The sequence below is a fragment of the Clostridium puniceum genome (assembly GCF_002006345.1).
GTDB lineage: Bacteria > Bacillota > Clostridia > Clostridiales > Clostridiaceae > Clostridium > Clostridium puniceum.
The window spans coordinates 1-57,671 of the sequence record NZ_LZZM01000159.1; the positions used below are offsets into that span (position 1 = coordinate 1).

The 57,671-nt window shown below is 28.5% G+C and carries 22 protein-coding genes and 1 pseudogene (1 of these 23 running past the window's edge); 3 read left to right on the forward strand and 20 right to left on the reverse strand.

The window, feature by feature from the left end:
• Positions 1 to 226: 226 nt before the first annotated feature.
• From CLPUN_RS12545 to CLPUN_RS12590, 10 genes are all read right to left on the reverse strand, one after another.
• Positions 227 to 1,417 carry a D-alanyl-D-alanine carboxypeptidase family protein gene (locus tag CLPUN_RS12545; RefSeq protein WP_077847618.1) on the reverse strand — a complete coding sequence of 397 codons (1,191 nt, stop codon included), beginning with the start codon at positions 1,415 to 1,417 and terminating at the stop codon, positions 227 to 229.
• Positions 1,418 to 1,824: 407 nt separating this feature from the next.
• Positions 1,825 to 2,373, reverse strand: coding sequence for a GNAT family N-acetyltransferase (locus CLPUN_RS12550; protein WP_077847619.1), 549 nt, complete (start codon positions 2,371 to 2,373; stop codon positions 1,825 to 1,827).
• A 33-nt stretch (positions 2,374 to 2,406) separates the two neighbouring features.
• Positions 2,407 to 10,338, reverse strand: coding sequence for a non-ribosomal peptide synthetase (locus CLPUN_RS12555; RefSeq protein ID WP_077847620.1), 7,932 nt, complete (start codon positions 10,336 to 10,338; stop codon positions 2,407 to 2,409).
• A gap of 39 nt (positions 10,339 to 10,377) precedes the next feature.
• Positions 10,378 to 12,072, reverse strand: a complete 1,695-nt coding sequence (locus CLPUN_RS12560) for a B12-binding domain-containing radical SAM protein (RefSeq protein ID WP_158078761.1) — start codon at positions 12,070 to 12,072, stop codon at positions 10,378 to 10,380.
• Between the two features lie 35 nt (positions 12,073 to 12,107).
• A complete protein-coding gene (locus CLPUN_RS12565) occupies positions 12,108 to 16,049 on the reverse strand; it encodes a non-ribosomal peptide synthetase (RefSeq protein WP_077847622.1) in 3,942 nt (1,313 codons plus the stop codon).
• Positions 16,050 to 16,223: 174 nt separating this feature from the next.
• Positions 16,224 to 29,963 (reverse strand): hybrid non-ribosomal peptide synthetase/type I polyketide synthase, encoded by a 13,740-nt coding sequence (locus tag CLPUN_RS12570; protein WP_077847623.1) that lies wholly within the window; start codon positions 29,961 to 29,963, stop codon positions 16,224 to 16,226.
• 10 nt (positions 29,964 to 29,973) lie between these two features.
• Positions 29,974 to 33,063, reverse strand: a complete 3,090-nt coding sequence (locus CLPUN_RS12575; protein ID WP_077847624.1) for a cyclic peptide export ABC transporter — start codon at positions 33,061 to 33,063, stop codon at positions 29,974 to 29,976.
• Positions 33,064 to 33,129: 66 nt separating this feature from the next.
• A complete protein-coding gene (locus CLPUN_RS12580; RefSeq protein WP_077847625.1) occupies positions 33,130 to 37,611 on the reverse strand; it encodes a non-ribosomal peptide synthetase in 4,482 nt (1,493 codons plus the stop codon).
• A 935-nt stretch (positions 37,612 to 38,546) separates the two neighbouring features.
• Positions 38,547 to 40,742: a DNA topoisomerase III gene (locus tag CLPUN_RS12585; RefSeq protein ID WP_077847626.1), complete on the reverse strand. Its 2,196-nt coding sequence runs from the start codon at positions 40,740 to 40,742 to the stop codon at positions 38,547 to 38,549.
• A 187-nt stretch (positions 40,743 to 40,929) separates the two neighbouring features.
• Entirely contained in the window at positions 40,930 to 41,943 is a 1,014-nt protein-coding gene (locus tag CLPUN_RS12590; protein ID WP_158078762.1) for a hypothetical protein, read from the reverse strand.
• A gap of 583 nt (positions 41,944 to 42,526) precedes the next feature.
• On the opposite strand from CLPUN_RS12590, the gene CLPUN_RS28710 reads away from it, so the two are divergent.
• A complete protein-coding gene (locus tag CLPUN_RS28710) occupies positions 42,527 to 42,739 on the forward strand; it encodes an IS3 family transposase (protein ID WP_077847628.1) in 213 nt (70 codons plus the stop codon).
• An 11-nt stretch (positions 42,740 to 42,750) separates the two neighbouring features.
• Here the strand turns inward: CLPUN_RS28710 and CLPUN_RS12600 are convergent, their stop codons facing one another.
• The 5 genes and pseudogenes from CLPUN_RS12600 to CLPUN_RS29635 form a co-directional block, all read right to left on the reverse strand.
• Complete coding sequence (locus CLPUN_RS12600) at positions 42,751 to 43,368, reverse strand: hypothetical protein (RefSeq protein ID WP_077847629.1); 618 nt, start codon at positions 43,366 to 43,368, stop codon at positions 42,751 to 42,753.
• A gap of 117 nt (positions 43,369 to 43,485) precedes the next feature.
• A complete protein-coding gene (locus CLPUN_RS29190; RefSeq protein WP_278281647.1) occupies positions 43,486 to 43,614 on the reverse strand; it encodes a hypothetical protein in 129 nt (42 codons plus the stop codon).
• 507 nt (positions 43,615 to 44,121) lie between these two features.
• Positions 44,122 to 45,546, reverse strand: a complete 1,425-nt coding sequence (locus CLPUN_RS12605; protein WP_077847630.1) for a hypothetical protein — start codon at positions 45,544 to 45,546, stop codon at positions 44,122 to 44,124.
• A gap of 11 nt (positions 45,547 to 45,557) precedes the next feature.
• Complete coding sequence (locus CLPUN_RS12610; protein ID WP_077847631.1) at positions 45,558 to 48,524, reverse strand: hypothetical protein; 2,967 nt, start codon at positions 48,522 to 48,524, stop codon at positions 45,558 to 45,560.
• A 257-nt stretch (positions 48,525 to 48,781) separates the two neighbouring features.
• Positions 48,782 to 48,930 (reverse strand): annotated as a pseudogene (locus CLPUN_RS29635) (DNA adenine methylase); the annotation flags it as partial.
• A gap of 696 nt (positions 48,931 to 49,626) precedes the next feature.
• Here CLPUN_RS29635 and CLPUN_RS28715 point away from each other — a divergent pair.
• On the forward strand, positions 49,627 to 49,797 hold the full coding sequence (locus CLPUN_RS28715; protein ID WP_158078764.1) for a hypothetical protein: 171 nt from the start codon (positions 49,627 to 49,629) through the stop codon (positions 49,795 to 49,797).
• A gap of 54 nt (positions 49,798 to 49,851) precedes the next feature.
• Positions 49,852 to 50,040: an IS66 family insertion sequence element accessory protein TnpB gene (gene tnpB, locus CLPUN_RS29640; RefSeq protein ID WP_143329048.1), complete on the forward strand. Its 189-nt coding sequence runs from the start codon at positions 49,852 to 49,854 to the stop codon at positions 50,038 to 50,040.
• Between the two features lie 647 nt (positions 50,041 to 50,687).
• Here the strand turns inward: tnpB and CLPUN_RS12635 are convergent.
• The 5 genes in view from CLPUN_RS12635 to hsdR are tightly spaced (at most 25 nt apart) and all read right to left on the reverse strand, a layout consistent with a single transcriptional unit that may run on beyond the window.
• Positions 50,688 to 51,440, reverse strand: coding sequence for an ImmA/IrrE family metallo-endopeptidase (locus CLPUN_RS12635; protein WP_077847634.1), 753 nt, complete (start codon positions 51,438 to 51,440; stop codon positions 50,688 to 50,690).
• A gap of 22 nt (positions 51,441 to 51,462) precedes the next feature.
• Positions 51,463 to 53,460, reverse strand: a complete 1,998-nt coding sequence (locus tag CLPUN_RS12640; RefSeq protein WP_077847635.1) for a restriction endonuclease subunit S — start codon at positions 53,458 to 53,460, stop codon at positions 51,463 to 51,465.
• 1 nt (position 53,461) lies between these two features.
• The gene (locus tag CLPUN_RS12645; protein ID WP_077847636.1) at positions 53,462 to 54,901 is read right to left on the reverse strand and encodes a type I restriction-modification system subunit M; all 1,440 of its coding nucleotides are present in this window, start codon (positions 54,899 to 54,901) and stop codon (positions 53,462 to 53,464) included.
• 25 nt (positions 54,902 to 54,926) lie between these two features.
• Positions 54,927 to 55,580, reverse strand: a complete 654-nt coding sequence (locus CLPUN_RS12650; RefSeq protein WP_077847637.1) for a hypothetical protein — start codon at positions 55,578 to 55,580, stop codon at positions 54,927 to 54,929.
• Between the two features lie 18 nt (positions 55,581 to 55,598).
• Positions 55,599 to 57,671: the 3' portion of an EcoAI/FtnUII family type I restriction enzme subunit R gene (gene hsdR, locus CLPUN_RS12655; RefSeq protein WP_077847638.1), read on the reverse strand. 315 nt of this gene lie beyond the right edge of the window; the window shows 2,073 of its 2,388 coding nt (coding positions 316-2,388); its start codon lies off the right edge, out of view; it ends in the stop codon at positions 55,599 to 55,601.

Below are 57,671 nucleotides of genomic sequence, written 5' to 3' on the forward strand. Positions count from 1 at the left end.
CTATAATATATGTATTGCAATAATAAATTTACATCTAAAACTTGTAATTATAATCATCTGCAAATAATATATGTAGAAATTTAATTACAGCATATATACATAATAAAACATAGCCCAATAATTAAGATTAATTTCTTTTATTGAGCTATGTTTTTTAGTATTCCTTATTTAAGTCTATTCTATAAAAGCATAAGAATTAGTATTCAATATAAAAATACAATTATTTTTATACCCCTTTTTCAAATAAATTTTTAATATTGTATTTAATATTATCAAATATATTGCCTTTCTTTATATCTCTATCACAATATATTTCTACTTCTCCAACTTTTTCATCTCCTAAATAAACTTCATATTTTCCAACTATATCTCCTGCTTTATATTCCTTCTTTAGTTCACCAATGACAATTTTCTTTTCTAATTCTTTATTTACCCCCTTTGGTAATATAACATTTAAATCATTTTTTGCCATTGCCATAAAGAATTTATCAGTTTGTTCATCCATAAATACCTTATCTATTTGTTCATCCTTTGATACAAGTTTTTTACCTTCATATTTTGAAAATCCATAATTAAGTAAAACTCCTGCATCACGATTTCTTATTTTATAAGTTGGAGCACCCATGATTACAGATAACATTCTTACACCATTTCTTGTTGCTGTTGCACTAATACAATATTTAGCTTCATCTGTAAATCCTGTTTTTAATCCATCACAGCCTTCAAAAAATCTAACTAATTTATTATGATTTACAAGTTCTATTGGAGATTTTCTACCTTCTGATATAGAATCCATATAAGTGCCAGTGTATTTTAAAACTATTGGATGTTTTAATAATTCCTTAGACATTATTGCTATATCTTTTGCTGTAGATAAATGTCCTTCTGCTGGTAAACCATTGCAATTTTTAAAAGTAGTATTACTCATTCCTATCTCTTGTGCTCTTTTGTTCATAATATTAACAAAATCTGCTTCTGTACCTCCAAGATATTCAGCAAGTGCAACTGCTGCATCGTTACCTGACGCTATTGCAACACCTTTTAGCAGTTCTTCTACTGTTCTTATTTCTCCAGTATCCAAAAGCATTGTACTTCCACCCATTTTCTTAGCATTTTCACTGCAGGTTACCTTATCCTCCAATTTAATTTTGCCACTGTCTACAGCCTCCATTGTCAATAACATAGTCATAACTTTTGTTACTGATGCGGGTGCAAATTTTTCATCTGCATTTTTTTCATAAAGTATCTTGCCACTCATAGGTTCCATAAGTAAGGCTGACTTTGCTTCTATATTTGTTCCATCAGATTTAACTTTATCCTCTGTGTCTATTGCATTAGCTATGTTAATTGGCAATACTAATATCGTAAGAATAAATATCAAAGTAAAAGATAAAATTCGCTTCATTCTATTTTTCATTTTACTACCTCCTTTCAAAATTAGTGTTACCATAAGCAGAAATAATATAACAAGTAGTTCTAAATTTCTCAAAAATTTGACACAAAATTTACTTTATATAAAAAATAACAGATAAGCATACTCATCTGTTACTTCTAAATTTTCGATCTATTTAATGCATAAATCGTAATTTAAATTTTATATTTTAATAAAAATTGGTTTGAAAATTCTAAAAGAAATTAAACTAAAACTTTAGAACCTATCTTAATATTTAGTCTATTAACTTCATCCATAATTTAATCTTATCTCTTACATGTGATTATAACATCTAATTAGTCTTACGGCTTCATATTCAAAACTATCCCATTTTCTATTAATTAATTTTATCGTAAGACAATTTTAACTTACCTTTGAATTACAAATAACACTTATTTTATTAATGAAAACATATTTAAATCTTGATGCTTATCTCTAAAATATACATATTTTCTTAAATAGCCTTCATAAACAAAGTTCATTTTTTTTAACATATTTTCTGAAGCTTTATTCTCGGGATACACGACAGCTTCTATTCTCTCTAAATTCATTTTATTAAATCCATAATGTATTATTGATGAAATCGCTTCTTTTGCATATCCATTTCCCCAAAAACTACTATTTACTTCATAACCTATTTCTGCTCTAAAATGTCTTTTACTCCAATTATGATATCCACAAGTTCCAATTATTTTATTAAACTTTTTTAATTCAATTCCCCATCGAATAGCATTACCCGCATTAAAAGATTGATCAAATTTCTCAATGAGAATCTCTGCCTCTGATATATCCTTCATAGGATAGATTCCATAGTATTTAGTAACAATCTCGGATGAAAGTATACCAAATACATTCTGTGAATCTTTGCTTGTCATTGACCTAAGTTTTAGTCTTTCAGTTTCAATTACTGGAAACTCATTAAATGCCTCTTTCTCGCCCATATTTTACTCCTATTCTGTTGTACTTAAAACATATTATTTTTGTTCAAGTATTATCTTTGCTATATCTGCGTTAAATTTGCTATTTTCAGGATTTAACATATTAATATGTTCTCCATGCCCGTCATACACATGATAAGAAGCATTTGTCATATCACACCACCCTGTATATACATCATTTTCATTTCTATTATTTGCGGAAATTAAATGTATATGTGAACGTACTTGTCCTTCATTAATCATTTTATAATAATATTTGTGATAGCATAATATTCCTCTTTTCATTCCTTCGAGATAAATATTATTAACTTCTAAACCAATACTTTCAAGATAGTTGTTTATCCTACTTTCTATCACATGCTCTGAAAATTCTAATTGTTTTGCCTTTCTATAAGAATCAAAAAGAATTATTTTTTCTACAGTGTATCCCTCTGATTCAAGTCTTTTGGCTACTTCAAATGCGATACCGCCTCCTGCAGAATAACCAATTAAATTATAACTACCTTCTATTTGTAATTTTTTTATTTGTTCAGTATAGAAACTAACTAGGTCATCACGCTCTACATAATCGAAACAAATCATATTATAATCAATATACTTAGCAATATTTAAATAAGCTGAAGCCATGCCTATGATATCAGGAAAACAGAATATTTTTTCTTTAAAGTTTTTATTGAATTCTAGATAAAAACTTTTATGGGATTTATTTTTTATGAGTCCACGAATATTTCTTATGTTTGGTTCTTTGAATATTTTAATTATAGGTACTTCAATATTAAATTTTTTATAAATGAATGTACAAAGATTAATTATTGTTAAAGAGTTAGCTCCTATTTCGAATAGGTCATCTAACGGTGATATACTTTTCCAATTTAGTATTTCCTCAACATATTTTAGTAATTCCCTTTCAACCTCGTCACTGGCTTTTATATTATGATTTAGTTTAGACTTTGAATTTTTAAATTCCTTCATATACCTTTTATCAATCTTACCATTGGCATTAAATTTAAATTTATCTAAAATCACGTATTCATTGGGAAGCATATATGCTGGTAATCTTTCTTTTAATTTTCTTCTAATGCTTTCTAGTGTTGATTCATTGTTTAATATTAGATACGCTATAATTCTTTCATTAACGTCATCTGATACCTCTACTACAACTCTTGATACCTCGTTTAATTCTAGAATATTTCTTTCAATATCACTAAGATCTATTCTTAAACCTCTAATTTTTACTTGGCTGTCTTTTCTTCCTATAAACAATATATCACCACTTGGAAGCCACTTTCCTATATCTCCAGTTTTGTACATTAAACTTCCATTAAAATATTTACTTCTTACAAACTTCTCTTGTGTTAATTCCTTACTATTTATATATCCATTTGTAACACCCTTACCAAAAATACAAATTTCTCCTGTTATTCCTACTGGCAGAATATTATTGTGTTTATCCAAAATTAGAATTTTATAATTAGGCATAGGTTTTCCAATTGGAATATTAGTATAGTATTTATAATTTTCGTGATTTACTTCAAAATAAGTAGAATCAACTGTACACTCGGTTGGACCATATACATTTATTATCAATGGATACTTAACATCTTCTCCACATTCCATCTTATTGTAAAATGATTTTACTGTTTTACCGTTTAATGTTTCTCCACCTATCAACATCTTCTTGATATTAGAACTTTCTAAATACTGATTTGACTCAGTTATAAAGCTAATATGATTAGGTGTTCCATCTGTTACGTCTATCATATTTTTAACATAATACTCATACAGCTTCTTACCATCATATTTCAAATTTTCAGGTAATATATGAAGATGATGACCATTTAATAGTGCTGCAAAAATCTGCTTTATCGAAGCATCAAAATAGTAAGGTGATATCATACTTATATTTGCACCACTAGGAATATCATTATATACTCTCTCATTTAGACCTTCTACCAAATTCAATACATTTCCATGAGAAACTGAGACACCTTTTGGAACGCCACTTGAGCCCGAAGTATAGATAACATAAGCCTCATTATCTTTCCTTATCTCTTGTTCTACTGCAACAAACTTATTTGAGGTATTATCTTTTGGTCCCATATAAAAATCCATATAAATTAAATCTACATCATCTTTTTCCTTTTCGCTATTTAAAAATGCCACTCCCTTAACTTCATTTAATTCTTTTTGAGTTAAAATATGTTTGTGGTTTTTAATCATTACGTCAACAATTTCAGATATAGTTTCTTCGCCTTCCCCTAGTATGGAAAAATCAAAGTTTGAATCTAAAAGCAGAGTATTAAAATCACTAGTAGCATAAGGGCCTCCAGCAAAAATTGGAATGTCTGGGAACTTACTTTTAATTACTGCCGCTGTCTTATGATAAAACTCTCTATAAAACGTTAAAGTTCTCATTCCTATAATGTCTGGATTATAATCTTTTATAAATTTAAGAAGTTCTTTATATGAATTAAAATCAATTCTAGATTTTAAAACTTTTCCATCTACTGCATCCCCATATTTTTCTTTTAAATATGACATCACGTATAATTGGCCTAATGGAACTTCAACTACATCATACATCATATTTTCAGAATCCTTAGAAAAATATTGTGTTAAATCAAGAAATAATATTTTTACCGCATCTTTTTTAACTTCACCATGCTTAAATAAACCTTTTAATTTTTCGTTTAAACCTTCACAAGATAAATCTTTATTAGTTTCTACAAGGCTTAATTCTTCTCGTGTTACATTTAACACTTTAAATAGCTCATCAAGACTCCTAATACTTTGAGATAAATAACTATCGTATTTTTGTACTATTTCATCTTCGGTTAAAAGTTTTAATTGATGAGGAAGTACATGCAACAATCTTTCCTTATTTAAAAAGTATTCATTTAAAAAATCTGTCTGATACTTTAAAGTAAATTTCTTATCAAATGGAAGTGTTAGCGGCAATTCATGATATGCCATAGCACTTGAAGCTTGTATATCTTCATTTTTTATACCATTTTCAATTGCTAGTCTTTCCATGTTTGTATTAGCATAAATTTTTAATATATTTACATATGGGAAGTGAATCCACTTAATGTCTTTTATAAATTCAAGAGTCGCTCTTGCTTCCTCCTCAGTCTCTGTTGGAAAACCATGCATTGTATTAACTTCTAATATGATATTAGGGTATTTCTTAGCAATATATTCGACATTTCTTTTAAATTTATCAAGTTTCAGATTTTTACTTATTAACTTTTGCAAACGTTCTGAAGCAGTTTCAAGGGCCAATGCAACTCTTACAGTACCTGCTCTCACCATCAAATCAATATATTCTTCTGTCAATATATCTCCTCTTATACAAAGGAATAATTGAACATCCATATTATTTTCAATAATTAATTCAAATATTTTTTTACTATTCTGTACATTAAAATTAAATACATCGTCTAAAAATACAAACTTTTTCAACCCAATTTTATAATACATTTGCATTTCTTCAAATACATTATTAGCTGATCTGCAAATCTGCTTCTTAGGCCAAATTTTATGACAATAAGCACAATTAAATGGACATCCTCTTGAAGATATCATTGAAACACCATCTTTAATTAGTGATTGACCTATATATTTATTATATTTTTCATAATCTATCATAGATCTATCTGGAAATGGTAATTCATCAAGATTCACTATAGGTGGCCTGCTATCAGTCTTATGAATAATGCAGCTTCTTCCAAAAATATTTTTTAAATTTAGAATAGATATATCCTTCATACTTATTTCATTTGTTAATATCAATTGAATTGATGAAGTTTTTATTATTTCCCTTAATCTCTTTTGTGGCGTAGTTGGATCAATAGGAACATAAGACGCTCCCGCCTTTAAAACTCCTAATATTGCAGTTATAGTATCTAAAGAAGGTTTATATATTAATCCAACTCTTGAATTAATATATATTCCTCTAGATTTTAAGCCTTCTGCCAATTCATCAGATTTAACATCGAGTTCATCATACTTCATGCTGCAACCGTCAAAAGTTATAGCATTTCTATCAGGATATTGTCTTGCTATATATTTAAATCTGTCAACAATTGAATCTAACGTATTATATTCTATGCCGTTTGAGTTAAAGTTATTTAGAATCAACGATACTTCTGCTTCTGATATAATACTTATATTTTTAATAGGAGTATCAAAAGATTTTAATTGTTTAAGAATTTCAATATATTTAACAGCCAATTTCTCAATAGTTTCTTTTTTAAATAATCCTGTGCAGTATGAAAAATTTAAACATAATTCATCATTTATCTCATAGGCATTTACAGTCAAATCAAATTTTGTATTCTTCTTATCAAACTCAAAATTTTCAAATTTCAAGTTATTTATTTCAGATTTTGTTATATCAAAACTTTGCATTGCAAACATTGTATCAAATAACACATTTCTACTTTTATCTCTTATTATCTTTAAATCATCTAATAATTCTTCGAATTGATAATCTTGATTTTCATATGCTGATAAGGTCTTTTCACGTACCTCACCAAGTAATTCATTAAATGTTTTATTAGGATCTATCTTTTGTCTTAAAGCTAAAGTATTAATAAATACCCCAACCAATTTTTCAAATTCACTATCTGATCTTCCAGCAATTGGCGTTCCTACAATAAAATCATCTTCACCAGTATATTTATGAAGCAACACATAATATGAGGCTAATAAAATCATGAATAATGAGCTTCTCCTATCTACTGCTGCATTTTTCAATCCAGCTGTTAATTCTTTACTTAAATAATAAGTAATACTTTCCCCAGCAAATGATTGTATCGCAGGTCGTTCATAATCTGTTGGTAAATTTAACTTTGGCAATATGCCAGAAAATTCATTAAGCCAATATTGTTTTTGTTTTTCACTGGATTTTTTTAAATTTTGCTGCCATAATACATAATCCTTATATTGTAATGTTAAAGGTTCCAATTCTTTCCCATTATAAAATTCTACAAATTCCTTTGTTATTATATTCATAGAAAATCCATCTGAAACAATATGATGAATATCAATTACTAAAGCGTGATTTTCTTCATCAATTGTAAATAATCCTACCTTAAATAATGGACATTTTCTCAAATCAAAAGGCTTAAGGAACTCATCTATTTCATTAATAAGATCCTTTTCTAAAATTGTTTTTCTTGTAATCTTAAGTTGTATGTCATCATGAATTATTTGTACAGGCTCTCCCTTAATAATATCAAAGCTTGTCCTTAAAATTTCATGTCTTTTTATTAACTTGTTAATGGCACTCTCAATTTGAAAATATTCTAATTTTCCATATAGTTTTAAAACAATTGGTATATTATAATTTAAATTTTCATCCGTTATTTCATTTAAAACAAAAATTCTTCTTTGAGAAGAAGATAATGGATAAAAATCTTTCTTCTCAGATATGATTATATCTTTATTTTTTATATACTGTGTTTGTTCAATTAGTTTTCCTATCGCTTCTATAGTAGGTTCTTTAAATATTTCCACTAATGATATTGACTTTTTGAACTCAGATTTAATCCTTGATGCTAATGAAGTAGCTTTAAGGGAATGCCCTCCCAACTTGAAGAAATTATCTTTAACGCTTATATCACTATTTATGTTTAAAATATCCTTCCATAAATCAACAAGCTTCTTTTCAATATCATTTCTCGGTATTGCAAATTCCACATCTTTAGGAATTATCTCCATAAGTAAAAGACCCTTCTTATCTACTTTCCCATTTGGTAGTAATGGTATTTTATCGATCTGAGAAATTCTCTGTGGAATCATATAGCCTGGTAGAGCCATTTCCAATTCCTTTATAATTAATTCTGGTGATATTTGTTCATTTGAAGTTACAAATGCTGATATATATTTATCATTTGAATCTGTATCATTTATTATAACAACTGCATCCTGAATGCATTGAATTTTTGTTATATTTTTTTCTACTTCTGAAAGTTCTAATCTAAACCCTCTAATCTTTACTTGTGCATCTTTTCTTTCGTAGTATTCTAATTCTCCATTAGAATGTAACTTTGCAATATCACCTGTTTTATAAATATTGACTATCCCAAATTTATTAAATTCCACAAATTTTTCTTGAGTCATTTCAGTGTTATTATAATAACCTTTTGCTAGTCCTAATCCATAAACGCATAATTCTCCCCAGTTCCCTAATGGAACAATTTCCCCCATATCATTAATTAATATAAATCCTATATTGTCTATTGCCTTTCCAATATAGACATATTCATCTTCTATATTAAATTTATGAACAGTTGAACAGACACTATTTTCTGTTGGTCCATATTCATTATGCAATTCTGTATTAATCAGCATTTTAAAATGCTGTTTTACAACATCAAGTCCAATTTTTTCCCCTGCTACAGTTATATGTTTTAATTTACTAAGCATATGAGGAACCTCTGTTAATAACATTTTATACATGCTAGGAACAAGAAGAACATGTGTTATATTCTTATTTTCAATAATATTTGATAAATAAGGAATTTCAATTCTTTTTGCTTCATTTATTAGTACAAGCTTAGAACCACTAGTCAATGGTGTAAAAATGTCTTCTATTGAACTATCAAAAGAAAACGATGGAAATTGTAATATAGCATCATTGCAGTTAAACTTATAATACTCACCTCTCCAAGAAATTGTATTACAAATTGATTCATGCTTAACCATAACCCCCTTAGGATTTCCCGTAGAGCCAGAAGTATAAATAATGTATGCGATACTGTCACTACTAGGACTTTCTAATTCCATTTCTGGTATAGATTCACTAACGAAGTCTTCCATATTAATTAAATTACTTATGCAGCATTTCTCCAATGCTTTTATTCTTTTAGATGTAATAACTAGTTCTGGCTGACTATCCTTGATTAAAAAATCAATTCTCTTTTTAGGATAAGACGGATCAATAGGAATATATGTCCCCCCAGCCTTAAGTACAGCTATTATGGCTATAATCATTTCAAATGATCTATCAATACATATTGCTACATTCTTATTTTCACTAATATTATTTTTTCTTAAAAAGTAAGCTAACTGATCTGATTTATAGTCAAGTTCCTTGTAAGTTAAAAGTTCATCTTCAAATATAAGAGCAATTTCATTGGGTGTTTTTTTTACCTGTTCTTTAAACAGATCAACTAAATTATTAAATTTTCTCTCAATGCACCTTCCTGAACCTGACTTTATAATAAAGTCAACTTCCTCATTAGATAGATGATTTGCCTCTCCTATTTTGATTTCCAAATTACTGATTACATTATTAATTACATTGAGAAAATGATTGGCATATTTCTGTATTCTTTCTCTATAATACAAATTCTTATTATAATGTATCTTTAATAGTAATTTTTCTTCCTTCATAAATTCATATATAAGATTACACTTGGTTTTTATATATGAATATTCTTGAATTCCATTTAAAATAATACAAATATCAAATAGTTTATTACCCTCACTATCTCCAAAGTCAAGCATATTAACTAATTCATCTATAGGAAAGTTTTGATTATTGAAGCCATTTAATAATGCATCCTTTGCCGCTAATATAGTCTGTTTAATAGTCATATCATTATTTATTTGAATTCTTAATGGTATTTCAGTATTAATAAACTGTTTTTCTTCCTTTTGCTTTAATATAGTGGTACCGATTATTGAATCTTCATACCCTTCGTATTTAAAGTATAATATTCTAATAAATGATATTAACAATATTAACAATCTATTATCTGATCCATTACTAATTCTATATAATTCATTTGAAATATTTTCTGGTATTTCTATTAAGATTTCCTCATAATCATATTTTCCATTAAACACATTAGTATCATAAGACAGAGTTGCATGTTTTAGTTCACCATTTAATTTTTTAGTCCAAAATTCCTTTTCTTTAACAAGAGAGTTTAATATAATTCGTCTATTATCTGTCATAATTTCCTCCTCAATATAACCTCTGATTTTTAATCTATGTTAAAAATTAAAATCATCAATATCTACTTCCATATTATTTTCGGCATTACATTGCTGTATTTTTTGATTAAAGAATCTATTTCTGAAATCTAATAATTCTAATAACGGAGTAACAGCATTTGAATGCAGTCTATGCCATCTTTGGTCAGCCTCATTAATTTCAACTATAGTATACGGATCAGGTATTCCTAATTCCTTTCTTTTCATAACAAACCTGTTTAATCTGTCATATATGATTTCTCTTTGAGGATATATATCTAAAGCCCATGTTTGTGACATCAGCATTTCCCTGTATTCTTCGTTATACACTAATCTCCTTTTGTCAGACCAAATGTCTGAACAAGTTTGGCCAGTATAGTGATACGTAAATGGATTGCATTCTGCCTGCCATATATAATCTTTTAACTCTTCCAAAAGTTCTAATGTTTTATTAAAATCTTCTTCTGTTTCACCTGGATGTCCAATAACCCAAAAGGTTGTTGTTTTAATACCAGCATTGGCAAGGTTAGTAACTGATTGTCTAATCATCTCTGGAGTTATCTTTTTTCCCATCATGTCTAGGACATTTTGAGAGCCGCTCTCTATGCCTAATCTCGCTCTATAAAATCCACCATTTCTCCACTTTAATGCTCTTTCATATGGAATAGATTTTTCTACTCTTAAGTAAGCATCATAATAGAATGGTAAGTTATTTTTTTTTACTTTTTCTGACAATTCATCTACTATAGGATTTAGTAATGCATCTAACATAAAAAAGTTCTGAAATCCATATTTGTTGTAGAGAAATACTTTTTCATTTAAAAGACTATCTACCATCTTTTTTCTATATTTGCCATGATACTTTACTTCATTACAAAAACTACACTCAAAAGGGCAACTAACAGACGCAAATGATGCCATATATTGATATTTATCAATATGCAAATCATCCATATCTGGGATTTTCATTTCAGAAAAGCTCATAAAAGTATTATTCATATCATCAGGAGTAAATACCCTTTTATTCCCATTTTCTCCTCTTATAATTTTTAAAAATGGTTTTTCTCCTTCTCCAATTATTATTTTATCAATATACGCTTCTGTAGATTTTTTGAAATATTCCAAATCTTCTGATCCTATAGCCAATTGATCTGCAAAAACACCTCCACCTATAATAACTTGTATATCCTTATTAAGTTTTTTAATAATTCTTGCTGCATATATACATGCAGGTAAATTTCCTTTAAAAGCACTTAACCCTACATATTTAGAATTATATTCTTCAACATACGAAGTTACATATGCCTTTATTTTGTAAAAAAACAGTTTTGCAATTCCATCTAACTGCAATTTAAGATCCTTGTCCGCTTCTATAAAAAATGTATTTTTTATAATTTCCCCAAAAAGCTTGTCATAAGCTCCTTCATCAACTTTATTAATATATGCCATTAAGTGATTTCTCCAAACATCCAAACCAATATTAAAAATATTTCCCTGCCTTTCTTCTGGAATATTACGTTTAAGTATTTCAAAATAATCATAGTAAAGTTGTAATAATTCATCATCAGTATTGGCATCACATACCTTAGCTTCATATCCAAATTCTTTCAGATAAGTCTTTATAAATACCACTCCTTGTGGCGGTATTAATGGATCCAGCATTGGTAGAACAAACAAAACTATTCTGTCTTCATTGTTTTTTTTAATATTATCCATATACATGCCTCTCTCCTAGTACTATTTCATATACACTAAAAATCAAATTCACCTTCTAGTTCAACTATTTCTGCTTTTTCATAAATCAAATTAATATCTATTTGATTTATATTTATTTCTGTCTCTTCAATGACTTGTCTAATTATGGAAATAAAATTATCTATAACAAGCTGCATGCTTGATCGTTTAAAAATATCTGTTGAGTACTCTAGCTTAAGATTTATGCAATCTTGTTTATCATATATTTCAAAATACGTATCGAATTTAGCTTCTCTATATCCACTATCAAATGGCGTTATTTGAAGTCCATCTATACAAATATCTCCAATTTCCATATTCTGAACCGCTAGCGCATTATCAAATATTGGATTTCTTGAATTATCTCTTTCTACCTGTAAGCTTTTAACCATATCATCAAAGGAATAATCCTTATTCTTAAATGCTTGAAGCACATTTTTCTTAATTTCCTGCAAGTATTCTTCAAATCTAAGCTTTTCACAAACTCTGTTTTTTATTGGAATCATATTTATGAACATACCTATCAAATTTTGAATGTCTGGATTATTTCGACCTGCAATAGGAATTCCAACTATTACCTCATCTTTATTTATAAATTTGGATATTAATATGTTGTAAACTGCTAAATATAACATAAAGTTAGTTACATTGTTTTTCATACAATATTGATCTATATTTTGCTTAATTAAATTTTCAATTCTACCCTCTATTAAGTCTCCATTAAACGTAACCTTAGATTTTCTTTCATAATCTAAAGGAAAACTTGAATCAGGAATTTCTGTGGATAGATACTCACTCCAATATTTACCTTGTTCTTTATACTTATCTAACTTGATATACTCATTATGCCATTCAACAAAATCTTTATACTGTATCTCTAATTTTGGTAATTTTTCCTCATTATAAATACTCATAAATTCATTAACTATAATTCCCAATGAACTACCATCAGAAATTATATGATGCATATCAATTCCCATAACATAGTGATTTGTAGAAAGTTTGATTAATGCTACTCTTATCAAAGGCGGTCTCTCCAATTCAAACGGTTTTATAAATTCTCTTGATTTTACTTGCACATTTTCTTCAGTTGCTTGCATAATCTCTACCTTGAATTCAAAATCATCAATAATAAATTGCTTAGGTACATCATTTATCATTCTGAAACCCGTTCTTAATACTTCATGCCTTCGAATAATTTTTATAAAACTAGTTTCTATTTTTTTATAATCAAACTCTCCCTTTATTTCAAAGAAACCTGACATATTATACCCAGTACCTCTTTCATCAATTTGCTGAATAAAATATAGCCTTTGTTGCGAAGGAGTAAGAGCGTAGTAGTCTTTTTTATCTACTCTTTTAATTTCATAACCCTCAATGTCTTGAGAAGAATTAATTTTCGGAATTAAATAATCACAAAATTCACCTAAAGTAGAATATCCAAATATATCCTCTATGGATAAAACCACATTGAATATTTTCCTTAATTTCAATATAATTACACTTGCTTTTAATGAATGTCCACCTATTTCAAAAAAATTATCATCCATTTTTATAGTGTTTTCATTTATTCCAAGAACTTCTGCCCACGCAGTTCTAACTTTATTGATAATATTGTTTTCAGTATTAAAGTTTGAATTCTTAATGATTTCTCTAAACGGAGCTAGTAATGCCCTTGTATTTATTTTTCCACTTGTAGTTAAAGGCATATTATCTATTTTAACTACATATTCTGGTATCATATAATCTGGTAAAAATTTTTTTAATTCTTCTTTCATATCTTTAAGGCTCAGTTTTTTCATGCCACTATAGTAAGCACATAAATCTACTATCCCAGTTGATGGATTTGTTAGAGGTAACACAATACTTTTAACATTAAATAACTCTTCAATTCTACGCTCTATTTCTCCAAGTTCAATTCTATACCCTCTAAGTTTTATCTGAGAATCGCTTCGTCCATGATAAACAATATTCCCATCACTTCCCAATGAACAGGTATCTCCAGTTTTATACATTATTTCTCCATTAATATAAGGGTTCTCAATGAATTTTTCATTATTCAACGCCTCATTATTAATATATCCAGGAGTTAAACAAACTCCTGATAAATATAAATCTCCAATTATACCTATAGGTTGAATTTTTAATTGTTTATTCATAATATAAACTTTTGTATTATCAATAGGCTTACCAATCGGAATATAATCATACACACGATCACGTTCCACATTAAAATAAGTTACATCAACTGCAGCTTCTGTTGGACCATATAAATTAACTAATTTTACATGATTATAAAATAATTCAGATTTGTAAAATCTTTCACATAAATTTATAGCAAGCTTTTCCCCACTTACAAAAACGAATTTTAATGATTTAAATTCTATATCTTTCTCGTCTTCATAAAATTGTAGGAACATATCTAACATTGCTGGTACGAAATGTACAACCGTAATATTATGCTTATTGAAATATTTACTTAATTTCTCAGGATACTTTTCATGACCTTCACTTACGATACATAATTTGCTTTTGCAAAATGTCCAAAGAAATAATTCCCATAATGAAACATCAAAAGTTACAGGAGTTTTCTGTAAGAAAAAATCTTTCTCATTTAATCTATATTTATCTCTCATCCAAATTAATCTATTTACAATAGATTTATGTTTAATTGGTACACCCTTTGGTGTTCCTGTTGATCCTGATGTATAAATAATATAAGCTATATCATCATTTGATATATTAACTAATGGTCTTTTATTATATTCATCACTTTCCCCAAGCATTTCTGTAATGTTTAAACACTCAATTTTATAATCACTTAAATTATTTTTTTCAAAAACTATCATTTTTTCAAATCCACTGTCTTGTTGAATAAGCTGCAATCTTTCATTAGGGCAGTTTATATCTATTGGTAAATATGAACATCCTGCTTTTAAAATCCCCATCATTGCCGACAGCATTTCTGGTGACTTTTTCATTTTAACAGCAACTATTTCCTTCTTTTTTACATTGTTATTTATCAGAAAATTAGCCACTTTATTTGACATATTTTCAAATTCAAGATATGTAATGACTTTATTTTCATAATAAATAGCATTCTTACTTGGATTTTTATCAACGCATTCCTCAAGGAAACTATGTAATAGACTGCTGGAATCTATGGGCGAATCAGTATTATTAAATTCATTAATAATTGCATTCATCTTCCTTTCTTTCATTAATGAAATATCACATATTTTTCTATCTGAATTTTCCAAAAGTGTTCTAATCACATGCTTAAAATTTTCTATAAGATCTTTAATAATAAATTTATAGAAAACTCCATTATCATAATGAACCTTAATTTTAATGCAATTATCAGAAATTAAACTCTCGAAATTTAATATTCCATAAAAATTATCGTAGCTGTCCCTTTCATGAATTGTATTTGAAAACAACAGTAATTCATACAGTTCTTTTATAGAACTACTATTAATGGAATCAGATACTTTAATTAATTCTTCTAAAGGCAATACACTACTATTAATGTATTTAGAAAAAGTCTTCCCTATATTAATTAGATTATCTTTAAAACTTTTTTGATTATCTATTTGAACTCTAATAGGTATAACTTCATTTTTATTATCTTGTAAAGACCTCATAGAAGGTATTGCAAAACTTATTCTATTCTTTTCTGAATACATAGACAATAATATCGACACCATTGTATTTAATATGATAAATGTGGTTTTCGGCAAATCTTTTGACATAATCCTAAGCTTACTTCTTAAATCATCATCTAAAATAAAACTTTCAGTTTCATACTGTCCACTCAATTTTGAACTTTTCATATGAAAACATTCAAATATACTTCCCTCATCAATAATTTCATTTATTTCCTTAATCCAAAACTCCTTTTCCTCAAAATATTTAGCACAAAGTATGGAAAATGATTTGGTATTTTTAATCTGCTGCATTTTAAACCCCCTTCAAAAATATTGATATAATATTTTCCCAACTTAATTTTGAATATGCAAACATAATTATCCACTTTTTATACAATACACATACACTACTATAAATTGGTTGGCAAGAATACATAGACCCTTACCAACTTAATCTAATTTTATTTTTCTATAGTTAATAAATCATTAAAATTCAAAATTAAACTCTTCATTATTAGCGTTACATTCAATTATATCGAATGTTAAATTAATATCCTTCAAAATAACTTGCGGATCATTTATAACTTTATCTACAATTTCTATGAAATGATTACTCATTGCAATAACTGTATCTTTTCTGAATAATTCCGTAGAATACTCAAACTCAAACTCTATACTGTCACTTCCTTCTGAAGCTTGAAGTAAAATATCAAATTTAGAAGTCTTCTCATCAAATTCAAATGTTTTAAATTTCAAATCACCAATTTCCACATCAGTATTTTCGATATATTGAAGTAAAACAAACATAGTATCAAATAGTGGATTTCTATTTCTTAATCTTTTCAACTTCAATTTTTCAACAATCATCTCAAATGGATAATCTTGATTATCAAAAGATTCAACAGTCAAATTCTTAATTTTTTGAATATAGTCTGCGAATGTTAATTTATCTTCAACAAATAATTTCATCGGTAAAGTGTTTACAAACATTCCTACAATATTTTGAATATCAACAATATATCTTCCTGATGTTGGCGATCCAATTATAATATCATTTTGCTTAGAATATTTATTAATTAATACTCCATAACATCCTAATAAAAACATATATAATGTAATATTACATTCATTGATGTAACTGCTTATTGAGCTTTTTAACTCTTCACCAACATTAAACTTAACTCTATCACCAACAAAGTTTTTAATACCAGGTCTAGGGAAGTCAGTAGGCAATTCAAGTATTGGCACTCCATCATTGAATTTATTAATCCAAAATTCTTCCATGGATATTATTGCTTTGGATACCATCATATTATTTTTCCAATGGCAAAACTCCTTATACTGTATTGGTAATTCTTCTAGTTCTTCACCATTATAAAACTTAGCAAAATCCTGTATTAAAATACCTATCGAGATACCATCTGAAATAATATGGTGCATGTCAAAGACCATTACATGTTCAAATTCATCTACTTTGATTACACATACCCTAAGTAACGGAGCTTTTTTTAAATCAAATGGTTTTCTAAATTCTCCTATTACGTTACTTATTTTCTCTCTATCTTCTTCTAAATAGACAATATCTAAGTTCACTGAATTTTTTATCTTTTGCTTTGGTCCATCATCAATCTCAATAATAGAAGTCCTAAGAGCTTCGTGCCTTATTATCAAACTATCAAGACTGTTTTTCACTTTATCGTAATCAAGCTTACCGTAAACCGTAACTATTTTTGAAATATTATATGCTGTTGATTTACTACCATATTGCTCCATTACATACACTCTATTTTGAGCTGTAGACATATCATAGTACTCTCTTATCGGTAATTTCTGAATTTTAATATTATTAACAGCACTCTTTTTATCAACTATTTTACTAAGTAGTTTTACTGTTGGATTATTAAAAAACTCTGCTGTCTTAATTTGAATATTTAACTTATCCATAATCTTTGAAGTAATTATTATTGATTTTAAAGAATCACCACCTGATTCAAAAAAGTTATGATTAATTCCCATTCTTTTTATTCCAAGTGTCTCTTTAAACATATTTAATAACGTAATTTCTGTTTTACTTCTTGGCATATCCTCTTCATCTTCTTGTGACTCTCCAACTATCTCAATTAGACCTGAATTTTTTATTTCAAATGCACTGTTATTCATCATTGGTATGCTTATGTCAAACCTATGCTTATCAAAAGAGTATGTCGGTAATGGTATTCGCTTTCCGTCATTTCTTTCTATTTTTGTCCAATCAATTTCAATACCTTGATTCCACAAATCCGAAATTGCATTTAAGAAATATTCATTGTCATCACAAATATATTTTTCATTCCTAATAGAAGTAATATATATATTTTGTTCATTATCGTCTGAAGTTTCCTTAAGAAAATTAGTCAAGGTATTTCCTGGACCAATTTCTATAAATATATTGTTTTTTATTTCAGTTAACACTTTGCTTCCATGCAAAAACTTAACTGTACTTCTTAAATGTCTTACCCAATATGCAGAATCTACTGGTTTTGATGAACTGTACCACTTTCCATCTACATTAGAAATAAAATCAATTTTAGGTAAATTGAATTTAATATCTTTTATACTACTTTGAAACTCACCTAATACTGAATCCATAACACTTGAATGAAACGCTTTATTTATTTTTAGAACTTGTACATAAATCTTCATCTCTTTTAACTTTTTAATGAAGTTAAATATACCTTCTTGGCTTCCAGAAAGAACACATTGATTCTCCTTATTAATTGCTGCTATTGAAATTCCATCAGGAATTCCTAAATTATTTAGTTCCTTTTCTGATAATTTTACTGCAGCCATTGCACCTTCTTGTGAACTTTGCATTATTTCGCCACGTTTTACCACAAAATATAATGCATCATAAAGATCTATTACACCAGAAACGCACGCTGCTGTCACTTCCCCTAAACTATGTCCAATGACCGTATGTGGTTTAATACCGGCTTCAATAAGTAATTGGGCTATTGCATATTCAAGTACAAATAATATTGGTTGAGTTATTTTTGTTTCATTAATTATAGAGCTATCTTCTATTTTTTCTGTGTATAGAATCTGAAGCAAATCCAAACCAAATTTTGTTTTGATATATTCAAAACATTCATTAATAATCTCTCTAAATCGACAATTGTTCTCATATAGGTCTTTTCCCATTTCAACATATTGTGTGCCTTGACCAGAAAATAAGAAAATTATATTTTTATCATTCTTTTTAACACCTCTTCTTATATCACTCTTCGTCTTTAACTTATTTTTAAGTTCGCTTATATTTTTGCATACAATACTACTTCTATAATTAAAATGCTTTCTGCCATATTTTAGTGTATATTCTATGTCTTCTAAGTTAATCAAATCATTATTTTCCAAATATTTTAGTAATTTTTCTTCATATGCCTTGAGCGAACTAGGTGATTTTGCTGATAAAGTTATGACTCTTGCATTATCATTTATAGGCTCATGGTAATTTTCAATTGGAGCTTCCTCTAAAATTATATGAGCATTAGTTCCACCTATTCCAAATGAACTAATACCAGCTCTTCGTGGCATATTATCTGTATCCCACTTTTTAGCAACCTTCGGAAATGAAATTCTAGAATCTTTAAGAATAAAATTCTCATTTGGCTCCTCAAAATTCACTAGTGGTGGAATTACTTTATTATATATTGATAGTGATGTCTTAATTAATCCAGCTATACCTGATGCTGTATCTAAATGACCTATACTAGATTTAACAGCTCCTATGTTGAGTTTTTCTTTACTCCGTGCTGTATCATATGCCATTTTTAAGCCCTCAATTTCAATTGGGTCTCCTAATATGGTTCCTGTTCCATGAGTTTCAATATACGTTATTGTCTCTGGCACTACATTCGCTTCTTTCAATGCCCCTTTAATAACTTCATATTGTCCTTTAACACTAGGTGCAGTAAATCCTACTTTTTGCGAACCATCATTGTTTATATAACTACCTTTAATTACAGAGTAAATATGATCTTTATCCCTAATTGCATCTGACATCCTTTTAAGAAGAACAACACCAACGCCATCACCATTAACAGTTCCTTTAGCATTTTTATCGAATGCTCTGCAATTACCATCTGGTGATAAGATCATTCCTTCATTAAATAAATAACCTGATTTAACTGGTAATGAAATTGAGACACCTCCAGCTATCGCCATATCACATTTTCCACTTTTTAAATATTCACAAGCTATATCTATATTTACAAGGGATGTAGAGCAACCCGTTTGTATATTTAATGCTGGTCCTCTAAGATTGAAATTATAAGCAATTCTTGTGCTAAAGAAATCTTTGTCATTTAATATACTCGCTTCATATCTTTCTATCGGATTGTTCATATTTGAAAAATTTCTAGTAATCCAGCCTATATTAGAGGCTGCACCTATAAAAACTCCTATACTCTTTTTATATTTGTCAGGCACATATCCAGCATTTTCAAATACTTCCCAGCATGTTTCATGTAAAAGTCTCAATTGGGGATCCATAACCGATGCTTCTTTAGGAGAAAATCCAAAAAATTTATAGTCAAAAGTATCAACATCATTTATTATTCCTTTTGCTTTAACAAAGTTATTATTTTGAACTAAATTTGCATCAAATCCAGCATTAATTAATTCCTCGTTATTAAAATGAGTAATATTGTTTACTCCATTATAAATATTTCTCCAAAAACTATTAATATCCTCAGCACCAGGAACTCTAGCTGCCATTCCTATTATTGCTATATCATCTTCTTTCTCTAATCTACAAAAAGTAACTTCTTCACTTTCACCATCCTCAATTTTATTTAATTGCTGTATATAGTGGCTTAAACTATTTACGGTTGGGTAAGTAAATACATTAACAACAGAAATCTCTATTCCCAGCTTCTCATTAATTAATGTAGTTATTTTCACTGCATCTAAGGAATTTCCTCCAAGATCAAATAAATTTTCTTCTTTATCAAAAGAACCTATTCCAAGCACTTCTACCCATATTCCATAAATCTTATCATTTAGCTTTCCTTTCTCCTCTTTTGGGCTATATGTCGTCTCTAAATTCGCATATGGTTTTGGAAAAGCTTTCAGATCTAGTTTCCCATTTAATGTAGTCGGAATTCTATCGATTCTTACAAAATAAGAAGGTACCATATACTGTGGCAAATTATTTTTTAGGAATCCTGTTAACTCCTTACTGTTCAATTCATTTTTAGAAGTATAATATGCACATAAATAATCAGATTCCCTATCATCCCTTCTTACAATTACAGTAGAATTTTCTATTCCAGGATAACTTTTTAAATTATATTCTATTTCACCTAATTCAATCCTATATCCACGTAACTTTACCTGATAGTCACTTCTACCTATAAACTCTAAATTTCCATCCGCATACCACCTTGCAATATCACCTGTTTTATAAATCATTTCATCCTTATTGAAAGGATTAACCCTAAACTTTGAATCAGTTAAATTTTTATCATTTATGTAGCCTAGAGATAAACACTTTCCTGCTATATACAAATCTCCATGTACATTTATTGGGCAGCATTTCATATTTTCATCTAAAACATAGTATTGTGAGTTTTGTATGGGTTTTCCATAAGGTATACTCTTCCAATTACTACAAACTGAAGTTATATTATAATAATTTGACCATATAGTAGCCTCTGTAGCTCCCCCAAGGCTTATTACCTTTGCCTTTATAAAGTGATTTCTTATGTCGTCTGGTAAAGATACTGGAATCCAATCACCACTCAAAAACACTAATCTTAACAATTGATTCTTGATTTTTTGTCTTTTTATAAATGGAACTAGCTGTTGAAGCATAGCAGGAGCTGAATTCCAAAATGTAATTTCTTGACTTTCTATTATATCTACTAATTTCTCTGGACTTTTTACCTCTTCATGATTAGCAACATAAATAGAACCACCAGCACTAAAGACACCAAAAATGTCATATACAGATAAATCAAATGCTAATGAAGCAACAGATAGAACCCTATCATTTTCGCTTACATTATATTCTCTATTTACCCATTCAATTATGTTTACTACACTTTTATGATTCACCATTACCCCTTTAGGCTCTCCTGTGGAACCTGAAGTGAATATAACATATGCAATATCTTCTGAATTCCTTTCAATTTTAGGAAGAGGTGCCATATCATCTTGAAAAATATCCAGATTTTCATTTTTATGTTTTAACTTTATCTCGCTTTCAACCCCACTATACACCATAACATTTTCAATCAGATTATACTCTCTCTGAAAATTTTCGTATTTCTCTAAAGTGGAAAGATCAATTGCTATAGTTCCTAACCTAGAAGTTTCTACAATTTTTTTAATTCTTGCATCAGGTGTTACAGGATCAATAGGCACATATGAACATCCAATTTTTAAGATTCCCATTACACTTGCAATCATTCCATAATTTCGTTCAGTCATTACACCTACAAGGCTTCCTTGTTTTATTCCAAGCTTTATCAATGCTCTCGCTATATTTTCTGCTTCTTGGTCTAATTCTTTGTATGTTAAAACCTTATTATGAGTTATTACTACAGGCTTATTGGGTGATTTTAAAACCTGTCTTTCAAATAATTGATGGATTTGAATAAATTCATCAAATTCTTTATTATTGTTATTAACTATATTTTGTATAAAATTTGTTTCCCAATCACTAATATGAGATAATTCATCTATTCTACAATTTTGTTTTAGTACAATTTCTTTTAATAAACCTTCAAAATGTCGTGCAAACACTTCTATTGTGTCACTTCTAAATAATTCTGTACTAAATTCAATAGTTAGTTTAAGCCCGTCTACAGTCTCATTTGCAATTGTATTTATGGACAATTTTGAAGTGCCATTGTGGTAATCAAGTACTTCGAATTGAGCCTCTTCAATTCGAAAATCACTAATATTCATATTCTGCAAGACAAACATTGTTTCAAATAGTGGATTTCTACTTAAATCCCTATCTACACCAATTTTGTCTATCAATCTATCAAACTGAACCTCTTGATTTTGAAGAGCTTCAATTACACTTGAAGATGCTTCCAGTAAAAAGTTGCTAAAGTTTTTTTCTTTATGAGGGCTTAACTTTATCGGTAATGTATTTACAAACATACCTACTATATTTTGAAATTCTTCTTTAGTTCTACATGCAACGGGAGTTCCTATAACAATCTCATTATTTTTTGAATATTTACTAATCAATATACTGTATGCAGCTATTAATACAGAGAATAAAGTACAATCATTCCTATTTGCTATTAACTTAAGCTCTTCTAAAATATTATTATCAATGGTATAGGAAATACAATCTCCTTTAAATTCCTGTACTACAGGTCTAATATAATCTGTATTTAATTCACTAACTGGTATACCATCCTTAAATAACTCTTTCCAATAATTCTCTTGAGATTTTATGCGCTCACTTTCAATACATTTTATTTCCCAATTTACATAATCGTTGTAAGTATAAGTTATTTTGACTAATGATTGTTCATTCCACAATGACATTAATTCATCCATGATAATACCAATAGACGTTCCATCTGCTACAATATGATGAATATCAATTATTAATAAAATTTCATCTTTATTATCAATTTTTGAATATCCAACTCTAATAAGTAAATCTTTACTTAAATCAAATGGTTTGATATAGTTTTTTACTGTTTCATCTACTGAAGTATTATATTCAACCCTGTCTAGTTTAAAATCTACATTATCTAGAATGAATAGTTGTGGTTCACCTTTTACCATTCTAAAATTACTTCTTAATGCCTCATGCCTCATAATTAACTGTTTAAATATTAAATTAACTTTTCCATAATCAAATTTCCCATTAACCTTTATTATATTGGTTATATTATAGTTGAGACTATTTTTATAAATATAATCCATTACATATATTCTTTTTTGAGCTGAAGATAATTGATAACTTTCACGCTTTTCAATTTTATAAACTTTATACTCATCTTTAACTTTAATTGTTTTATCAATTAAATCAGCTAAATCCTTTAAAATAGGATACCTAAAGATATCAGACAAATGAATATTAACGCTAAATTGCTCTCTTATTTTAGCTACAAGTTTTGTGGCCTTCAGTGAATGTCCTCCAATTATAAAGAAATTGTCTTCTATACTTATATTTTCTTCGCCAATTATATTCTCCCATATTTTCACAAGCGCTTTGGCTGTAGAATTTCTAATTTCTTCTGAAAGCATAACTCTCCTTAATAAAGTAGATTCTCTTTTCAACTTTAACCTATCAATTTTTCCATTCACATTTAATGGACAATAGTTCATTTCATAAAATTCTTTAGGAATCATATAAGACGGCAGTTTATCAGCTAAATCCGTAACAATCGTGTCTAAAGATACTTTATTTTGTAATTGCAAATATGTAGCTACATAGTTATCTCCAATTTCATCTTTCTCAACTAAAAGTACAGCATCATTTACATAATCTAATTGCATTAATTGATACTGAACCTCTCCAAGTTCAATTCTAAATCCTCTTATTTTTACTTGGTCATCTTTTCTCTTAAGAAACTCAATATTCCCATCATCTAGCCATCTACAAAAATCACCAGTTCTGTATAACCTTTCATCTAGCTTAAATGGAGAAATAATAAATTTTTCACTACTTAAACTAGGCTTATTTACATATTCTCTAGCTACTCCATCTCCCCCTACAAACAATTCTCCATAAATACCTATTGGACAAGGATTCCCATAACAATCCAAAATATAAGCAGAAGAATTTGATATAGGCTTTCCTATAGGAATGTTTTTCATATACCCTTTATCAATCTCAAAAATAGTAGAGAATGTTGTATTTTCAGTTGGACCATACCCATTAGATATTTTAAGATTTCCATACTTTGCTCGTACCATATTGACCTTTGCTGGGTTAAGAACATCACCACCAATTATTAAAAATTTCAAATTTGAAAAGATATCGATTTTTTCCTCAACTATTTGATTAAAATATGCTGATGTAAGCCACATTGTTGTAACTTGATTGTCTATAACGGCTTTTTTGAATTCATTATAATCAAGTAAAACATCCTCTGTTAAAACGCATAAGCTAAGTCCGTTGAGTAGTGCTCCCCAAATTTCAAATGTAGCCGCATCAAAAGCTATAGAACCTGTTAATGATATTACATCATCACTATTTACTTTAAAGAATTTATTATTAACAACAAGGCTCACAATATTTCTATGTTCTACTAATACCCCTTTAGGCTCTCCAGTTGATCCAGATGTGTACATTATATATGCTGCATTATTTGCTTTTATTTCTACAGAACTACAATATGTCTTTTCATCAAATTCATCGTTAATTAATAATTTTTCACAAGTAATTTCAAGCATCTCATGTTTTTTTTCAAGAATTATGAATTTAGATTCAGAGTCTTCAATTATATATTCAATTCTTTGCTTTGGACTCTTTATATCTATTGGAACATATACTGCTCCAGCTTTCAAAATTCCAATTATAACTGAAATAATCTTTGATGATTTATCCATAAATATTGAAACTTTGTCTTCTTTTTCAATTCCCTTTTTAAGCAGCATATTCATAACGTAATCTGATTGCTTATCCAACTTTTTATAACTAATCTTCTCTGTTCTATTAATTAACGCAATGCTATTAGGATGATTATTTACAACTTCTTTAAACACATCAATTACACTAGCATTTGATGGATACTTGCATTGCGTATCATTAAATTCAAACAATATTTGATCAATTTCATATTTATCAATAATGCTAATTTCGTTAACTTTTAAACTATTATCATTTATAATTTGTTTCAAAATAAATTGAAACTTATCGAATATTCTCGTTATAGTTTCTTTTCTAAATTTCTGACCAGAGTAACATATTTCAAAATTATACCGATAATCATTTTTAAATACTTCCCAGATAATATCAAATTTTGAATTATCGGTTGCTATATCTATTAGTTCTGCATCAAAACTTTTTGTAGAAAAGTTATTTATTTTATCGCCTTGATAAATAAATACAGTTTCGTACTGAAATTGATTAGAAATTTTTTTTCTATGACTAACCTCATCTAATACTTCATTAAAATCTACACTACTATTTTCAAAGTGACTTATTAATTTATTTTTAATAGCTAATGCCAAAGTAAAAAAATCATTGCTATTTTTCATGCTCATTCTAAGTGGAAGATTTTTCACAAATAATCCTATCATATCTTTTATATTAGGATGTTCTCTTCCAATAAAAGGTATCCCAACAACTATATCTTCTTCATTCGAATATTTATTTAATAAAATAAAATATGCAGTTAACAATAAATTATAAACTGTTATCTTATATTTTTCTGATAGCTTTCTTAGTTCAACACATAACTCTTCATCTAACTGAAAAGAAAGCTTCCCATCCCTATTTTCCAAATCCAAATTAAAATCGATTGGTAATGATTCCATAGTATTAAAATTTTCTAATTCCTCAATCCAATAATCCTTTTGACTTTCAAAACCTTGTTCATAATACCACTCACAGTAGTCCTTATATGATACGGATTCTTCCATAATTTCATTTCCATCATACAACTCACTGAATTCATTCAATAATATCTCAACGCTATGGCCATCGCCAATAATATGATGAATATCAAAGCATAATATTTTTTCACCTTCTAAAGTTTCAAAGTAACCTACTCTAAATAATGGGTCTGTTAATAAACTAAAAGGTCTCACAAATTTTTTAGAAAACTCTTTAAATCCTAGATTTAAATTCATCATATTTTCTATTTCAAAATCAAATTCTTGATGTATAGTTTGATATATTTCTCCATCCACCTCATAAAAAGTAGTTCGAAGGATTTCATGGTTTTTTATCAATTTTCTTATTGTCCTTTTAACTTTCTCTATTTTAATATCGCCATTAATTTTAAAAAAGCTTGTCATATTGTAAGTTGTCTTATTAGGATTAAGTAATTGATAAATATATAACTCTTTTTGTTCACGTGTAGTAAAATAGAATTTTCTCTCTTTTGCCTTCTCAATGATGCCATAAGAGTTCTGTTTCTTAAGTTCAATAATATTATCAGATAATTCACCTAAATTAGGATACTTAAATACATCTGCTATCAATATTTGAACATTAAACTCTTTACTGATTAATGAACATAATTTTGAAACCTTTAACGAATGTCCTCCTAATTCAAAAAAATTATCATTTATTCCTATTTTCTCAACGCCTAACACTTTACTCCATATCTTAGCTAAAGCTTCTTCGACTTCATTTCTTGGAGCTTCATATTTCTTTAAAACACCTTCTAAACTTGGCTCTGGAAGTGCTCTTCTATCAAGTTTTCCATTTACTGTTAATGGCATTTTATCTACTTGAATAAAATATGATGGAACCATATATTCTGGTAATGTCTCTTTTAAGTAATTTTTTAGATTCAGCTCATATACATTTTTTTCACTCACTACATATGCACATATATATTTTTCATTTTCTTTATTTTCCTTTACCAAAACTGCTGCTTCTTTAAGCTTATCATTTTGTAGCAATTTATGTTCTATCTCACCAAGTTCCACTCTGAATCCTCTTATTTTAAATTGATTATCTATCCTTCCTAAGAACTCTATATTTCCATCAGGTAACCATTTTGCCAAGTCCCCTGTTTTATACATCTTAGTTCCTATTTTAAATGGATTATCTATAAACTTTTCAACTGTTAATTCTGGTTTATTTAAATATCCTCTTCCTACTCCATCTCCAGATATATACAATTCACCTTTTATTCCAATAGGAACTGCTTTTGAATATTTATCTAAAATATAAATTTCAGAATTACCTATTCCCCTTCCTATTGGAACATCCTTGGTTGGATTCTCATTTCCAGTTATCTTATAAAAAGTTGAACATATGGTTGCTTCTGTAGGACCATATCCATTCACTATCTCTATATTTTCATTTAAATCATAGAACTTATTTAAGGTTTCACCTTTTATTCCTTCAACTCCAACTAACAATTTTTTTAACTTCACATTGTTTCTATATGATTTTATTTCTTCATATACACTTAATAGTAAGGATGGTGGAATATATGTAAAGGTTATTCCATTGTCAACTATTAATCTTCCTATCTCCATAGGATCAAATGTCTTATGCTTATCATTAATTACTAGTGTTGCTCCAGTAATTAATGCTGAAAAGAACTCGCATACACTTACATCAAATACATAATTAGTTAGTGATAGAATCTTATCACTAAAGCTGAATCCCTGATCATATTGTTTTATAAATGAAAATATAAAATTATTAAGATTTAAATGTTCTATCATTACTCCCTTAGGATTGCCAGTAGTTCCTGATGTATATATAACATAAGCTAAGCTACTGGAATTATTTATTTTGTATAGATTACTCAAATCTCCATCAAATAAATTTTCTTCATATAAATATATTATATTACCATCAAAATCTATATCTTTCATTAGTATTTCTGTGCTTAAAAGGACTTTACTTTTGCTATCACTTAATATATATTCTATTCTTTCCTTTGGATAGCTTGGATCTATTGGCAGATATGCTCCACCTGATTTTAAGACTGCCATTATTCCTATTATCATCTCAGGTGATCTGTCTACCAGCATTCCTACTACTGAATCGACTGTAACTCCTTTATTCCTTAATACCCTTGCTAGACTATTTGATTTTTCATTCATTTCTTTGTAGGTTAACTTTTTATCTCTAAAAATTATTGCAATATTATTAGGTGTCTTTTCTACCTGCTCCTCAAATAGTTCATGAATTGTTTTATCTTTTAAATAATATACTTTTGTATAATTAAAATCATATAATATTTGTTTTCTTTCTATTTCTGATAATAAGTCAACCTGTGATATTTTAGTATCTGTATTGTTTAATAGAGTATCTATAATAATTTCTAGATATCCACCTAATTTTTTTACTATACTTTCATCAATTGCTTCACTATTAAAATTAAATTTAAATACTAACTCTTCAAAAGTTAGTATTTCTAGTGCCATATTATAATTTGTTTTTTCTACTATAGAGAATTTTTCTATATCTAATGTACTTTCTTTATTTAAGTTTAAATCTAAAGGATAATTTTCTATAGTAACTATAGAATTAAAAAAATTATCATCTGCCCTTAATCCACAATATTCTTTTATATCAACCAATGATGTATTTTCAAAATCTTTTCTTCCATTAATCGTCTTTTCTATATTGCGAATTAAATTGATTAATGTAGTATTACTTTCTGATTGAACTCTTAAAGGAATAGTATTTATAAATAGGCCCACCATATTATCTATGAATTTTATACTTTCTGGTCTTCCTGATACTGTTGTACCAAATATAACTTCATTTGAATTAGTAATTTTCTGAATTAATACGCCCCAAGTACTATATAATAAAGACGATAATAGAATCTTATTTTCTTTAGCAAATTCCTTAATTTTATTTGATTTAAAATTACTTATCTTGTATGAAATCTCTTTAGAAATACCTTTTACTTTAGATACAAAACAATCGTCTTTATTCTCCAAATCATGCAAATGGTTTTTCCAATATTCTTTTTGTTTCTCTTTATCTAGATTATTTATATATTTAATAAATTCACTAAATTTTGTTTTATTATTTCTTCTAGGTTCCTTTCCCTCATACAAACAAGTATATGCTTTCATCAACTCATTCAAAATTATTGCATTGCTCCATCCATCATATAAGATGTGATGATTGCTTATTATCATCTCATACTTACACTCTTCTAATTTGCATAAGTAAATTCTTAAGGTTTCTTTTGTAATATCTATTCTCTTACTTAAATCTGTTAATTTTATTTTTTCTATAGCACCACATTTATCTAATTCATTAGTTAAATCTATAATTTTAATTAATACATAATGCCTTTTAAGAACAATTTGTAATGGCTTATCTATGCTTTTCCATCTATAAATAGTCCTTAACATTTCATTATTTTCTATCACAAAATCCCAAGCTTTTTGCAACAATTCTACTTTTATATGGCCTTTAATAGTTAAACTTAATTGCTCACAGTATTCTGTGCTATTTTCATCACTAATATAATGAAACAGCATTCCTTGCTGCAAACTTGTTAATTCCATAAAATTCTCTACATTGGCTCTATCTAGTTTTTCTTCTGCCCCCATAAATTTCACCTCATTCTATTTCTACTGTTTTAATTTTCCCAATTTCCATTTTTATAACCTTATCAGCCATATTAAAATAATGATCATCATGAGTTATTGCTATAACACACTTACCATTTTTCTTAAGTTCAGGCAAAAGAGTGTTATAGAAAAACAATCTAAATTCTGGATCTTGGTCAGCTGCCCATTCATCAAACAAGCAAATTGGTCTGTCCTCTAAGTATGTAATTAATAAAGCCAACCTTTTCTTCTGTCCCGTTGATAATTGGGTTGTGCTAAATTTCCCATCTATAATCTTCACTTTGTTACTAAGTTGTAATATTTCTAGATACTTTTGCATTTCATTTTCCTTGTATTTATAATCTATTCCATAAAGATTATCAAACAAATAAAAATCACTAAAAACAGTTGAATAATTTTCATTCAATTCCTTTTCTTTAATTCTTTTGTCATTCAAAGTTATAAATCCCTTATATGGTACATATAAACCTGTTATTAATTTAGCTAGTGTTGATTTTCCGCTACCATTCCCACCTGTAATAAATATTATTTCACCACCATTAAATTCATAACTAATAGGTCCTACCTTAAAACTTTTCTCATCATCTTTGTCATAAATATATTCTATTTCGTTTAACTTTAAGCTAATATTAAAATTCTCAGCATATTGTGACTCATGATATAAGTCATCTTTGGAAATTGATATTTGACTTAATAAATCATTAATTTTCTTTAAACTTATTTTTATTTCAATAAAGTTTGGTATAGTATCCAATATCCCATGAACTGGACCAGTCATATAAAGCAGTATAAATACATAACTTGCTATGCTTGTGCTTTCTAAATCCTTTAATATCAAAGGAAAAATTAATGCTATAGATCCAATTGCAAGTGTAAACAACAGTTCACCTATTACAAACATATTTGCAAAAGCTAGAGCTGATTGTCCTCTTTTAACTCTATATTTATTACAACTTTTCTCCATATCAGCTTCAAATTCATTTTTCCTTTTACTATTAAGGGTTAACTCTTTAAAACCGCCTATTAAATCATTAATAAACTTAAAAAATATATTTTGAAGATCCCTTGATTCTTCTCCAATCTTATTTGCATATCTACCTACTAAAAAATAAATACTTGCAATAAGCAGCATTATAGTTGCGGATAACAATAATGCATATATACTTATAAATCCTAAATATATAAAACAACAAATTAGTGTTATGGTGCTTGTAAGTCCATTAACCAAAATGTTTGCAAATCTACTTATTGTTTCAGTATCACTATATAATATAGATTGAATTTTTCCTTTTTCAATTTTCTCAAATTTATCATAAGGGTACCTCAATAAGCAGTTAACAATTTCCATCCTTTTGGAATATACTATTTTATTTGTTGTTTCTATTAACTTTCTTCTCATAATTTTTTGTCCATAAACATATAGGATTATTCCAAGCACAAAATATACTAAAATCTTTATTTTCATGTCATTGCTACTACCTACAGCCATATTAATAGTGAATATTATAAGAGCATTTCCAAATCCGCTAATAATACTTAATATTGATAAGATCAGTATAGATTGATCATCTTTTTTTTTATATAAAGTTGTTATTAGACAATATATATATATGAGTCCCATGCTTACATAAACAAGATAAATGGCAATTTTTATTGTTTTAGGAAGCCATACAAAGACAAATTCCCATGATAGACCTCTGTATAAAATATAAGGAATCAAATATATAGAATAGCTTAATATTCCCATAAAAATTAGAGAAAAAATAAATTTCACTTTAAATTTTATTCCCTTTTTATAAAACTTTCTTTCCCTTTTTGCTATCTCTTTTAATGCTTTTAAAATAAAAAGTAACGTCAAAATAATTATTAATCCACTAATAAATATAATGAAAATAGAGATCTTATCCGCACTTTTATTTAAGTCTTTTATATCTTTACTATAATCTCTACTTTGCAATATTTCGTTAATTCCTTGCCCAATTACTGATACATAATCTGAATTTGTATTGGCAAGAATTGCAACACCTACTTTATCCTCTGGCCTAAAAATTATGAATGAAGAATAATTAGGATTATTTCCACCATGAGAAATTTCTCCTCCTTCTTTTTGATATACAAACCATCCCGCAGCATAAGATGATCCATCTCCTAAAGGAGCAACCCTACGGTTAGCTTTTTGCGATTCCTCAATGATATTTTTATCAAATTCTGAATCATTTAAAGTACCCATTTGAACCTTAAGCCACTTTCCCATATCTTCGGCATTAGAAATAATATATCCAGCTGGCTTATTTCCTCTATAAACAGGTGCATCATATATTTGTGGTCTTAAAAATCCAATCTTATATCCTTTAGCTATGTGTTCACTTGCAATATCATTTTTATATAAATAAGTGTTATTTAATCCCATAGGCTTTAAAACATTTTCTTCAATATACTTTTCATAACTTATTCCTGTTACTTTTTCAATTATTAATCCTAAAATATCATAATTTATAGTCGCATATTGAAACTTTTCGCCTGGAACATTGCTTAATTCTATATTTATTAATGTTTTTATAGTTTCTTCTAGTGCATTATCATTATCAGAAACTGGTAACTTATCTATTGTTTTAAATGGTATTCCACTTGTATGATGTAATAATTGTTCTAAATTTATTTTTGCATGATTACCTTTATATTTAACATTTAACCAAGGAATATATTTAGTTATTTCATCATTTAAATTAATTAATCCATCCTTTTGTAATTTAAGTATCCCAAGTGCAGTAAAGGCTTTACTGTTAGATCCAATTTCAAATAAAGATTTATAATCAACAGCTTTCTGCGATGATATATCAGAATAACCAAATCCTTTTTCATATATTGTTTTATCACCTTTAACTATGGTTACAGATAATCCTGGAATACTACCTTTCTCCATATTTTCTTTTATAAATTTTTCTATTTTCAAAGTCTCATCGTTAGTTAAAGTGTTCATTTCACTTGTAGAATTATTTAAAGCATATGTTTTTAATGGTAATGAAACTATACTAATAAAAATAATAATTATAACTATGAATTTATTGAAGTTTTTCATATATTGCCCCACCTTCTATATAAACTTTTTTCTAAAAATTAATGCATTGATACATCTTATTAATTTTTAATCAAATAGAGCATCTAAATCTTCTTGTGATATATCAGCAGCATCAAAATCCGATGGAGTAAATTCCTTGAAATCTTTATTTTCACACTTATCTAAAATTAATCTTAATGTGTCTCTATAAATGTTAATAAAGCTTTTTATTGTATCTTCATGAAACCTAGCATTACTATAAATAACATTTATTTTTAAGTTTTTGTTTACTATCATAGCAGATATATCTATCAGTGTTGTTAGTGAGTTTTCTTTATCACTATTCAATCCAAATTCAATATTTACCTTATTTAGCCTCTCTTCATTTATAATATTGTCAAAATCTCCAAGATAATTGAATCTTATATATTTATCGCTATTCCCTTTTATTTCCTTATTCAAGAACTTAAAAATTCCATAATTAAAACCTTTATTAGGTATGTTTCTAATTTGCTCCTTTATTGATTTTATATTTTTCTCTATTTCATTTAACTCTACTTTAAAATATGCAGGATACATAATTGTAAACCATCCAACAGTTCTTGACACATCAATGAAATTACTTATATTTTCTCTTCCATGTCTCTCAAGTTCGATCATTACATGTTCATTATTAGTAAATTTTTTTATTGTAATTGCTAATGCTATTATCAAGACTTCATTAAACTCTATATTATAAACTTCATTTACTTTTTTCATTAATTTATTTGTAGTATCCTCATCAAGTTCATAGCTTAAAATAGAAGAGGTTTTTATAATATCCTCACCATTAAAATCTATTGGATATGAAAACTTCTTATCTAAAATATTATTCCAATAAGCTTTTTCTTCTTTGAAATCTTTTTTACTATACTCATTTAACTCTTCTGTCCATTCCTTGAAAGAATGTGTTTTCATGGGAAGCTTTACTTCATCCCCATCATTTAATTGGTTCAATATTGTAATAAAATCACTTAAAATTATTCTCCATGAAATTCCATCAACTACTAAGTGATGAGCTGTAAATAATAAAGATTGTGTATCTTTTCCTAAATTAAACATAGTTACATTAAATAAAAGACTATTTTCTATATCAAAATTAATATTAGCTTTATGTATTAGTTTCTTTACATCCTTACGTTCTTCATCAGAAAAATACTCCAATAAATCTAAATATTTAAAAGCAGAAGCCTTATTATAATGGTCATTGTTATAAAATAACTTATCATTTTTCCTATCATAATTAATTCTTAGTCCATCGTGATACTCAATTAATTTATTTACAGCAGATTTCACCTTATTAAAATCTAAAGCTATATTGTATTCTAATAGCACATATTGATTATATAAATTTTCATTTAAAAATTTTTGCTCGAAAAACCATTCTGTAATAGGTGTTTTCTCAATAATTCCTTGGCTTTTCTCTTGACTTATAACTATAGATTCTCGATTTTTTTCTACTGTAGCTGCAATTTCTTTAATAGAATCATTAGTTAATATGTCTTTAACTTGAATATTTAATCCTATATCTTTAAGCCTTGAAGAAATTTGAATTGCCTTTATAGAATCTCCGCCAAGCTGATAATAATTATCATTCATACTTATATTTTTTATGCCTAATATTTCTTCCATAACTTTAACTAATTCTTGCTCTACATTAGTTTCAGATTTTATAAACTCTTTTTCACCTATTATAGGCTTAGGAAGTAATTCATAATTAATTTTTCCATTTAAAGTCAATGGTAACTGATCTATGAAAACAAAATTAGCTGGAATCATATATTTAGGTAGAAATTTATTTAACCACTCTTTTAACTCTAAGTCCTTCATGTTTTTTTTGCTTACTATGTATGCATTGAGTATCTTATTTCCTGATGAGTCTTCTTTAAATGTCACAACAGTATCTCTGACAGACTCATTTTCTAGTAAATATTTTTCTATCTCTCCAAGCTCAATACGATATCCTCTTATCTTTACTTGATTATCAGATCTACCTAGATATTCAATCAATCCATTTTTTAAATATCTTGCTATATCCCCAGTTTTGTACATTCGTTTACCTTTTACAAAAGGATTTTCAATAAACCTTTCTAGAGTCAACTTTTCACGATTCAAATATCCCCTGGCCACCCCATCTCCTGATATATAAAGTTCTCCTGCAATGCCTGTTGGAACCACATTTAGCTCATTATCTAATATGTAAAGTTGAACATTATCTGCAGGATAACCTATGGGTACTGATATTCCATCATCTTTTTCTTCACTATATATATGTATCATACACCCAACTACAGTCTCAGTAGGACCATATTCATTACATATTTCTATATCTCCACCAAAACTATCTAATATTTCCTTTGCTAAATTTACCTTTAAATCTTCTCCCCCAACAATAAATCTTTTTATTTTAGAGTTACTATTGTTCATATTCTTTATCAAAGTTAAATGAGCAGGTGTAAGCTTTACTACTGTTGCCTTATTTTCTCTTAGTATTTTATACAAAACAAACTCTGTTTCATCAGTATCATAAATTATAATTTTACTTCCAGATATTAAAGGAGTAAATATAGATGTTATGGTTAAATCAAAAGCTATTGATGAATATAAAGCCATAACTTCATTATCATTTTTTAGATACGTATTCTTTGCCCACCATATATAATTTGTTAAACCTCGATGTTCAATCATTACTCCCTTAGGTTTTCCTGTTGAACCTGATGTATAGATGATATAGGCTAAATTATTTAGTTGATTTACTTTAATTAAATTTTCTTTGCTATATAAATCTACATTTATTTCATTTATATTGATCATAGCTCCGTTATATTCAATTTGTTTATTAGCATAAAAATTCACAAGCAACATGGTACTTTCTGAATCTTGAAGCATGTAATTTACTCTATCTGGAGGATAGTTAGGGTCAATAGGCAGATAAGTTCCTCCAGCTTTTAGAACTGCTAAAATTCCTATAACTAGTTCTATAGAGTGACTCATCATAACTCCTACAATTGATTCCTGCCCTACATCGTTTTCTCTTAAATAATTTGCTAATTGATTTGACTTTTCATTTAGCTCTTTATAGCTTAATCTTACGTGTTTAAATTCTAAAGCAACTTTATCTGGTGATTTACTAACTTGCGCTTCGAATAATTCAGACACTATTTTACTGGGATAAATACTACTTGTTGAGTTTAAGACATGTATTTTGTGATTAATTTCTTCATCGCCAAGAAGTTTTATATCTTTTACTTGGCAATTTTTATTTTCTAATATTTCTGTAATAATATTAATAATAGAATTACTCATTACTTGAATTTCTTCTTCTGAATAGTCGCTTGTTTTATAATCAAAATTTAGAGTTATAACATCGTTCATCCACTCTTTAATCGTTAGCTGTAGCGAATAGCTTTGATTTCCACAATAATATTCCTCCGCTTCTGCGTCCGCACCATCTATTTCAGTAATGAACTTATTTTTATAATAGTTCACAGACATTTTGAATAAACTATCATAACCTTCTTTGCTTAAGCCTAAGTCTTTAATTAAAAGATCATATGGGTATTTTTGATTTAATAAGCAAAGTTTAAATTCTTTATTAATTTGCTTTATTAAATTTTCTATGTTTAACTCATCATCTAATTCAAATCTAAAAGGTACAGTACTAGTAAACATACCTACCATATTCTTTTGTTTCCTATTTGCTCTGTTAAATACTGGTGTGCCTATTACAATATCCTTTTTATACATAGCTTTATTTATGTATATAAGTAATATTGCTATAAAAAATATATTTAATGAGCACTTGCTATCTTTCACAAATTCATTTATTTTTTTTGATAAATTAACATCGATATTAAAAGCTCTCCTTTTTCCTTCTAAACTATTTGAAGTATTATATAAAAATTCTTCTGGAATACTCTTAAACTTTTCATTCCAATAGTTCTTGTTTTTAGCAAACCTATCTGAATCTAAATATTCCTTCTCTTCTTCTACAAAATTTATATATGAACAATATTCTCCTTGATAAATAATCTCATTTTTTACCAACTTACTGTATATCTCACATATCTGCTTCTCTACAAGACTAATGGACCAGCCATCTGATATAATATGATGAATATTTAATAATATCCCATATTCTTTCTGATTTATTTTGTATATTGCAAAATAATATAATTTGTTATTTTCAAACTCAAAAGCTTTTTTAAATATGTTCTTTGACCATTTTCCATGTTCTATTTCAGGTTCCTTACAATTACTAAAATCTAAATAATCTATGTTTTCCTGTTTAAAATCACTAACATATTGAATAGGTTGTCCACATTTTTCTGTAAATCTTAACCTTAACCCCTCATTTTTCTTAATCACAATATTGATTGTTTCATTGAGTTTTTGTATGTTTACCTTCTCATTTATCTTTAAACATCCACCAATATTATGAAGAGGTGAATTTAAATTCACCTTTTCTATGTACCATATTCTTTTCTGTGAATGTGTTAAATTATAATAACCTTTCTCATTGCCCCCCATAATTTCTTCCTCTTTCTATATTATTTTTCTAAGTTAATGTAATTGTTAATTGCTTCTTATAAACTTTCATAAAAATTTTCAAATAATAAATCTTTCAATTTTAGATTTTTTTTGGATTAATAAATAAGTTTAGTTCATATAATGTTTGCTACAAATATTCGAAATTTTGTAACACGAATTTCTATAAAATTCTTCTTTACATATTTTAACTTTAATATATATTCAAACTATCTATATGGGATAATTTTATAATAATTATTCTGTTATAATATTTAGGAAAATCCTGTAGATAACTTTAAAATATCTTTTTAATCACAAAATAAGTCAAGCTATTCCTTCATAATATAGTAATACTTAAAGTTAATTTACTGTATATAAATTACATATAATGAATATAATTTAATTACAATAAAATTAAACCTTATTTTACATTTATATTCACAATACATTTTTATATTACATTATTTGTATTTGGTTAGCAACACTTTTCTAAAATTATTTGTTACTTTTATATCTCTTAATATTTTGAATCAATTATATAAATTGGTGATAAAAGCAAAATATAATTTAGTATCAAAAAATGAAGTTAATAAAAAAACTATTTATGATATCTTTATCCACACTACATCCATTATCTTAAATTTTAATGCAGACAATTCCTTTACTGTTTCTCTATACAAATATGTACCTTATTACTATCTATATATGATCTTGTAAATCACCTTATAAAAAATTTTCTTTTATGTAATCACCTCACATTATATTTTCTTAATTTCATTACAATTAATATATAAAACAGGAAATAAATTCCATAGAGGTTTATGATTTTGAAATAAAAGCTATTGTTGAAGCATTAAATGTATCCTTTTTGTAGTCAATATTTATAAATGAATAAAGGTAGAACAATAACTTATATATTGTTCTACCTTTATTATTTATTTATTAAAATCTTTTAAAAGATCAGCAAACGGATTATTCATATCAGCTTCTGCTTCTTTTTTCATCTTTCTCATTATATTATTAACTTCTTTTTTATTCGTCTTTGCAGATTTATCAAATCGCTTTTCAAATACAGATGCTTTTTCTCTAAAATTGCAACTTGTGCTTGGGCAGATATATATTTTTCCTTCACCTTGCCCCCTAAGTTCTAACTTCTTTTTACATTCTGGACATCTTGCATTAGTAACTCTTGATACACTTTCTCTATGTCCACATTCCCTATCTTGGCATACATTCATTACACCATTTTTCCCTTTAACTTCTAGCATATACTTACCGCAATCCGGGCATTTTTTACCAGTTAGATTATCATGAGTATATTTATCTGTACTAAATTTAACATCTTGAACTAAAGCTGTAGCATAATTTCTCATTCTTGCTATAAAATCATGAACATCTGTCTTTCCTTTGCTGATATCATCAAGCTCCTTTTCCCATCTAGCAGTTAAAAGTGGTGATTTTAAATCCTTTGGTACAAGCTCCATAAGCTGCTTTCCTTTTGAAGTTGGAACTAAATCTTTGCCTTTCTTTTCTATTACAAAAGAGTTAAATAATTTTTCTATAATATCTGCTCTTGTTGCAACTGTTCCAAGTCCACCTGTTTCTCCTAAAGTCTTAGCTGATTCTTTATCTATATTAATATACTTTTGTGGATTTTCCATGGCAGATAAAAGTGTACCTTCATTAAATCTTGCAGGAGGTTTAGTTTGGTGCTTTTTAATTTCAACTTTATTTACCCTAACCTTATCTCCTTTAACTAGCTTTGGCAGCACTTGTTCCTTTAACATACCTTCTTCACTTGTTTCTTCAAGGTCATCTATTTTATCATAAACTATTTTCCAGCCTTTAGCTGTTATTACCTTACCCTTAGCTCTAAAAGTTTCCTCTCCTACTTTCACCTTAACTCCTGTTTGAATAAATTCAAATGGTGGAAGTAATACACTTAAAAATCTCTTTATTACTAAATCATAAACATTTCTTTCTTCTGAACTTAAAATTCCAAGGCTAACTCTTTGCTCTGTTGGAATAATTGCATGGTGATCTGAAACCTTGTTATCATCAACAAAACTTTTATTTGCAGTAATATTTCCCTTTAATATTTCAGTTGCACTTTTTGCATAATTAGAAACAGAAATTGCCTTTAACCTCTCCTTTATCGTAGGCACTATATCTCTTGTTATATATCTTGAGTCAGTTCTAGGATATGTCAAAACCTTATAATTTTCATAAAGCCTTTGCATTATAGATAAGGTTTGTTTTGCTGAATATCCAAAAATTCTGTTACAATCTCTTTGAAGCTCTGTTAAATCATAAAGTGCAGGTGCATATTGCTTTTTATTGCTTTGTGTGATTTCAATAACTTCTCCATCTTTTCCTTTAATTGCTCCAACTATTTTATTAGCTAAGTTCTCATCAAAGGTTCTATTAATATTATCTTTATTAATCCATTCAATAGAGAAACTACCAGTATTCCCTATAATTAAGTAATAATCCTTAGGCTTAAAATTCTTAATTTCTTCTTCTCTTTGAGCTATCATAGCTAATGTTGGCGATTGAACTCTTCCTGCTGATAATTGAGCATTGTATTTACATGTTAACGCTCTTGTTACATTAAGACCAACAATCCAATCTGCTTCTGCTCTTCCTTGTGCTGCCTTATATAAATTTTCATAAGCTGAACCTGGTTTTAAATTTTTAAATCCATCTAAAATTGCTTTATCAGTTTGTGATGATATCCAAAGTCTTTTTATAGGCCTTCTAAATCCAACTTTTTCAATTATCCATCTTGCAACTAATTCTCCTTCTCTTCCTGCATCTGTTGCAATAACTAATTCACTTACATCAGATCTTAACATTTGCTTTTTTACTTCATTAAATTGCTTACCCGTCTTTTGAATAACTGTGAGCTTCATATTTTTAGGCAACATTGGAAGTGTTTCCATGCTCCATTTTTTATATTTATCTCCATAACCTTCTGGATCAAGTAAAGTAACTAAATGTCCTAATGCCCAAGTTACTATATAATTAGGCCCTTCTATATATCCACCTTTATTTTGATTACATTTTAAAACTTTAGCTAAATCTCTACCAACACTTGGTTTTTCAGCAAAAGGATATGCGTTTTTAAAAATAAAGTCATTATTTCTAAAGCTATATTATTACAATGATATTTTAATTCTGTCCTTTTTAAAAGTCTGTAATTAATTTGACAAAATCATAGAAAGACTTTATATCATCGCAATTACGAAAAATTTATGCATAGGGAAAAACAAAACTCAATTACTAAAATTAATTTATATTTTAATAATTGAGTTTTATTTATATATTAATAATTTTGTTTATCATTTCTATAGCCTCTTCAAGGTTCATAGCTTCATCTTTATTTCTATAAAATTGCTTGTTAATATCTGCTATTAAGAAATTTATTTTTTTAACCTCTGAATATTCTTCTTTATTAGTTTCAACTAACTTTTCCAGTTCATCAATTATACTCATATAATTTTTTTTGTTTTGTACTGCAATATTAAGCAAAGAATTAGAAACTCTATTAGTTAAACTATTATATTTATCTCCTAAAAACTCATATTTATATGTATAAAATAATAATTTGATTAAATATGGTACTAATGAAATTTCGTTTACTTCATTAAGTGATAAATCTTCTAGCCCAGTTATTACATCTTCTTTACTATCTTCAATATGGTCTATAATTAACTTTAATCCATCACTTTCATTTAAATTTATGAAAAACTGTGCAATATTAAGTGCTTCTTTTGTATTATTTATACTTTTTAATTTATTTTTCAAATAAATTTCTATCTTACTAATATTGTTTATTTTAACTTTATCTATAATATACCATTCTATTTCATCTGATATTTTACCAAACAAATTATTTATTAATAATTCTTCATTAGATACTTCACAAATATAATCTACTGCAATTTTTCGACTTTCTATAAACTCATTTTCATCAAAAACAATTCTAATGATTTCATTTTCAACTTCCCTTATATTGTTATCTATACAAAATCTTATATGATTATTAAGTATATCTCCATGTATAACCTGTTCTCTTAAATTACTAATTATTCTTCTTTTTACTTCTTGATACGGTAATATATTAACTATATAATCAATTCCAACGAAATGGTTATTTTCAAGCCAATCAAAAGATAACAAATCTAACATAACATTATCAGAATATTTAAAGTCAAATTTCTTTCGAAAATACCAAAGATAAAATGCACGTGAACTTATTGTAGCACTTCCATCATTTCTCAATTTAAATGCAACTTTGAAATCTACAAATCTTAAATATTTATTACACAAAATTTCTATTTTATTTCTATTTTCATTACTTACAATAATATCATCATATAGAGGGTAAATGTTTATCTATCCGTCAATTCTTTTACGCTTGCAATAGTTCCATGATTAGATGAAAGTTTATTTATTAACTACATAATTTCTAAATTTCTTTCAGTTTCTAATTTTCTTGAAGATTTAGTTCCATTCATGTACCCATAAATATGTAACTTTAATAAATTTTTTTCGGTCATAAGGTACTTGAGCAGGTCGATTAGAATTATATATTCTAAAACCTAACTCTTTTAAATCCAACATATTTACAAACTCATAAATAGCTCTAACTGAATTATTTCCATCTATAAGATCATCAATACAATTAATAGTAAAACTAGTTTGATATCTATTATATCCTTTTAATTAAGCCATACTTACAAATCCCTTCCAAATCATTATTCTATATTTTTCCAATATTAGCACATTATAATATAATCATAATTGTTAGACAGTTTGACGTACGGTTCTTAGATGAGGGAAAGGAAGCAATCCCTTTTTATTAATCGATTACCGAGCCTAATTCTAAAATAAGAACTAAAAAACACAATCAATATCCCGTTGTGGAAATTACTGGGACAATACTCCTCAAGAGTCATTTTATGGACATACGAAAGATGAACTACATTTGGAAAGCTGTACGACTTTTGCCCAACTAAAAGAAGAAATCGATCCCTATATGAATTATTATAACAACTTATTTTTTGAATCGACTCTCTCTTTTTTGACCTTGACAAAAGATACAGTTTCCCATACTTTCTCATGAATAAAATATTTTTAGATAGTCCTATCTGATGCTGATGCAAATATTTGTATAGTTCCTACACTTTGCATATCATTCTTTCTTCTCCTTATAAGGTAATTGTATATATCTGTCCATCTGGATACATCCTTGACAGTTACACAACCAGCGGAAATCATGCCAGGATGAAAATAACGATCTCCACTATGACTTATTCTAAACCAATTGCAAGCATAATTTGATTCAGCTAAATACCTTTCACCTAAAGGATGAACTTCATCTGGTATTTCCAAATCATGAATTCCTATTGGAACAGGATTATTTGAATCAGTTATTGCATTTATCGGTCCGACCCAAATGTCATTATCATCGCGATACCAAAGTTCACTCGTACTTATGATATAATGAATCTGACCACTTGTTAATTTGATTTCACCTTCTTTAAGATAAGAACCACCATTGCCCTTAATTTTAACACTTGCCTCCTTGCCCACAGGTTTTCCTTCAAGTATTTTAAAGTATTCTCTTTCATTTTCCATTTTAATGAATTCTACATGAAGAAATTGAGGTAAAGGTGGATATGTTGAACCATCATTATACTTAACTTTTAACCAACCTCTTTCATCAGTAGTTTCAACGTATTTTATAGTCATTTATAATACCTTCCTTTCGTTTAAAATATTCGTAGAATTAATAATACTTCTTATTAAAATATATAAACATTCTCTACAATTAGTTTCGATTTATGACGAATTAACATTTTCCATTCTTTATTGAACTAAACTACTTATAACATGTATAATCTCAACCACATCAATTCTTCTATCACCATATTGATTATCATAAACTGATATTGCTGGTGAATTCTTTTTAGATGTACATATTATGCTGTAGTTCATCTATGAAAAACACAATCTTATGATTATGAATACTGCCAACATCAATAATTTTCTCCTATAACTGCTACTATCTCCATACTTGTGCAAGATAAAACTTTAATTTCATAACTTTTAATTGAATAATCTCTAAATTAACCAGATACACTAATCTCTTGTTTATGACGACCATTTCGCAATCTGCAGAAAAAATTCTGATATCGAAAACTCAATTTATATAACACTATAAGAGCCTACCACAATACTTTTTTGACCACGTAATAACAATTTAGATTGTCTCTTAGGTTCAAATAGATTATTATTGGTTCATCCAATCCATATGTAAAAAGCGCCATTAAAAACTTTCATTCCAGGTATATGAATAGTCCATATACCTGTTAAATTATCACGGAACTATGTACATTTTCCGGCAACAGACAGTCAATGCTATCACTATTTGTAAGTTACTTTTGTAAATGAGTATCTCTAATATTAGGCTGATTTTTGTTTTTATTATTATCTCTCCTACAATTAATTTTCCTTTTTAGCTCTAGCATCTTCCAATTTTTTATTTTCTTCATCGATTCTTATTTTCGCTTCTACTTTAGCGTTTTCAATATTTTTATCATTCTCTGTTTTAGCTTCATTGATGGCTTTTTGACTATCCCCTTTAGCTTTTGCAATTTGATCATCTGATTGATTTTTGCTAATTACATATTGGTTTTTAGCTGATGTTATAATATTTGCTGCCTCTGCTTGAGCAGGTGCAAGATCCTGATCGAATTTTGCCTTTGCAGCAATATAAGCCTCTTGGATAGGTGCTAATTTAATATCTACATTTTTATTAGCTTGATTAATAGCATATCTGGTGCTTTCTATTGCTTTTTGGCGCTCCATTTGCGCTAAATGCAATTTTCCTGCGGCTTCATCCGATTTGGTTCGGATATATAAATTTCTAACAGTATACTCATTATTCTGTAATGAAAGAGACTTTTCTGTTATTTTACCATCCAGAGTTGAACGGATAAGCACATGATTTTGTTCAAGCCAATACAGACGGTTTATAAAAAGATCTATTTCAAGCCCTGTTATGATAGATGCAGATGGATATATTATCATATGCTCTGTTCCTTCCAGTGTAATGGATTCAATTTGCTCTAAGCTATTCCAATAGATTCTTTTATTACTTTCATCTATCTGTATTCTTGGAAAAAATTCGGAAGTCTTACTACTTGGAAGAGAATAGAAATATAATAGCTTAATCAAATTACTATCCTTATCCATACTCCAGATTCCATATATACTTTCTTGAGATGTTTCCCGTTCCATTGCTGTCCAGTATAAAGTTCCTGAAGCAGATAGAGTAGCTGAGACTGATGTCGTATTAGATGAAAACTCAGTTTTTCCAAGTTCTCTATAATGACCACCTTTTGTATCCATTTCATAAATAATCCCTACAGGAGATATCCAAACAATTCGTCCTTCTACAGGCTGAATATCTAATGATCCTGTAATCTTGGCCTCAACCGGGACACTGTATTGTATTTCTTTTATAGTTGTAACATCAGCTCCTGTTATTGATGTTGAGAATAGAGATACTTCAACTAATTTCTTTTTTTCATTAATTGGTTGAGACGCTGTTTCAATGATAAAATAAAGCTTTTCGTTTAACGGATCCATTGTCATACAATAAGCACGCGATGGTGTTCTAAAAAAATCCTGTTCATTTCCAGATTGATCGCAAATACGCACCCCCCGTTCATCCGCAAGAAAAATACTATCTATGCTTTTATTATATAACTTTGCTGCGTTTTCTCTTGCCTTTATTTTTAGTATAGCGGCTTCCTTCTCAGCTTCTTCAAGAAGAATCTTTGCTTTTGTTATTCCATCTTGCACTTTTGTAGCACTTTCTTGGCTAGCCTTTTGTAAAATAGTGGCAGTAGATAATTTCTCCATAGTAATCTCCTTTATATTCGAATTTTTTTCTTAAAAATTTTACTAATGGGTTCTCCAGGATCCTTCCCTAACTTTTTAAGTTCTTCGGCTTTTTTTTCTGCCCAGATTTTAATATCGTTCAAAGTTTTTTCCGTTTCATTCCTTATTAGATTTATAGTATTATCAGCTTCCGCTGTAATGTCCAATAAAATTTTACTAGCTGTCTCCCCAAGTTGCTTTACCTCAGCATTTGTATTATTTAAGATTTCTGTAGCCTGCTCCTCGGCATTTTTGAGTACTTTAGCCCCCTCTTCACTCAGTCTTTTTGCTTCATCATTCGCATTATTAAGAATATTTTCAATTTCACCAGCAACCTTGCTTGGGAAATCTCTCATCTGATTCTCAAGGTCATCTACCGTTTGTTGTGTTTTTTCATTAATAGCATTAACAGATTCCACCCCCTTAGCCAAAATATCTTTTGCTTCCTTAAGAAGTTCATCAGCTTTTGATGATGTATCATCCAATCTTGCACCAATGCTATTCGCGAAGTCTTCGGCATCGTTTATAATTTTGTCAGTCTCTGCAATGGTTTCTGCGATAAGAGCTCTAGCAGACTCTTCTGCTTTATTTACGGCTTCTTTTACGGCTTCTTCCGCTTTTCGAAGTAACTTATCGGCATCTTGGAATTTTAGATTATTAATAGCATACGTAGATATTTGCTCAATTAAATATTGGGGTAGTTTTTTGAGCATATTAATATCAGCAGATAACTGGAATGCTGGTAATTCCTCTTTAGTACCTTCGAACATAAAACTTCCACTGATTTCAAGTTCCCACTTATCAAGACTTCCTCTCACAGTAGCTTGGACTTTGAATTCAATATCCAGGTTAAACTTGCCTAAATCAGTTCCAAGAATTTTAAAAGGACCTACTTCAATATCTAAATCAAGTGTGAATTCCGCACTAGCTATAAAAGTATTCTGATTTAAGAGGCAGTTCCATTTAGTACTTGTAATTCCTCCAATATCACAATCCAGTTCAAAACGAAATCCTTGATCATTTATTTCAATTTCTATTTGTTGATCCACTAAATCGAAAAAGCCAACACTAGCACTGGCATATAGATACGGAGAAGCATTGGTGTTAAATTGCAGTAATGCACCACCAGGTTTAATATATGTAACCATTCGTGACTGATAATTCTGTTGTGGTTCTTTTTTCAGAATAATCCATTCATCATCTACCAGATATTCTTTCATACTAATGCCTTCGCCACTTCCTCCAATTTTAAGTAAATCTCCCAGATTATAAGGAGCAGCTTGTGCACTTCCCTTAATGCCTGCTTCAGATACAATCAAATATACGTAGCTTTTAAAACCAAACAAATCAATATAACCATTAAATCCTGCACCTGGTGCTATCAGTGTTCCATTAGCTAATTGTCTATCCAACTTCGACCAATATAAAAAAACCTGCTTAGCAGTCAATTTATTTAAAAAAGCTGGTAACCCGGATAAATTTTTTCCAGTTATAGCTCCATAGATTGTTTCCAAATCAATCTGTTCTAAGTATCCATAGAAAAATATAGGGTCTAAAAATGAACCTACAAATGAGAAAGATGTACCAAATTCATTCACACCGACAGGTTGATCCATAATATGAAAAGTTCCATCTAATCCAAAATTCATTGCTGGTGTTGTATAAATCCATCCGAAACTCACAATTATTGTATCAATATTAATACCCTTTAGACCAAGAGGTGCAGATATAAATTTGGGTTTCCCATTCTCATCCTGATTGTCAACAGTGAGTGAACACTGAGCATAGGTATCACTAAACTCAATTATTACCCTGCATACCAGCAATGATGCTCCAAACGGAATGTCCAATGAACCTTCCAGCTGAATTTTTAAAGGGTCGATAATAAAATTTAACTGTGGGTTCTTCAATGTTAAGGTATTATCTGAAACCTTAATATTAATAGATTTCTTAAAAAAAGCAGTAAATCTTTGCCCAGTCAAGGGAGGACTTAAAGGTGCCTGAAATACAATAGAGTCTTCATCTATCGTTGACTGAATAAGATTTAAGATTGGGTTATCCGACTCTGACAATAAAATTTCTGCACAAAAAAGAATCCCTCGTTCAATTTTAATATTCCAATTCTCCATAAATTTCATAACTGGCTGAGTAGAATCTGGTAGAGGAGGAAGTTGTGGAAGCTGAAAAAGCTCATCTTCTATAGTTGAAAAAATGCAGCAAGACTGATGTATATTTACTTCGTTAAGAAGTCCGCCAATAAAATTGTGTAAGGGGCCTGTTATTTGCTCCTTTGAAATAGCTATTCCAAACACAAAATTCCAATCATTATTAGCATTCGTTGCTATAAAAAATACCTCTCCAAATGATGCTGACTGAGCAGACAAAAGAAAGTACCCGTTCTCTAGTTGTAGTTCAAACGCAATAGCCGTCAAACGTAAATCTAAATCAAGGGCATTTATAGAAATGTTATGCGATATCCCTAGTGCCTTAGTAATATCCTGAAAAGTCATAGATTCACCTGTTTTTTCTTTCCATTTTCCATGCAATCGATCTGGGTTAGCCAAATTATATTCGATTTGAAGTTGAGCTGAACCAAAATGGATGGTACCTTGAAGTAAGGCGTCCCATGTTTGTTTTAATGGACTAGGTGATTCTAAGGTAATTTCGAGTTTTATATCATGCTCCTTCTGTCCTAAAGTTAGAGTAGCCATAGATTCTGCCTTGACAATATTACTAACAGATGACTCTTCCCCCCGAAAATGATTTGCAAATACGCTTACATTTTGTACATCTATTTGAGGGATTATTTCAGGATTTTGAAGTGTGATATCATTGTTGCTTAAAAATTTATCTACTAGCACTGGAAGTTCAGTAATAGATGCATATGTATTATCATCTTCTGCTGACGATAATAGAGGTTCTCCAGTAATGGCATCTTCATTATGAATCGTAGTCGGCATGTTTATCATCTCCTTTTATTTCATTCAATTAGTCTGCACATCTTTTTAATAAACTATTCTGTATTATTTTTAAAATGCATAGAGATTACATAAAAGAATTAGTAGAAAGGTTTATTTATATAATTATTTACTTACTATTACAGTAACTTTAAATGTTTAGATTCTTGAAGTACAAAATCACAAACAACTAATGGAGATAGATTTCATAAACAAACTTGAAGAAATCAGAAGAAAGCGATTCTATGCCAATAAGATATGAAATTACTTGTCATATCAGCGTTAAAATCCTTATAAACCTCTATTGAGCCACCGCCGCCTAATACATAAATGTATCTTGCGAAATTCTTTGATACATTAACTCTCGCAAAGCCTTTTTTCCGCCTACACAACTGATGATGCTATTCATAACATCACGTGCCCTGCTCTTACTTCGGCGCTTGATTTTCTCAACTTCAGTTTTCATGCAAGAGTCATCTGACTCAAACATGTAAATCCAAAAATTAGTAGAATCTTTAGGCTGGAGCACAATATATTTTATTGACGGATTAGTCATTCCCGCACCTTCTAGTTCTTTTATTTTGTTATGTGTTATAGAGTCTATTGATGTTAGTATAAAGTGATGGATACGTTAATTCAGACTAAGTTTAATAAATTTTATGTAAACTAAATATTCTAATGCATATGCATCCTCATGAATTTATTTCAAAATAAACCCCTGAGGATATTTGGGGGCAAGATAACTGAAACTTTACTAGAATGATATGCTAATAATATACAGAAAATGCACAAAGATCTATATAGTATACCATTCAGGTATGCCAGAAGTGTAAATGAATCAAAATATATGCCGTTCCTTATAATTAATGCATTTGTAATCGATGGAACAAATACCGTCATGTAAATAGGCCTTCAATTTGATATTCTTTAATAAAGTGATCAGATTGGAGGTTTTATCATGAAATCTACAAATGAAAATCTGTTCCTTTGAGAGCAATGGATCAATGAAAGAAATAAAAGCGACATGACAGTCAAAGAATGGTGTGAAAAGAAAGGATTCAGGAATCATAAAATAAATATTAAAAAAGAAGAGCCTGTTGAATAAGTGGCACTTACTGAAGTTACACCAATCCTTTCAGAGTGTGATAATCTACTATCAAACTTAAATGAATCTGATGATTTTCAGATACTTTATAAAAATATACAAGTTACAGCTCCAAACAATTTTAATCAAAATTCTTTTGCAGCACTAATGAAGGTTCTGCAAGAATTATAATGCATCATATAGCCGATTGGGCGGAGCACATCTATCTTGCACTCGGTGCCACCGATGCAAAACGGACTTGCCGCATTGTTTTCATTGAAATTTAAACTTAATCCATACTCTGGTACAAGTGCTTTCTTATTCTGCAATAAAAGGCATACCTCTCTTAGAGCACTTAGATGGAACAAAAATGCCTTTATATTAGTTACAAAGGTTCTTTCTGATGACATAAAATTTCAGTGGCCAAAAAAATGAAGGAGAGATGCGTGATATAACAAAACATCAAACGGAATGGCTTCTGGATGGTGTGCAGATTGATCAAAAAAAGCACATCGAGAGAGCATTGATACAGCAGGAATGTTTTTTTAAAATCGCCTAAAAACTAGAAAAATATTCATTTTTATGGTATAATATAAGTAGAGAATCAACCAGAAAGGAGCCTTAATCCATGCAGTTTTTAGATAAAAAAGATTTACGAATTGAAGAACTAGAAAATGAAAACAGAAAGCTGTAGGAAAAGGTTAATCTGTTAGAGCATAATGTTGAACTTCTTACTCAAGCAGTTTTGGGACGTCAAGTGAAAAGGCACCTAAAATAGATGGACAATGCTCTCTTTTGGGTGAAATAATTAATGAAAAGATATCCAGTTAGAAAAGTACGGTATATTATTTCTTAATCCGCATTATTGCAAACATATCTTAATTCTGTACCTTTTAAAAAGTACAGAATTAATTTTATACAATAAAAATTAATATTGTATTTACTACATTCTTAATTTATGTGATCTTGTCACTTTGATAATTAAATTATTTATAGTATAGATTTTATATACTATAAATACAAATAAAGCACCTATATTTCTATAGATGCACTTAGTAAAATTTTATATTTAATTTTAAATTTTATATATGGTATTTAATATTCTCATGTTCTTTTAATAAATTTAATTGAAGTAATCTTATCCGTGCTGCCTCTTTAGATACATTAAAAACACTTGTAATTCTATTAATGATGCATCTATAATTATTAATATTGCACAACTGTGAATCTCTATATAAATATGTTTTATTAGTAATGCCAAGTAATACTAGCATATTTAAGAATTCTTTTAAAAAAGTCTTCTTAGGCATTAATAATGCACCACCTAAATAATTTGCTTGCCATTCCATTCTTTTATCATTAGCAATATTATCTTTGTAGCCTTCATTATACTTATCAGTAAGTATATCTTCTGCATCTGATATTACTGGATTAGATAAGTCTTGTAAAAAAACATCTCTATGCAGAATCCAGTGAGCAGCTTCATGAGCACAAGTGAATCGAAACCTACCTATTTCTTTTTTATTATCGCTTAATTCGCTATCAACTATTACAGAGGCTTCTGAAATATTAAAGTACTGTTTTTCTTTACCATTATACATATTATAAATTATAATCTTAGCTGGTTTAAAAACCATATATCCCAAAATCTCTCCATCTTGAGAAATTGGCAAGAACTTCAGCTCAAGTTTGAGATGTCTTTCTATAAAATCAGTAATCGTTATTTCACTTGGCTTTGTAAGTAACCTTGAATTATATACTTCCAAATGATTTTCTGCTATTTTTTCAAGCTCATCCTTACTGCGATATGGGAATATACTCTCTTTATATTTCATCTTTCATACCTCTACATAATATTTAATTCTTATTTATCCTTCTTGCAGCTATTTTCATTTCATAATCTGAATCCAAACATTTCTCCATATCTGTTTTATTTTTTAATTTTTTTAAATATTTCGTCTCTGTTTCCGAAAGTTTTAATGCATTAGCTATTTTTTCAATAATGAATTGTTCTGGTTTCACAAACCCCTCTTCAATCTTTGTATAATCAGATGATTTTACATCTTTAAGTGATTCTAACATATTTGTAATTGTTATGCCTTTCTCTTTTCTTTTTTGTTTTATAAATTCTCCAAATGATAGCTGATTATTTTCTTCATTATTATCATTAAATACATCTTGTAAAACTGATTGCATTAGACGTTCACTATTTTTTTTAGATTTTTCAATATTATTTTCAAGTTCATCACATAATCGCATTAATAAGTCTACTTTTTCTACTATACGCTTTTGTTCTGCTAATGGTGGTGTTGGAATTAAAAAATTAGCTAATTTAGTTATACTTAATCCTTCTCTCGATATTCCAACTTGTATATTCATTATTGAATTAAAAATATATGGTGATATTAAAATAGTATGTAAAAACTCTTTAATAGAATAGTCCACTACCCTAACTATTGATACATGTTGATTAACATTCCCTATATCAAAATTATCAGGAACAATGCAACACCTACCTATTGATCCTCCAGTTATATTCATTAATATGTCTTTAGCTTTTACTATGCTACCAGACATTTTATTATTAGTCTCTTCGCTTATAAATGCTATGTTATTAATTATTAATCTATCATTGTACACGTTTTGAGATCTAATAAATTTTATTCCACTATCTAAATAAACATTTCTACCACCTTTAGGTGTACTTCCAGCTCCAATTTTCTGAGTTAAATCACCTAATCTAATCCACTTCCAACCTTGAGGCAACTCCCAAGGCTTTTCTTCTTCACTTATCTCCGACAAAGGCTTTTCTTTCTTTATATTCTTTTCCTTAATTAATTGTTCCTTCTCTGTTCTTATCTTTTCTAAAAGAATTTCTGCTGGTTCATCTGATGGATCTTGTGGTACAAGTTTTCCTCGCACTGCCAATTGAAGAATACAATTTTTTAATTCCTTTACTGCATTATCACCTAAAGATAAATCTTTAAAGTTAGATAATATAAATCTTAATGTTTCTTCTAATTCTTCTGTTGTAGTGGCATTAGCTATACTATTAAATACAGATTTTGCACTTAATATACCATAATGTACTTTCTTCGCTAGAGATTGCTCTAATTTATCGCAAAAAGCCATTAGTGAATCTATTTTTTCCACTATACGTGTTTGTTCTCCTAGTGGTGGAAGTGCTGTAACATATTTTTTTAATGCAATCATATCTATGCCATCCTGGCCACATGTTCTACTTGCTAATCCCTCTAATAATTTTAATAATTTAGGATCTTTTAATAAGTAATATAAATAATCCTGTGTAATAAATCCTCCTACCGGTTCAGCTTTCATCAATGCAACATTGTAAGCACCTTTAAGACCTCTTAATATTTGAAAAATTGGTGGCCCATACCTACCAATCATTATATCATTACTATCACAGAATTTTTTTGCTTTATCCATTGGTACATAAGTTATATTAGAATCACTTTTATAATCTCTAATTTGAATTAATCTTATTAGTCCTTCTTCATATGAATACTTGAATGTTGACTTAGGTGGTTGCTGACCACCAATAAAATTAATATAATTTCCTAACCTAAAGCATTTCCAACCTTGAGGTACTTCAAAATGAATTTCCTCTTTACTAATCTCCTCCAAAGGCTTTTCTTTTTTTATCTTATTTTCCCTAACCAATCTCTCTTTTTCTTCTCTAATCCGCTCAAGCAAAACACTTGCATGTTCATCATTAGGATCTTGTCCTACTAACTTTCCCATTAATGCTAAATCAAGTATCACTTCCCTAAGTTTTTTAACCTTCTCAGGTCTATCAAAGATGGTTTTAAATTGCTCTAACATCATATCCATATTAATTACCACCTAATATCTTACTTAATTCTTCTATAAGTTTATTTTGTATATCTTCAACATCTTCTTTAGCCTTATTATACTTTTCTAATAATGCAAATGGATCTCCTAAATCTTCTTCTACTTTATTAGGATTCTTAAAGTCTAAATTATAGTTTCTATTTTTAATATCTTCAACACTTACTTTCCAAGCATTTTCACTTTCTTCTCTGTTTTCCCACCATGCTTTTTCCAATTCAAATTCTTCACTTCTTATAGGTTTAGTTTTAGTGTAATTCTTATACCCTTCTGGTAGTGGATGTTCAAAGAACCATACTTCTTCTGTTGGCTTACCTTTTTCAAAGAATAAAAGGTTTGTATTTATTCCTGTATAAGGTGCAAATACGCCATTAGGCATTCTTACTATCGTATGTAAATTAAATTCATTTAAAAGTCTTTCTTTAATCTTAGTCTTAACACCTTCACCAAATAAGAAACCATCAGGTAAAACAACTCCTGCTCTTCCTTTTTCACTTAATCTATACATTATAAGTGTCATGAAGAGGTCTGCAGTTTCTTTTGTTTGGAACTGACTTGGGAAGTTTGTAAGAACTGTATCTTCCTCAATTCCACCAAAAGGAGGATTCATTGCTATAACATCTATAAATTCAGATGACTTTAAATCTCTTACATTTTTCATTAATGAATTATCATGCTTTATTTGTGGTACATCAATATCATGTAATATTAAATTAGTAGTTGCGAGTAAGTGAGGTAATGGTTTCTTTTCTACACCAATTATAGATTCTCCCAATACTTTTAAATCTTCCACCTTTGTCTGTTGATTTTTCATATGTTCGATTGCACAAGTTAAGAATCCGCCAGTACCACAAGCAAAATCTGCAACTTTTTCACCCAATTGTGGATTTAATATCTCAATTATGAATTTAGTAACAGGTCTTGGCGTATAGAATTCTCCTGAGTTACCTGCACTTTGTAGATCTTTTAATATATTTTCATAAAAATCATTAAATAAATGTCTATCTTCCCCTGCTGTAAAATCTATTTCATTTAATTTATTTGCTACCTGTCTTATTAGAGCACCAGATTTCATATAGTTATATGAATCTTCGAATATAGACTTAACTAAGAAAGCTTTATTATCTGAATTTTCATCTAGCTCCATTTCTTTTAAGCCTTTGAATAATTTATTGTTAACAAAGTCTAAAAGCTCATCACCTGTAATTCCTTCATCATTTGCTGCCCAATTTCTCCACCTTAAATCTTCTGGGATTATTGGTTCATAATCATCATATTCTAATTCCCATTCCTCTTCCTTTGCATCAAATACCTTTAGAAATATCATCCATACTAATTGAGATATTCTTTGAGCATCCCCATCAACTCCTGCATCTTGACGCATTATATCTTGAACACCTTTTATTACATTTGTAATTGACATTTATTTGTGTCCCCTTCCTCTGTTGTTATTTAAATAAGTCAGGTGCTATGTCATTTAATGAAATTAAATTTACCTTAAACTTATTATCATCATAGTACTCATTTAAAAAATTATATTTATTGTTATATTTAGCTTCAAACTCTTTAGCAATTTTATTGTTTTTGCTAAGTATACTCGAAAAACTTCTTCTTCCATTTAAAAACTTTTGAAAATAACTACAATCTGTTAAATATAGATACTTTTCTTTCTCAGTATTATATTCCACTAGATTATAATAATCTCCAAATGTGGTTTTCAACCTCATGCTATCATTGCCTCTCCAAGTTATAAATTTAAATTCTGCTATTCTCTTGTTTGTAATTAAATCAAACTCACTACTGGCATTATCTGCACCTAAGCTTACACTTTCCACAACTTCATTATCTTCTAATAAATAAGGCAAAGAATTTATAATCCCTAATGTATGAACTACTACATTTATTTGACCCATTACTGACTTAACATCTAAAGCTGCATTTAATGTATCTTTAGATGTTAAGTCTTGACTAATTATTTGTAAAATGGATTTACTATTCTTATTCTTTAGTTGAAGTTGAAGATTATATACAATATCAGATAACTTATCGTTTGAATAATATTTTATTAAAGTTTCCAATGATTGAGCAAGATTATTCTCCATTAATATACTCCTTAATTCTTATGCTATTGTATAAAGTTCTTTAACTAACTCCTTAATAGCTTTTTCATATTCCTTCTTACCACCAAATACTTTCTTAACTATTTCTAGTTGACTACCTATCTCTTGAAAATCTGGCAGCTTAAGTACCTTTATATCTTCTATGTTCTCAATACCTTCATTTGAATATTTTTCTAATAACTTTTCTAATACAATTCTAGCTTTCTCACTATACTTTCCAAAGTAATTTCTCTTTTTAACATTATTAGCTCTTTCTTTTCTTGTTAAAACTGGCATATCATAAGCTATATGGCATATTAAATCAAAAGTATCCATATCGCAGCCAACTTCATCTTCTAAATCTTCTAAGAATATTCCTTCTTCTTCTAAATGAAGTCTTAACTCTTCCTTCTTTTCTGTTTCAGTCCATTTTCTAAGAAATTCATCTAATGTTGCAAATTCTTTTCTTATATTTTTCTTAGTATAATCTACTAATGATTCTGTAATAAGCTTCCCATCTGCACCATAATACATGACTCTATCATTAATGACCCTTACTTGTACATCATTAACATAATATTTCTTTCTGCTTTTATCTCCATCAAATGGATCATTTATAAATCCCGAACCTTCTCCATTATAATCTCTTGGAGTATCATAAGTTATATCCCCATTGTCTTCAGGATCTTCATCTCCCGCCTCCTCTTCTTCATCAGGTATTTCATCACAATCTACTTCTTTAATTCTTACTGGATCTCCATCAAAATCTTTATCTGCAAATAACCTTGATACATCTCTAAAGTCTATAAGAGTAAAATACATCTTCCCATAATCTTCTCTAATTCTAGTACCTCTTCCTAATATCTGCTTAAACTCTATCATTGAATTTATTTCAGAATCTATAACTATAAATTCACAAGTTTTGCAATCTACTCCTGTCGTTAGTAACTTTGATGTTGTAACTAATGTAGGATATTTTTCACTTACTTCTATGAAATTTTCAAGTTCTGCTTTTCCTTCGTCATCATCACCAGTAATCTTCATTACATACTTAGGATTTTCAGCTACTAAATCAGAATTTTCATTAGCTAATGCTCTCCTCATTCTATTTGCATGATCTATATCTACACAAAAGAAAATAGTTTTAGCCATTCTTTTATTATTCTTCTTTAAATAACCAGAAACATACTTTGCAACAACTTCTGTTCTATTTTCTAATACTAAACTTCTATCAAAGTCCTTTTTATTATATATCCTATCTTCTAGTTCTTCACCATATTTATCTCTCTTGCCCTTTTCTGGCCTATATCCTTCAATATCTCTATCAAGTGCAACTCTTATCACCTTATATGGTGCTAAGAATCCATCCTCAATTCCTTGTTTTAAAGAGTATGTAAATATAGCTTCTCCAAAATAATCACTATTAGATACCACATTAGTTTCTTTAGGAGTTGCAGTTAAACCAATCTTTGTTGCACTCTCAAAATGATCAAGTATTTCTCTCCATGCAGAATCATCTTTTGCACTACCTCTATGACACTCGTCTATTATAATTAAATCGAAATAATCTTTACTATACTTCTTAAATAACTTCTTTTCTTCAGTTTCTCCTGTAAGACTTTGATAAAGTGCAAATTGAATTTCCCTAGACTTATCTGCTGTTCTGTTTTTAATCTTATTTATATTATCTTTAAGCGGCTTAAAATCTCCTATAATAGTTTGATCTACTAATATATTTCTATCTGCTAAATATAGAATTCTCTTTTTAGAACCAGATTTAAATAACTTATAAACTATTTGAAATGCAGTGTAAGTCTTACCTGTACCAGTTGCCATTACAAGTAAAATCTTATCTTTCCCTTGAGTTATCGCCTCAACACTTCTATTAATAGCTATACGTTGGTAATATCTTGGCGGAAAGCAATCTTGATCATAGTAATAATTATGTGTAACTACTTCTTCTTGATCATCTGTTAACCCTTTATGAGCTTTATACCGATTCCATAATTCCTCTGGTGACGGAAATTGTTCTAACGTTAATTCTCTTTCAATTTGACCTTCACTTTTTGTTCTGTCGTGCTCTATAAATCCATC

What these genes read in the sequence shown, in the direction of transcription:
- CLPUN_RS12545 (WP_077847618.1), bottom strand. Translation starts at nt 1,417, where the DNA reads ATGAAAAATAGAATGAAGCGAATTTTATCTTTTACTTTGATATTTATT.
- CLPUN_RS12550 (WP_077847619.1), bottom strand. Translation starts at nt 2,373, where the DNA reads ATGGGCGAGAAAGAGGCATTTAATGAGTTTCCAGTAATTGAAACTGAA.
- CLPUN_RS12555 (WP_077847620.1), bottom strand. Translation starts at nt 10,338, where the DNA reads ATGACAGATAATAGACGAATTATATTAAACTCTCTTGTTAAAGAAAAG.
- CLPUN_RS12560 (WP_158078761.1), bottom strand. Translation starts at nt 12,072, where the DNA reads ATGGATAATATTAAAAAAAACAATGAAGACAGAATAGTTTTGTTTGTT.
- CLPUN_RS12565 (WP_077847622.1), bottom strand. Translation starts at nt 16,049, where the DNA reads ATGCAGCAGATTAAAAATACCAAATCATTTTCCATACTTTGTGCTAAA.
- CLPUN_RS12570 (WP_077847623.1), bottom strand. Translation starts at nt 29,963, where the DNA reads ATGGGGGCAGAAGAAAAACTAGATAGAGCCAATGTAGAGAATTTTATG.
- CLPUN_RS12575 (WP_077847624.1), bottom strand. Translation starts at nt 33,063, where the DNA reads ATGAAAAACTTCAATAAATTCATAGTTATAATTATTATTTTTATTAGT.
- CLPUN_RS12580 (WP_077847625.1), bottom strand. Translation starts at nt 37,611, where the DNA reads ATGGGGGGCAATGAGAAAGGTTATTATAATTTAACACATTCACAGAAA.
- CLPUN_RS12600 (WP_077847629.1), bottom strand. Translation starts at nt 43,368, where the DNA reads ATGACTATAAAATACGTTGAAACTACTGATGAAAGAGGTTGGTTAAAA.
- CLPUN_RS29190 (WP_278281647.1), bottom strand. Translation starts at nt 43,614, where the DNA reads ATGAACTACAGCATAATATGTACATCTAAAAAGAATTCACCAGCAATA.
- CLPUN_RS12605 (WP_077847630.1), bottom strand. Translation starts at nt 45,546, where the DNA reads ATGGAGAAATTATCTACTGCCACTATTTTACAAAAGGCTAGCCAAGAA.
- CLPUN_RS12610 (WP_077847631.1), bottom strand. Translation starts at nt 48,524, where the DNA reads ATGCCGACTACGATTCATAATGAAGATGCCATTACTGGAGAACCTCTA.
- tnpB (WP_143329048.1), top strand. Translation starts at nt 49,852, where the DNA reads ATGCAAAACGGACTTGCCGCATTGTTTTCATTGAAATTTAAACTTAAT.
- CLPUN_RS12635 (WP_077847634.1), bottom strand. Translation starts at nt 51,440, where the DNA reads ATGAAATATAAAGAGAGTATATTCCCATATCGCAGTAAGGATGAGCTT.
- CLPUN_RS12640 (WP_077847635.1), bottom strand. Translation starts at nt 53,460, where the DNA reads ATGGATATGATGTTAGAGCAATTTAAAACCATCTTTGATAGACCTGAG.
- CLPUN_RS12645 (WP_077847636.1), bottom strand. Translation starts at nt 54,901, where the DNA reads ATGTCAATTACAAATGTAATAAAAGGTGTTCAAGATATAATGCGTCAA.
- CLPUN_RS12650 (WP_077847637.1), bottom strand. Translation starts at nt 55,580, where the DNA reads ATGGAGAATAATCTTGCTCAATCATTGGAAACTTTAATAAAATATTAT.